Below are 56,929 nucleotides of genomic sequence, written 5' to 3' on the forward strand. Positions count from 1 at the left end.
AGCGGCGCGCGCCGCCGCGGCTGGTAATATTCCTCTCGGTCGGGCATTCGCGGTCGGCGCGAGATTTCATCGTTCACTGTCGATCACTCCTCGGATAGGATCTCTTTCCCAAGAACTTTCGGGAATTAACGGTTGATGAAATTTATTATACCTGATGCAATCGATTCCGCCATCCGCTGCTGATACGCCGGCTGAGCCAGGCGCTTTGCCTCCGACAGCTCGGTGATGAATCCCGTCTCGATCAGCACCGACGGCATGACCGCGCCGCGCAACACCCAGAAAGGCGCCTGAGCGACCCTCTTCATGTCCAGCCGGCTCTCCTGGCCTGCTTTGAAAAGCTCCTCGGCCAGATCGGTACTTTCGTCGATCTTGGCATTTTGCTGCATGTTGCCCAAAATCGACAGCAGCATTTCAGTTCTCTTGTCCGACGATCCCTTCTTGCCGGAGCTGTCTTCGGCTATTTCGGCGTTTTCGATTTTCGCCAGCGTCATGGCGTCCTTGTCGGTCGGCAGAGCCATGATATAGATTTCCACGCCTCTGGAATGGCGCCCTTTGGGCAGGGCGTTGAGGTGGATGCTGATAAAAACGTCAGCCTTCCAGTCGTTCGCCATTTGCGTGCGCTCCCGCAGTGTGGGGTACGTGTCCCCTTCCCGGGTCATGCGCACGGTCACCGCTCGCGAACGCAGTTCTTTCGCCACCCGCTTGGCAATCTGCAAGGCCAGATCCTTCTCCCGATACCCGTGCGCCATGGCGCCGGGATCCTTGCCGCCGTGCCCCGCGTCGATAACGACGAGTTTCTTCCTCTTGCGGGAGCGCAGCGCAGGAGAAGGCGGCTTTTTTTCACGAGATTTGTCCTCTCCGTCTTTTGCGCTCAGCTTCTTGTCGTCCTTCTGACTTCTGTCCCCCGCGGAAAACTTCTCGGCTTCGTTTCGACGCGAGGTTTTGTCACCCAGCTTGAAATCCATGACAAGGCGATAAGGATCGCTCAACGTGAAGACTTTGACCGTTCTGCCGGGAAAAGAAAAATCCAGCCGCGCCGTGGCATCGCTTTTAACCGACAGGGCGATGTCGGAACGCGCGGATTTGAGGGCGCGCCTTTGCGAGGCATTCATCGGCGCAAGTACCACGGTCAGCGTTTCGTCCCGAATGGTATATGAAGGTTCCGCAGAGCCTTCAAGATCGATGACAGCCCGCACGTCGGCATGATCGCCGCCCCATCTCAACGCCTTCAGCCGGGGAAGATCCTGCGCTTTTTGCTGTTCCTGTCGGAGCGGCCCCCGCTGTGGCGCGTCGGTGGCGGGCGTTTTCTTCCGATCGACCGATTCCCGCTCCGCTGGAGGCGTTTGCCGCTTTCCTGACCCTGACCATTGCAAGGCCACGTTTCGCCCATTTCTCTTCAGAAATCGCGAGAACACGCTCAGTACCGTGTCAGCATCAACCCACCAGTGCCCATCCTCCATGCGCGCCCGGGCCGGCAGGGCGACGACGCTGTAACCGATCCACACGACCGCCGCGCCGCGCACGAAGCGCAGCCCGACGGGAGCCTGTACGACCAGTTCCTCTTTTTCCTGCCGGATCTGATATCCAAGCCCTGCCGCTATCTGATCCGCCGCCGCCATGCGAAGCGAATGGAACTCCTTCACTTCCGCGCTTCCGGATACTCCGGCGCCGGTCCACTGCCACGTGCTTGCGCCGGCACTCGGAGCGACCAGAAGGCAAAGGAAAATGACAAGCGCGAAGTTCAAACATTTATTTTCCAGCCACCGCAATATCGTCCACCACCATTGTGCAGCCGCCGAAACGGTCATAGAACCGTAAATCGCCGCCGACTTCAATAATTTTATTCAGAAAATCGCACAGATTCCCGGCGATCGTCACCGCGGAGACGGGGCGGGAAACGCCGTTCTTATGATACAGCCCGCGCGCCGCCAACGAAAAATCTCCGCTGACCGAGTCAACCGTATGCAGCCCCATCAGCTCGGTGACACGGAAGCAGCCGTCGTAAGCCGCCGCAAGCTCTTCCGCCGAACGCGCTCCGGGCACGACGAACAGATTGCTCACATCGACGTCAGGCAAGGAAGAGAGCCCGCGGCTGCCGTTCCCCGTCGAAATCGTTCCGAGACGTTTTCCGTATTGCAAATTGCTCAGCCAGGAAACAAGGCGGCCGTGGTCAAGCAAAACCGTCCTCTGCGTGGCAACGCACTCGGCGTCGCAGGCGGCCGTTCCCATGCCGCCGTACATCCGTCCGTCGTCCACAAGCGTCACGACGGGGGAAGCCACCCGTTCCCCCATTTTGTCAGCCAGAAGAGTGAGCCCCTTGCAGACATTCGAGGCGAAGAACAGCTCTGCCAGCCCCTCAAGAAAGGAAGCGACAACCTCAGGCTCGAGAATGAGCGTATAGCGCCCCGTCGGCAAAGGCTCGCCGTGCAGCAGGCGTACCGTGCGCGCGACGGCCTCGTCGACCGGCAGCCGGGAAGAGAGCGCCGCCCGAGAACGTCCGTCCAGACTCGCTCCGCCAATCTCGACGGTCCCGCCGTCCTCCGCCAGCAGTGTGACGCCGATCCCGCCGGCGGTGGAACGACTTTGACAGGAAACGCCGTAACTGTTGATCGTCAATGATTCTTCCCAGCCGATAAAAATACTGGCATCGCGCACCGTGCGCACACGCCGGTCGAAAGCTCGGGCCTGACGACTCATTTCCATACAGAGTTCAATCTGTTCCCGCGGATCCCACGCGACCAAATCGGGATCATAAATGCCCAGATCAACCGCCGGAACTGCCGGCTGTGTCCTCGCAAAGACGACGTCGTCCTCCGCGGCTCCATGCCGCGCATTGCGAAAAGCGTTTTCACACAGCACGGCAGCGGCACGGTCGTCGATATCATAAAGGCTCGCTACGCCCTGGCGATGCTCCCGGTCCAGTATGCGCAGCCCAAGACAATCGGAAATCGAAGCATGACTTTTTTCCAGCGCCTCATCGCGGACCGAAAACGAGCGGCTGCCGTAACCGCACCATACACATTCCGCCGCCAATGCTCCGCCGGCTTGGGCACACGAAAGCATGCGCTCGAGCAAACGCCGCGCCGTGTCGATGTCCATGCGGGCGACCTCTACATCCTGAGTCCCAATCGAGCCCACGGCAAAAGATTTTCAGGAACCGGGATGCCGAAATGGTATCCGGGACGCCCTCTGCCATGATAATCGGAGCCTGCCGTGACCTCGAGACCGTTCGCTGCCGCCAGCGCTTTGTAGGCCTCGCTCTGCTCCCTGCTATGGTGGCCTGAATAACATTCAAGCCCCCAAAGTCCAAACGATTTCAGCCAGCGCAGAACATCCGGCAGTTCCTTGATATCCGGGCACGTCTGCACCGGATGCGCCAGCACGGAAAGGCCGCCCGCACGATGGATCGCGCGGATCGTTTCTTCCGGCGACAAACTGACCTTGTGAACGTACGCCTTTCCTTCCCGTCCCAAATACTCCGAGAAGGCCGTCGGCACATCGTGGACGATTCCCTTGCGAATCAGCGCATAGGCAAAATGCGGACGGCCGATAACGCCCTTTCCCGCTTCATCCTGAACGTCCTTCAGCGTTATGGAGATCCCCAGTTCGTTCAACCTGGCAAGAACCCGACGGTTGCGCTCCTCACGATAATATTGGATCTTTGCCAGCGCCGCGCGAAACTCTTCGTCCTGAGGATCGTAATTATAGCCCAGGATATGCAGCGTCCGCGGATATTCTGCGGAGATCTCCACTCCCGAAACAGCTCTGATGCCCAACTTGCGGCACATCGACATGAAGGCGGGAACGCCCTTCATCGTATCGTGATCGGTCAGGGACATCACCGCCAGCCCGCGTTTTTTGCCAAGGCGCGCCAGCGTTTCGGGAGAATCGCTCCCATCAGAGCAGAGACTGTGAAAATGCATATCAATGCGAATCATTTACGTTCGTCCGCCTTTCGCGAACAAACGCCATACTGCAAGATGCCCATGAACGACGGCAGCCGCGCCGTAAACATGGTATCAACTCCTTTCGCCGTCCTGCCGAAAAACCGACAAAACGACCGACTGCGTTAACTATAACAGAAATTAAGCCATTTTGCGAAAAGAAACCGGACGCTCCGCCACAAATTGGTGTTTTCTCCTATTTTAACTCAGCGTGAAAATCTCTCCCCCGCGGATTCCGCCGATACCGCCAAAATGGCAGTAAAAAGTCCTGCTTCGGCCGAAAAAAAGCAAAAAAAAACCACGACTTTCGTCGTGGTGAGCGGACTATGGTGGGCCGCAGAAGATTTGAACTTCTGACCTCTCGGTTATCAGCCGAGTGCTCTGACCAACTGAGCTAGCGGCCCTTACTTGAACATACGAGGAATTGTACCACAAAATTCTCATTTGTGAAGCCCTGAAATCTATTTTCCTCCCCAATCGGCAGTTGAAAGAGAAACATCAAAAGAGCGACAGAAACACAACAGCAACGGGATCAGCAATTTCACTCCCGATATCTTGAACTTATGATTCGACCTGAGATGATTTATCCACTTTATTGAAACATATCACCAATTTTCACGGTATGACGCTGACCGTAAATTCCCGAACGGTTGAAGGCGCTTTTCAATGATTTACCGTACGTCGTTTTCCGGATGAACTCAACTGATTCACGTAGAGCAAAGAATGAAGTTAAGTTTACCTGTTTTGTATAAAACATCAATGCGCAAACAGTCGTTTTCGTGTAATATGTGCATCGTTGAGACGGGACCGTCATGTCCTGCCTGATTCTTTGCGGAGGTGAACTTTTATGGAATTGAGAAAACTGAAAAGATCTTTTATAGGCATCATGTTGGGTGTCATGGTCGCGGGCGGTGTGCCCGCTTTTTCCGGGACGTTGCCGCCTGAAGCGCTGACTGCCGGCAGTCCCGTTGCCGATCTGGTCGAGAAGGTCGGTCACGCGGTCGTCAATATCGACGTCGAAGGCACGGTCACGCGCACGGTGAACCAGGGGCTGCCCAACGACCCCTTCTTCAGGGAGTTCTTCGGCGACATGTTCCGCGAGTACACGCGCCGCGTTCCCATGAAGGGAGCCGGAAGCGGCTTCGTCGTCTCCAAGGACGGGCGCATCCTCACCAACAACCACGTCATTGACGGCGCCGACAAGATCACGGTCACTTTCTTCGACGGCAAGACCATGGAAGCCTCGGTGATCGGACGCGATCCGACGTTCGACATCGCCGTGATCAAGGTGGACGGCAAAGACCTTCCCACGCTCGAGCTGGGCGACAGCGACAAGATCCGCGTCGGCGAAACCATGGTCGCCATCGGCAACACGCTGGGGCTGGGGCTGGAGCCCACCGTCACCGTGGGCGTCCTTTCGGCGCGCAACCGCAGCATTCACTTGCAGAATTTTAACTTCGACGGCTTCCTGCAGACCGACGCCTCGATCAACCCCGGCAACAGCGGCGGCCCTCTGCTTGACATGCAGGGGCGGGTGATCGGCATCAACACGGCCATTATCCCCTCGGCCCAGGGGATCGGCTTCGCGATTCCCATCAACATGGCCAAGCAGGTGATGAACGACATCGTCTCCTACGGCAAAGTCCGCCGCGGCCAGATGGGCGTCTACCTGCAGCCTATCACCGAAGACATCGCTTCGGCTTTCGAGCTGAAGAACACCAAGGGCGCTCTGATCGCCGACGTGATCCCCGACTCTCCCGCCGAAAAGGCCGGCCTGAAGCGCGGCGACGTCATCGTCAAGCTCGACGGCAAAGAGGTAGAAGACAGCGTCAAACTGAGCACTTCGGTGCGCCAGCACATGGCGGGCGACAAAATCAATCTCGAAGTGCTCCGCAACGGCAAAACCATGAACTTCTCGCTGACGCTTGCGGAAGTGGACACCACGGTCGCCGACGCCAGCACGGCGGAGAAAATCGGATTCACCGTGGCAACGATCACTCCGGAACTGCGCAAAGAGCTGAAGCTCTCGGAGCGCGACAGCGGCCTGGTCGTCACCGAAGTGGAAGAAAAATCCCTGGCGGCTCGTTCCGGCCTGCGCCGCGGCGACATTATCCTCCAGGCCGGCGGCCGTGAAGTGAACAACTCCGGCGACCTGTTCAAGGTCATCGGTTCCACCAAGAGAAACCGCGTTCCCTTGCTGATCCGCAGATACGGCCGTACGCAGTATTTGCCTCTGAACGTCAAATAAGCTTTCCGGCTCCACAAACGAACGCCGGGATGCAGCGGACATTTCCGTCTTCTGCATCCCGGCTCTTCTTTTTGTCGAAACAATAAGCGCGGCAAACAAGACGATCCCCGCCATTGGACTCGTTTTTCCCGAGTCCAATGGCGGGGATCGCGTCGTACTTTCAATGCGCGCTCTTCAAGATAGCGCTGCAAAAGATCGTTTTTACTTTTGGGCGGGCTGAGCCGGAGCCGGTTTGTTCACCGTCACCGTGGGCAAATCAGCGAACTTCGGAGTGCGCTTGTTCATTTCCTTCATTACCGCGTTTGTCACGTCAAGCTTGGAGTCTGCGCCGAGAAGCAGTTGACGACTTACGACCGCCTGAATTCTGGGGTTTTTCTTCCGCCACGCCTCCGTTGCCGCCGCCAGTTCCGACTGCAGAACCGCCAGCGCGGCATTGCGCTCGACCGCCATCTGCTGCTCCAGCGCGGCCTGCCCCTGCCTGATGATGTCCTGCGCCTCGGGCAAGTTTTCCCGGCCGCGGTACAGAGCCACCAGGTCGTTGTATCCCTTCTGAAGCACCTTCTGTACCTCGCTCAGGTGCTCTTGTCCTTTCTTGCCGGGGATCGACTGAGTCAGGAGCCTCTCCGTATCCACCACCGCGATCTCCGTGGCCGGGGCCGTTCCCGCTGCCACCCCCAACAGCAGTACCGCCAGAAAAACCGTCATCGCTCGTCTCATCGCAAAACCTCCACACAAAAAAGATTTAAATTTCCACGTCACATTGTACCATAAAGAAGAGGGCGGATCTCAACCGCCAACCCGCCCTCTTCGCTTCGAACGTCAGTTCGCTTTTCTGCCGCTCTGCAACAGACGTTCCAGCTTCTCCACACGCGCGTTCATCTCGGCCATCTGCTCGGCCTGGCGCATGTTGGTCTGCCGCAGCGAGGCCACTTCGGCCTGCAGTTCGGCGTTCTCCTTCTGCATCACGTAGACGCTGCTGATCGGGCCCTTGCGGTAGCGTTCGGGGATCTGATCCTTGTCTTCTTTCCTGCCGATCTTCCAGGTCAGTCCGGCGTTGGCCATCGAGTCGCCGTGGTGGGTGACGGACACTCCGGCGTGGACCATGAAGTCTTCTTTCAGGTAGTGCGCGAAGCCGAGGGCCAGCGCGTACTCGCCTTTGTACGCTCCGAAGCCGGCCATGATCTGGCTGGGTTCGACGGGGTCGTACTGCATCGGTTTCAAGCCGGCGAGGGCGGAGCCGAGCGCTCCGGTGGTCTTGATTTCGCCTCTCAGTTCGCCCATCTGGTTATAGACGTCGCCGAATCTGTTGTAGATGTTGTTGAACTGTGTGTCTACGGCGCTGAGGGCGTCGCCGACGTTGTGGTAGGTGCCGCCGCGGATGATGTAGGTGGGTGCGGAGACCGTGCCGTCGACGTTGACCGTGGAGCCGCCGCCGAAGTGGTTGGATACGCTCGACGAGGCGCCCCAGAGCTGGGAGCCGTTGACGGCGTCGGCGCTGGTCTGGCTGACTTCGCCCTTGGCGACGTTGACGACTTTGCTGCCGGTGGCGTCGAAGCCTTTGGCGGTGACTTTGCCGGCGAAGGTGGGCGCGTCGACGACGCTTACTTTGATGGCGCCGGAGTCGTTGCTCAGCGTGATGTTGCTGCCTGCCTTGAAGTTGAGGACGTTATCGGTCTTGCTGACGGTCTTCACTTTCACGCCGTCGATCTGGGCGTCCCAGCTCTGCAGGGCGCTGGCAGACGTCGACGCGACCTGCTTGAGCTGTCCTTCGGTGGCGGCCTGTCCGGCTCTGTCGCCTTCGCCCCAGCCGGAATCGAGGGCGGTGTTGGTCAGGCCGTTGATCGTGCCTTTGCCGTCCTTGTTGATCGTGAGCTTGTTTGTCGTCCCCGCAACGTCGAATTTCAGCTCGTTCTTGAGGGCGACGACGACCTTGCCGCCGTCGACTTTGGTCTCGGTGTTCGTGCCGTCGCCGGCTACGTGGAGGGTCTCGCCGAGTTTCTTGTTGACGGTGTTGCTGTCGTCGGCCTTGAAGGTGAGTCCCTTGTTCACCGTGGCGCCGGTTTCGGCGATCTTGGCGTCCAACGTCTTGAGCTGGGCCACGTTCACCGCGTCGGTGTCGGCGCTGCCGGCGGCCACGTTGGCGATCTGCCGGGTGGCGTTGGCGTTCCCCACGGAAACGGCCCCGTAGGACCCCTTCACCGTGCCGTTTACGAGCGCCTCCATTGCCGCTCCGGCTCCGGCAGGCACGTAGACGTTCGACAGCATCTGACGGTCGGCCATGCTGAAAGCGCCCAGCGCCACGCCGCCGTCGACGGAAGCGTTGGCGCCATGTCCCAGAATGACGGCGTTCGACGCGCCCGTCGCCGCGGCGCTGTCCAGCGAACCGATGACGACGTTGCGGCTCTTGCCGTCCATGCTGCGTTTGTCGCCCAGAACGATATTGAAGTCGCCGTTTTTGACGGTGTTCTCCGAGCCGATCACGGTGACGTGGCTGACGTTTTCGCCGACGTTCTTGTAGCCGTCGAGCAGGTTGAAATCGCTGGTCTTAGTGCTTGTTCCGGTCAGTTTGTTGCCGACGCCGATCAGCTGGGAGCGTTTCGCATAATTCGCCGTATTGGCTCCGCCAATCGCCAAAACCGCGCCGCCGCTTTGGGCAACGGCACCGGAAAGGATCGTCCCCATTTTGAGATAATCCTTATTTTGGTATGCTTGCGCTAACTCAAACATCTCGCTGAGAGAAAGATTTACGTCGTTATAAGAATTGGATATGCTGTTCCCTGCGCCAAAAATAAGTGCGCCATTGGCCTTGTCAGTTCCATTAGCCGTACCGACAATGCTGTTTGTTACGCCGTTATACTTGGCCCCTTCTTGTTTTATGGTGTTAAATGAACCGTAGATTGTTGCCGTAGCGCCCTTTGCGGCGTCTAAGACACTATATGGATTAGCAGTGCTCCAGTTGGAACCGTTCCCTTCAATCGTTGAATACGAACCCGTAACGGTGGAGAACAATCCCTGCGCAGAGACTTCTACGCCTGCCGCTAAGGCATTAAACGCCTTGGCGCCATCGTTGTTGTAATTACCTTTGCCCGAATCCGTGGAGTTGACGCTGTAGAAATGCGTCTTGGCTTTGTCTACTTTTATGTTCAACGTTTTCAGCTGCGCCACGTTCACCGCGTCGGTATCCTGCGAGCCGGCCGCCACGCTGGTGATCTGGCGGGTCGTACCAGAGCCGTTACCCACAGACAATGCGCCCTTTGTCGCTTTCCATGTTCCATTGGTAGCAGTAGAAGCCGCGCCTGTGGCGAAATCCCAACCGGCGGTTCCCAAAGCGCGGTTGGCGACAGATGAAGCACCCAACGCCACGCCACCTTCCACCTGCGCGCTGGCGCCGTTGCCTAAAGCCACGCCGGAAATGCCGGCGGCGCTCGCATTCGCGCTTGCTCCGATAACGATGGCGTTAGCAGCCGCCGCATTCGTGTTGGCGTCTCTGCCTATGACGACGGCATCGGTCGATTGCGCGTTGGTACCGCGGCCTATCGCAATGGCATTGTCGGCTGCAGCCTGCACCTTGGCGCTGTTGCCGATAGCTACGGATTGTTTTCCCGCGGCGCCGGCCGTGGCGCTGGCCGCGCCATAATTGCTTGTTACCAATGTCCCTGCTGTATTCGTACCATTCACATGCACATACGTGTTCGTGGCGTTTTTCAGCTGCGCCACGTTGACGGCGTCGGTATCCTGCGAGCCGGCGGCTACGCTGGTGATCTGGCGGGTCGTACCAGAGCCGTTCCCCACAGACAATGCGCCCTTCGTCGCTTTCCATGTTCCATTGGTAGCAGTAGAAGCCGCGCCTGTGGCGAAATCCCAGCCGGCGGTTCCCAAAGCGCGGTTGGCGACAGATGAAGCGCCCAACGCCACGCCGCCGTCTACGGAAACCGAGGCGCCCTGCCCCAACGCCACGCCGGCGACGCCCGCTGTCGTTGTGTTCGCGCCATTGCCGATCGCGACGCCGTTTACGGATTGCACGTTCGTCGAGGCGCCCAGCGCCACGCCCTGGTCGGCAGCAATTTGGACCTTCGCGTCGATGCCGGCGGCCACGGAGCGCTTGCCGGCCGCACCGGCCGTGGCGCTGACCGCGCCGTAGTTGCTGTTTACAATCGCAGCGGCGGCGGTGTTGCCGTTGGCATGCACATACGTGTTCGTAGCGTTTTTCAGCTGCGCCACGTTGACGGCGTCGGTATCCTGCATACCGGCGGCAACGCTGGTGACCTGACGGGTCGTACCAGAGCCGTTACCCACAGACAATGCTCCCTTCGTCGCTTTCCATGTTCCACTGGTAGCAGTAGAAGCCGCGCCTGTGGCGAAATCCCAGCCGGCGGTTCCCAAAGCGCGGTTGGCGACAGATGAAGCGCCCAGCGCTACGCCGCCGTCTACGGAAACCGAGGCGCCCTGCCCCAACGCCACGCCGGCGACGCCCGTCACCGTCGTATTCGCGCCGCTGCCGATCACAATGGCGTTAACGGCCTGGGCATTCGTATTGAGACCGACGGCGATGCCATTGTCGGCCGCCGCCTGCACCTTAGCGCTGTTGCCGATAGCTACGGATTGTTTTCCCGCGGCGCCGGCCGTGGCGCTGGCCGCGCCATAATTATTTGTTACCAATGTCCCTGCTGTATTCGTACCATTCACATGCACGTATGTGTTCGTGGCGTTTTTCAGCTGCGCCACGTTGACGGCGTCGGTATCCTGCGAGCCGGCCGCCACGCTGGTGATCTGGCGGGTCGTGCCAGAGCCGTTACCCACAGACAATGCACCCTTTGTTGCTTTCCATGTTCCACTGGTAGCAGTAGAAGCCGCGCCTGTGGCGAAATCATAGCCGGCCGTGCCGGAAGCGCGATTAGCGACAGAAGAAGCGCCCAGCGCTACGCCGTCTTCCGCCTGCGCGCTGGCGCCGCTGCCCAGCGCCACGCCGTTCTTGCCGGCGGCCGTGACGCTGGCCGTGCGGCCGAGGGCAAGGCCGTTCAGAGCCATCACATTGGCGTTATTGCCGATCGCCACGCTGTCGGTGGCGTCGACTTCGCCGTTGTATTCGGCCGTGACCGCCCCGGTTGCAGGATCAACTGTGACCTTTTTAAAACCGCTCGTTCCCACGCGCGCGCCCTGACCGATGACGACGGCGTTTTTGGAGGTGGAGCCGGCGGCGCTGTTGTACCCGCCGACGAAGGCGTCCTGCCCGCCGGCCTTGCTGCTGTTGCCGACGACCGTCGCGCGAAGGCCCGTGTTGACGTTGCCTTCACCGATCGTATAGGCGTTATTGGAACCGACCTTGTTGTTTTTGCCGAGAGCGTAAGAAGCTGCTCCTGAAATGACGTTGCTCTCGCCGTAGGCGTGGGAATTGTTCCCCCACACCGCGTTCTTGAGCCCGAAAGCGTAAGTCGTCGAGCCGTTCGTGGCGTTCTCGCGGCCGACGGCGACGCTGGAAGCGCCTTTTGACGTATTCAGGCGGCCAAAGGCGACGCTGTCGTTTCCTATCGCGTTGTTGCCCACTCCGATTGCCACGGAATTGCCGGTATTGGCAACGTTGTTGACGCCGAGCGCGACGGCGTTACCTGCGTTGGCCGCGTTATTAGCGCCTACGGCCAGCGCCCCCGCGCCTTTGGCCGTGGCGTTATAGCCGATCGCCGCGTTCTGCGCGTGGTTCGCCGAAGAACCGGTACCGATGGCGATGCCCGGCCCTTCGCCGGGCGGGTTCGTGGCCGGCGCCGCCGCGCCCGGCACGGGGCGCATCAGCATCAGCCCCAGCGCCACGGCGGCCAGCGTGCCGCTTTTCAGGACAGTCGACGAGCGTTTTTCACCGAGGGGGCTCCCTCCCCCCATAATTCGCTTATGTTTCAATCTTTTTTTCATTCGTACCAACCTCCACTTTCAAGTTCAAATTGACGCAATCACGCCGCGCCACAACCTCAACCCAACTTCAACCAACTTTAATCTTGATCATTTTAACAGGCAATACCTTCACAAGCAAGTAGCTTCTGAATATATTGCCCATAGATTTCTCACATTCAATCTGCCATTCGTCGGCCATCGTCCGGTCGATCATCACGAAAATGTTCCACGTGGAACATTTTCCGTAAAAAACGTCGTTCGGCTTGTCGAAAGAGCTTTGCCATTTTTCATCGGCCAGTCGGAAAGTCCTTTCAAAAAATAAGGAACCGTACGCCGGAAGATGGCGCGCGGTTCCTTATTTTTTGACCGTCAGTTTAGCATTTTCTTCCTTCAGGCGTCGCTTCGGTCTGTCCGCTCGATGCTTCGGCATGTCACAACGACACTTTCGGGGCCTGGGCTTCGCCGGCGTCGCTCAGTTCGAAGAAATCGGCGCGGCGGAACCCGGTCAGCGCCGCCACCAGCGACGAGGGGAAGGAGCGCACGGCCACGTTGTACTCGCGCACGGCGCCGTTGTAATAGCGGCGCGCCAGCTGCAGGTCGTCTTCAAGACGGCTCAGCTCGCTCATGAGATCGCCGAAGGCGCGGTCGGCCTTGACTTCGGGATACGCTTCGGCGACGGCGACAAAGCGCCCCAAAGCGGCGGTGAGGGCGCTTTCGGCGGCGGCGATCTCGCGGGGCGAACCGCTTCCCTGCGCCGCGCGAGCCTGCGCAACGCTGAGCATGAGTTCTTTTTCGTGCCCGGCCAATCCTTTTGCGGCCGCGACGAGATTGGGGACCAGATCGTGGCGGCGCTTCAGCTGCACGGAAATGCCGCTCCAGCCCTCGTCCCGGCGCGAACCGAGGCGCACCAGCCGGTTATAGGCGGTCACGCCCCACAGGCCGACCAGGACGGCCACGATCATGTAAAAAACGCTCGGGTTCATCGAGAAACCTCCTTCGCAGAGATGATGAAAGTATACCAAAAAAGGGCGCCGGCCGCAGCGTTTCTTCTCCGCTCATCCACGAAAGAAACGGAGCGAGACAACGATCACCGTTTCTCTCGCTCCGTTTTTTGTACAATCACGCGGTCTCTTTCAGGATGCCGAAGACGGCGTCTCTTTTGCGAACTTGCGTCCGGCTTCGAATCAGGCTTTCAGTTTGCCGTCGTTGTCGAAGTCGTCCAGCGCTTTGGAAACGACCTTGGCGAGGCCGATCAAAGCGATCAAGTTGGGGAACACCATGATGCCGTTGAAGAAATCGGAAAGTTCCCAGACGAGGTCGAGCTTGAGGACAGAACCGACGACGACGAAGGCGACGACGACGAGGCGGTAAGGAGTCAGCCCCTTGTTGCCGAACAGGTACTTGATATTCTGCTCGCCGAAGAAATACCAGCCGATGATCGTCGAGAACGCGAAGAAGAGCATGCAGACGGCCACGAAGGGAAGTCCCCAGCTGCCGAGGCCGACCTTGAACGCGTTCTGCGTCAGGGTGATGCCGCTGGTCTTGCCGTCGAGGACGCCGGTGACGAAGATGACGAAGGCCGTCATGTTGAGGACGATGAAGGTGTCGATGAAAACGCCCATGATCGCGGCAAGGCCCTGCTCCGCCGGGTGCTTGACCTTGGCGACGGCGTGGGCGTGAGGCGTGGAGCCCATGCCGGCCTCATTGGAGAACAGGCCGCGGGCGACGCCGTAACGCACGGCTTCCTTGATCGTCGCGCCGATCAGACCGCCGGTCGCGGCCTTGGGATCGAAAGCTCCGTCGATAATCATCCAGAACATGTGAGGGATCCGGGTGCCGAAACGCACAAGAATGTACAGTCCGCCGAGGATATACAGTCCCGCCATGATCGGCACGATCTTTTCGGTCAGAGAGGCGATGCGGCCGACGCCGCCGAAGAACACGTAGGCGGAGATGGCGCCGACGACGCAGCCGACGATCAGGCGGTTCGTGCCGAAGGCGTTGCTGAACGCGTCGGCGATTGAGTTGGACTGCACCATGTTGCCGATGCAGCCGAGGGCGATGATGATCGCGACGGAGAAGAAGATCGCCAGCGGCCGGCAGTGAAGACCCTCGGTGATGTAGTACGCGGGGCCGCCGACCACGTTGCCGAGTTCATCCTTGCCCTTGTACGTCTGGGCCAGAACGGCTTCGGCGAAGATCGTGCCCATGCCGAAGAAAGCCGCGATCCACATCCAAAAGATGGCGCCGGGGCCGCCCATGGCGATGGCCGTGGCCGCGCCGGCCAGATTGCCGGTGCCGACCTGAGCGGCGATGGCCGTCGCCAAAGCCTGGAACGAGCTCATGCCTTCCTTGCCGGCGCGCTCGCCGAAGAGCGTCAGTCCGCCGAACACATGCTTGAACGCCTGGCCAAATTTGCGAACCTGAACGAACTTGAGGCGAAGCGTAAAATACAATCCTGTACCGCAGAGAAGAGGAATCAGACAGTAAAGTCCCCAGATAAAACCGTTCGCTTTTGAAACCAGTGCCGTTAGTTGGTCCATATACGAAAGCCTCCCTAGAATTAATAAAAATAACATTTCGCTGCAACGAAATTGCACCTGACTGAAAGCCTTGCACAAACTTTGGGCAGAAAGTTGTGAAAAGCTCACAAATCATACTGGTATTATGCGTTTCCTTTCACGAATTTACAACAGATACTTTACGGCAAAAAAATCTTTAGAATTAAAAATATATCCATATTTTTAATGCATCAACAATTAGAATTGGCCATCTTTCTCCCCGAAAAAGGCATCGTCAGGTTTCGCAAGTTTCGAGAGAAAAGGACTTGTCGTCGAAGTCCGCGCCGCCGCGAAAAACTTCACGCAGCTTTTTGCCGTCCGTTTTTTCCCGCGCTCATCCTCTAGAGGTTGAGGCAGGATTCGCTCTCTCGAAAAATTCGGAAGCACGGAAGATGCAGATGAGGTAAAATGAAGCTTGTACGAGTCGCTGTTTTCGTTATGCAGCATCACACGCAAATTTTCAAATTCATATTTTTGGAGAAGGAACCTCAAGGAGATCCCATGGAAAAGACAAAGTTCGCCGCCGCGTTGCTGGTGAGCGTCGTTTTCGTCCTGCCGGCGCGCGGCGCCCCGACGGAAAAAGCGGAAACGCCGGCGGCGTTTTCGAAATCGGACAAGCGCACGGGGCAGGGACTGCGGGCCTGGTTTGACGGGCGGGAGCGGGAAGCGGAAGAAATTTTTTCCCGCATCACGCGGGAGAACTCTCCCGACCCCGTTCCCTATCACGCCCTGGCCATTCTTCTCTCCGACCGGCAGCGGGATTACTCTCGAATCACCGAGCTTTACAACCGTCACAAAGCGCTCTCCCCCGAGAGCGGCGACGCCTACGGCGCCATTCTGCCGATCCTCGACGAATACGCCCGCAAGGGCTGCGTCCAGGCGCAGCTGCTTCTCGCCCGCGCGCAGGACTGGGGACTGGCGGCCGCGCCGGACGGAATTCATCCCATGCTCTGGCTGCGCCGCGCGGCTGACGGGGGCTACGCGCAGGCGCAGCGGGAGCTCGGGCTCCTCTATGAAACGGGCGAAAAACTCGAGAAGGACACCGCGCGGGCCATCGCGCTTTACAGCAAAGCCGCGGCGCAGAACGACGCTTTTGCGATGAAATTTCTCGCCGTACTGTATCTGAACGGGAACAACCCCGCTTACAGGAGGACAGCTTTCGAGCTTCTCAAGCGGGCGGACCGGGCGAATCTGCCCGAAGCGCAGCTGCTCCTCGCCCAGCTTTATCAAAAAGGGATTTTCGTGAAAAAAGACGCGAAGCAGGCTGTGCGGTGGTACGAAAAAGCCGCCCGAAACGGCAGCTCGGAGGCCATGAATATCCTGGCTTGGCGCTACGAGAACGGCGAAGGCGTCACAAGGTCGCCGGCGAAAGCGCTGCAATGGTACAAGGCCGCCGCCGAACGCGGGGAGCACAACGCGCTCTTTCGTCTGGGCGTTCTGTATTACACGGGCAAACACGTCGCGGCGGATCACGCGCTGGCCTTCGAATATTTCAAGAAGGCGGCGGAGCTCGGCGACGTCACGGCCTGGTACAACGTGGCCTGGCTGAACAAAACGGGCGACGGCACGGCGCAGAACTTTCGGGAGGCGAAAACCTGGTTTGAACGCGCGGCGCTGTCGGGCAACAGCCGCGCGCAGGTCAATCTCGGCGTGATGTACGCCAACGGCGAGGGGTTCCCCGTCGATTTCGAGGAGGCCTGCTTCTGGTTCGAGCTGTCGAAACTCTGCGGCAACGAGGACGCGCAGCAAGGGCTGGATTTCGTCGCGCCGCAATTGGACGAGGCGGCCAAAGACCGCGCCCGGCGCCGCGCGCAGCGGACTTTCAAACGGATGCGACGGCAGCGTGACGAGCAGCCGTAAAGCTCGGCTTCTCCCCCGTCGCGCCGATCGACGGGCGGGACGAAAGAGTTTTTTTCCGGCAGAAAACCTTTCGAGCCGCGGAAAGACGAAGAGCGGCCGGAAACCGATGATCTGGATTTCATCGGCTTCCGGCCGCTCTGATTGTTCCACGTGGAACATCACGGCACGGGGGTATTCCGCGCTCTATTCAAGGCTGACGGAGCGGTTTTCGCGGTCGGCGACGACGATGCGGCACGTTCCGCCAAGACGGCGCCGCGCTTTTTCCGCAAGCATTTCCAGCGCGCGGCGCAGATCCTCGCGGCGTTCCGGCGCGACGGATTCGATGACCAGAAAAGCGTTGACCGTGTCCTCGGTCAGCATGGTGCGCTGGCCGTCGCGCCAGTTCCAGCAGCGGCATACGGCGCCGGCGTCGTCGCGGTAGCAGACTTCGCCGGGCAGCGTCGGCTCTTCCGCCTCGTCGCCAAGCGCCAAGAAAGGATCGCCGCCGGCGCTGACGTCGAGGCGCAGGTCTCCCCGAAAGGCGTCGAGATCTTCGCCGCCGACGGGGAACCCCCAGGTGAGCGACACGGCGTTGTAGATGTCCACCAGCGGGTTGACGCTGCCGAGCCCCTTGCCTTTTTCCACCCGCTTCAGCAGCGCTTCGATCGAGCTGCGCGCGCCCTTTTTCGTTTTGAAGAGCTTGAAGGCGTCGCGCCAGACCGCCACGACGGGACACTGGCTGAGCGTTTCGCCGCTGAGGAATTTCCTCGACTCGTTCAGCGCGCTCTCGAGGTCCGCGGCGATGGCGGAGCGGTCTTTCACCTTGTCGGCATGGTTTTCCAGGCCGCGGGCGACGACAATGCCGATCTCGGCTTGGGGAAACAGGTTCCAGAATGGTTCCGAAGCGATAAAGCGGGCCATATGCGCGTCTTCTCCTTACGTTCGCACGTTTCGTGCCGCTCTGCGCGTTCAACTTTCGCGGTAGATTTATTGGCGTTCGCAGAGCTCGAGCAGCACGCCGCCGGTCGATTTGGGATGCAGAAAGGCGATCATCGCGCCGCCCGCGCCGCGGCGGGGCTTCTCGTCGATCAGACGGACGCCCTTTTCTTTCAGCTCGGCCAAAGCCGCTTCGAGGTTCTCGACGCGGATCGCCACGTGATGCAGGCCGCCGCGGCCGCCGTTTTTCTCCATGAACTTGGCGACCGGGCTGTCGTCGCTGGTCGGTTCGAGAAGCTCGACCTCGGTGTCCCTGATGGGCAGAAACGCCGTCTTCACTTTCTGGTCGGCGACTTCCTCCACGCCGTGGCACGCGACGCCCAGCGTATCCTGCCAGAACGCCAGCGCTTCGTCGATGCTGGGCACGGCGACGCCGAGATGATCGACCACTGTAAGATTCATTTTCATATCCCCCTTTGAATGATCGTGGAACTTCGTTTCGCCTATGATAGCAGAAAAACGCCAAAGCTCAAAGCGGATTCTTTTCTCCGCCAGGTCATGCGGGCCGCCGGCTATCCTTCGAAAAAGCCGATCGCCGTCCCCAGCCGCGGGCCGATCCGCGGCGCCGCCCAGAGCGCGAAAAGGAGGCCGATCAGCAAAAACGGCGCCAGCGGCAGCGCGTCCTTTCGCCCGACGCGCTTCGCAAGCAGCAGGAACAGGGCGGCCACGCCGCCCGAGACGATGCCGCCGTACAGAGTCAGCGCCGTCAGTTTCCAGCCCAGCAGCGCCCCCAGTCCCGCCATCAGGGACACGTCACCCCAGCCCATGCCGCCGCGCGTAAGCAGGACGAGCAGCGCCAGCGGCACGGCCCCGGCCGCCGTGCCCAGAAGAATTTCCTTCGCTCCGGGCAGAACGCCGTAAGGCAGCCGCAGCGCCAGCGCCGCCGCCAGAGAAGCGGCGACGGCCCGGTCGTAAATATAGCCGTCGCTCAGGTCGGTCAGCGCGTGGAACTCGGCGAAGCACAGCGTCGCCGCGGCCAGCGCCCAGTCACGGCGCAGCGGCCAGCTCGAAACGAGCAGAGCCCAGAAAATGGCCGTCAGAACGGCGCAGCCGGCGAAGACGCGCCGGCCGGCAAGGATCTTTTTTTCATCGTCCGCCGTCCGGCGCGCGAACGTGCACACAAAGGCTCCGGCGGCAGCTCCGCACAGGGCGGCCGCCCAGCAGGGCATCATCGACTTTATTTGAACAGCGGCAGCAGCGCCTTGAACTCCGGCGTTCCCGACCGGTCCAGGAGCTGATAGACGACCGTCTCCGCCGGCAGCACGGCGACGCCCGCCGCCAGCAGGTTGCGCATCGCCAGCTCGTGATGCCGGCGGTTGCGGCTCGCGCACGCCTCTTCGACGACGGCGACATCGTAGCCGCGCTCTTTCAGCTCCATGGCCGTGGAAAAAACGCAGATATGGCTCTCGATGCCGAAGACGACGGCCGACCTCCGCCCGCAGCGCGCCAGCGCTGCCGCAAAACCGTCCGCGCCGAAGCACGAGAAGCTGGTTTTGTCCATCACCGCCGCGGAGCCGAGCAGCCCGCGCAGCGGCGGCACCGTCGCGCCCAGTCCCTTGGGATACTGCTCCGTAGCCAGCACGGGGATTTTCAACACCGCCGCCGACTTCAGCAGCCGCTCCGCCTCGTACAAGACCGGCTCGATCCCGCTCATCGCCGGCACCAATTTTTCCTGCAGGTCGATCATCACAAAAACGCATTTTTCCGCGCGCAGACGCACAGGCTCCATGTTATTCCTCCTCGGGACATAAATTTCACGCGACTTATTATCCCATACATTTCACGTCATGAGAACAAAGTCGATTTTTTGTGATATGCTTATTCAGTCGAAAAGTTCACGCTCTGTGGAGGTATAAAATGGACAAAGATTTTTCCGACGCGCCGACGCCGCTGACTGTCAGCTCGTTGATGCGCAGCATGCTCAATCCCGACTATCCGTCGCACATCGTCAGGCTGCTCAACCAGGTCAAAGGCTGGCTGACCAAATCGTTCCGCCTGGACGGCCTGGATCTGCCCTACTGGGAAGCGATCCGCGAGGATCCCGACATGTTCTTTGGCGAACTCTCGTGGCTCGAATCGCAGGCCGCCCTGCTGCCCGCCATAACGCCGCCGGCGCCGCGCCCCGAAGCCGTGGTGCTCTATCTCGGCGAAGTCGATCTCACCGACGCCATGCGCCTCGCCGTCGATTACAGCCTGATCTTTTCGCGCGAGGAGTGCCGCCGCATGTGGGTCGTCTCCGACTGCTGGATCCCCTTCGACGTGCTCGAATACAGCGACCACATCAAGGCCATGGCGGAACACGGCATATCGCTGCGCTTTCTCGTCGTCACGCCCTGGGGGTGGGTCGAACTGCCCGTCGCCGCGCTGGGCAAGGTGCAGCTGCCCGGCATTTCGTCCTCCGACGGCGGCGCGGGAAGAAACCGGCGGCGTCACGGAGACGACGACTGATCCGCAATTGCCTCATTGACGAAACAGGGACAATGATGTACAATTCCCGTCGTGTCCGGGGTGTAGCGCAGTCTGGTTAGCGCGCCTCGTTCGGGACGAGGAGGTCGGAGGTTCGAATCCTCTCACCCCGACCATTTTCGGATGCGCAAGCCCCGGCCTTGGCCGGGACTTTTTTTTGTCCGCAAAGATTTGATTGACTAAAATTGACCTTCCGATTAAAATAAACGCGCAGAGGAGTGACGGCGATGGAGCAGAAGAAGAAAGACTACGTGGTCGCGCTGAACCGCAAGGCGCGCCACGACTACTTCGTCGTCGACACCTTCGAATGCGGCGTCGTGCTGACCGGCACGGAGATCAAGTCGGTGCGCGCCGGCAAAGTCAACTTGAAAGACGGCTACGCCAAGTTCGAACGCGGCGAGCTGTGGCTGATGAACGTCCACATCTCCCCGTACGAAAAAGCGAGCTGGTACCAGCACGATCCGCGCCAAAACCGCAAGCTGCTGCTCCACAAGTCGGAACTGCGGCGGCTCAGCGCCAAGGTCAAAGAGAAAGGCTTCACGCTCGTTCCCCTTTCCATGTACCTGAAAGAGGGACGGCTGGCGAAAGTCGCGCTGGCTCTCGCGCAGGGAAAAAACGCGCACGACCGCCGCGACGCGATCATCGAACGCGACGCCAAGCGCGCCATCGCACGGGAGCTGCGCAACCGCGGCAAAGATTATTAGCCGATTGTGTGTCGTTCGTTGTCCACATTCATTGGGGGCGATCAGGTTCGACTGGTATGGTGGAAGTCTGAGAGCAGGCCGAGCGACAGGCGTTACCTGTCACAAAAAAGAAACGACAACAACTACGCACTGGCTGCTTAACCAAGCAACCGCCCGAGCAACTGAGAGCGCCCGCAAGGTTGTGAGGGTCAATCACTGCGAGCGGCGTATGGTCCCGGAACGTAGAGAGGCGGCGGCTGTTTTGTCGGTCACAGTCCCGCTTCTGCGCAGTAAAGAAATCGACTAAGCCTGTAGCCGCTCATTCATACACACCATGTCAGGACCGGGGTGCAATTCCCCGCGCCTCCACCAGAACGAAATCTCACGAAGAGTCACATAGAGACAAGGCCGGACATTGTCCGGCCTTGTCGTTGTAAAACGAAAACCGCCGGCATTGCCGGCGGTTATGATTTGAGCAAAATGACGAGACCGATTAACGTTGAGATACATCTTCAAAGAAGTTGAAACTGAATAGTGCGTTGTATTGACAACGCACATTTATCACACTACAATTTAAGACAGAAAGGAGCTGATGATCATGGCGACAACCAACGTCACCGTAAGAATGGACGAAAACCTGAAAGCCGATTTCGAAGAAATGCTCGCCGACTTCGGGCTGAATACGTCGGTGGCCATTAACATCTTTGCGCGCCAGGTTGTGTACGAGCGGCGGATCCCGTTCGCCATCGCGCGCGACCGCCCCAACGCTGCGACGCGCGCGGCCATGGAAGACACCCGCGCGCGCCGCGGCCTGAGCAAGACTTTCTCGTCCGTAAAAGACTTGATGGCCGATCTCGATGCTTAACCTCAGATATCAGTCGGCCTTCAAGAGCGACTACAAGCGTATCCGCAAGCGTGGGTACGATATTCGGCGGCTGGAAGACGTCATCGAAACGCTCGCAAAAGAGCTGCCTCTCCCCAAAGAGTGCCGCGCCCACGATTTGGGCGGCAATTGGTCAGGGTTTCGCGAGTGCCATATCGAGCCGGACTGGTTGCTCGTCTACGCTATTGACCATAACGATTTGGTCTTGATCCTCAGCCGTACCGGTTCGCACAGCGATCTGTTCGGATAAAAGCAAAGGACGTTCTCTCGCGAGAGCGCCCGTTTTGTAAAACAAGTGCAGGACGGGCGGGAGGAAAAAACTCCCGCTCGTCCTGCGCTTTGCGCCGAGGGATCGCAGATTTTCCGGCCAAGGGGCCGATCTTTCACGATGCCAGTTCCGAAGTGACCTGCGCCGCAATTTCCCGCAAACGGGCCACGCCGCGTTCGACGACGTCGTCCGTCAGGCGGTTGGTTGGTCCGGAGAGATTCAGCGCCGCAAGGACCTGTCCGTTTTTGTCGAAAATGGGGACGCCGATCCCCACGCTTCCCTGCCCCATTTCATCGTAGGAGACGGCGTACCCTTTTTTGCGGATTTCCTGCAGCTTCTCCGGCGAAACGCCGGGGTCGGACTTCATCACCGCCGCCTGCACCTTGGGCGGCAAAAACGCCAGCAGCGCCGTCCCGCCGCCGCCCAGCGTCAGCGGCAGTTCCTCTCCGACCAGCACGGTCTGGCGCAGCGGATGCGTGCTCTCGATGCGGTCGATGCAGAGACGCTTGAAGTTATGGTAAATATACACGGAAACGTTCTCGTTGAATTCCCTGTGCACTTTGACCAGATACGGATGCGCCGCGAGGCGCAGTTCCTCTTTATCGTCCACAAGTTCGCCGAGCATTTTCACGGCCATGCCGGGAAAATACTTGCGGTTCTCGGGATTCCTCGACAAAAAACCTTTTTCCGCCAGCGTTTGGATCAGCCGATAGGTGCTTGTCGTGTTGCGGCCGACCGTCCTGGCGATCTCCGTCAGCGAAAGTTCACGATGATTTTTCAAAAAGCACAGAAGCACGTCGAGCCCATGTTCCAGAGTTCTCGACGTCGACTCGCTTTTCGTTGAATCCGACATTTTCCCCACTCCTTCGAGAAGAGCATCGCGTCGCGATCATTTCAATAAATACCGCTGCTTTTTTCATTATATGAATTTAGGTCGTGAAAAGCAACAATAACTGGGCCCCAAAGACTTTGTCGAATTCATGCTCCATTCCCCGACAATTTCGCAATACCATCGCAAGCGAATACAAATCCATCCTTGATTCTTCACCAAAAGGGCAATACAATTCTATGCTGTATGGCCTCGTTTTCAAGCCAGGCCCATGAAGTCAAGGAGGATATGACAGTGAACGAAGCGACGCGGACGGAACGGAAAAAAGTGATTCTCAGCGGCATCCAGCCGACGGGGATTTTTACGCTGGGCAACTACATCGGCGCGGTGCGCAACTGGGGCAAAATGCAGGAGGATTACGACTGCGCCTATTTCATCGCCGACCTGCACTCGCTGACGGTGCGCCAGGAGCCGGCCAAACTGCGCAAGCAGACGTTGGACGCTTTTGCGCTGCTGCTGGCCTGCGGCATCGATCCCGAAAAGAGCCTGGTTTTCATTCAGAGCCACGTCCACGCTCACGCCGAACTGAGCTGGATCCTGTCCTGCTATTCCATGTTCGGCGAGTTGTCGCGCATGACCCAGTTCAAGGACAAGTCGGCCAAGCACGTCGACAACGTCAACGCCGGGCTGTTTACCTATCCCGCGCTGATGGCGGCCGACATTCTGCTTTACCAGGCCGATTTCGTCCCCGTCGGGGAAGACCAGCGCCAGCATCTGGAGTTCACCCGCGACGTGGCGGCCCGCTTCAACAACATCTACGGCGAGGTGTTCCGCATGCCCGACGCCTACATTCCCGAGGCCGGCGCGCGCATCATGTCGCTGCAGGAGCCGACGAAGAAGATGTCCAAGTCGGACACGAACGTCAACGCGTTCATCTCCATCCTCGACGAGCCGAACGCCATCGTCAACAAGTTCAAGCGCGCCGTCACCGACAGCGAGACCGTCGTCTGTTACCGCGAAGGCAAGGACGGCATCAACAACCTGATGAGCATTTATTCGGTCGTCACCGGCGAAAGCTACGACCGGATCGAGCGCGACTTCGCCGGCAAGGGCTACGGCGATTTCAAGCTCGCCGTCGGCGAAGCCGTCGCGGAAGAGCTGCGCCCGATCCGCGAAAAATTCGCGGCGCTGACGGCCGACAAGGCGGCGCTGGAAGCGCTTTACCGCAAGGGCGCGGAAACGGCCGCCCATATCGCCGAGCGGACGCTGGGCAAGGTCAAGAAAAAACTCGGCCTGCTGCCCCGCTGACCCGCATCCCGCATAACAAAAAAATCCGCTCTTCCCGCGACACGCGCCGGGAGAGCGGATTTTTTTGTATTCCGTTTTTTACCACCACAGGCGCGAAAAGATCAGCGCCGTGCCGACGACCGTGACGAGCAGCGAATGGATCTCGCTTTTCAACAGGACCGAAGCGTCGTACCCGCCGGAGCCGACATGGGCAAGGGCTTCGCGGGAAAAGTTCTTCGGCACGAAGCGCCCGACGCGCTTTTTGTAATCCTCGTACTCCCGGCCGAACTTCCGCGCCAAAAACGCCTCTTCATGAGGCACGATCAGCGCGCCGTAGAGCACGCAAAACGCCGCCAGGAACACAACCGTGGGCACGTTGCCCGACATCCAGGCCCAGCCCAGTCCCAGCAGACCGTTGGCCACGTACAGCGGATTGCGGACCAATGCGTAGGGGCCCCACGTCGCCAGGCGCTGGGCCTTGACTTCCTCGCCGCGGTAAAGCGTGATGCAGCCCACGCCCCAGAAGCGCAGCAGCTGCCCGAGCGCCACCAGGATCAGACCGGGGACGATGCGGGCGGGCAGCGGGCGCGCCAGGGCGAGAATCACGACGAACAGCACCGTCCAAATGCCGCCGCGCTGTTTGAACGCCCAGGCGCGAAGTTTCTGCAAAGCGTTATTCCCCATTGTTCCGCTCCTCTTCGATCAGTTCGTCCCGGGAACCGCTGATGATCTTCTCCGCCGTGCCCCAGCCGATCATGCGGATGGCGACGATGCAGCCCATGAAGATAGCCAGATATTCCGTGAAAAAACGGCAGATGACGGCCATGATTCCCGCCATGTTCTCCGGCATCAGCAGGCCGAAAATCGCGGCGCCGCCGCCCTCGGCCACGCCGCTGGCGCCGGGCGTGGGGATGAAGTAGAGAATGAACATGAACATGGCCTGCGCCAGCACGGCGTGCAGATAATGGACCGGCAGCCTCACCGCGTGCATCAGCAGCGGCAGCACGGAGAACAGCGCCACCAGATGGCAGACGGAAAGCAGGAACGCGCCGATAAAATACGGCAGCCCGGGGCCGACCATGCGCTTCACGTTTTCGGAATAGCTGTCGATTTCGGAACAGGTGACGCGGTAGGCGCGCAGCACGCGCAGCCGGCTGAACCATTTGAACTTCTTCAGCCAGAGGAACATGGCGCAGCAAAAGCGCTTGATCATGTCGGCCTTGAGGATGCTGAGGATAAAAACGACCCACATGACCACCGACAGGATCCCCACGTAAAAGAACACGCCCTTGACCAGCACGCCGCCGGCCGCCAGCTGCGGCACCGTCAGAAAAGCCACCGGCGCCGCGATGCTCAGCAGAAAGGTGCTGAACAGCGTGCGGATCAGCGTGATGGCGATGCCCGAGCCGACCGGCACGCCCGACTTGTACAGTACGTAGACCTGGAACGGGCCGCCGCCGACCTGCATGGGCGTCAGCGCGCAGCCGAAATAGTGCAGCCAGGTCAGCACCAGACCGCGGACAAAACGGATCCTGTAGCCCATGGCCCGCGCCGTCAGGCAAAAACGCGAAGCGTCGCAGCTCCAGGCCAGAAAGACCATCATCAGCACGTACAAAATGTTGATCTTCCTCATGTGCATAAACGCGTGAAGCGCGTGCTTGTCCACGCTTACACAGATGATCAGCGCGCCGACGCCCAGCGTCAGGAACAGAAAGATCGCCAGTCCTTTTCGCAAGCTCATTCTGTGTCCTCCCCCGGCGTCTCGGAATCTTTGGCATCCTCCGACTCGAACCAGCCGCGAAGCTGCTTTACACCGTCCAGGAAGGGCGGCAGGACCTCGCGCTTCCACTCGTTCTCGTGCCAAGCCTGGGCTTCCGCAAAACGGCCGGCGGCCATAAGCTCCTGGAACGTTTCCACGCTCCGGCGCAGCGGCGCCGCGTCGGGAAGCGCGCCGCCGTATTCGGGATACGCGTCGCGAAAACCGTCCGCCACCTCGCCGATCCAGTCCAGAGAAGCGTAAATCCCGTCCAGCATGGAGGCTGCGAAGACCTCGGCGCCGTCAAGGATCCCCTGCAATCTTTTGAAGACTTCAAGCAGGGAATCTTTGATCTCTTCAAGGAGCTCCATCCCCAGTCCCCAGGGAGTGTTGGTCAGAACGTCCACGTCGATGCCGTCCGGGACTGTCAGCAAATCCCCGTCATCCAGCGATTCGCCGTCCGAAAGCATGTCGACGATCACGCGCCCTTCGGCGGAAACCTTTTCCCGCAGCGTCTCGAGCTGTTCCTCCCGCGACAGCGATTCCATATGCGGAAAGGTCCACTCAGTTCCATCGATCAAAAATCTCATAATATCCCCCTACAGGAATGGACTCTACATCGTAGCAATTTTAACACACATATCAACTCCGACGGGAAAAATCAAAAAATATATGCTAGAATTTTCTGGCCTGCACAAGGGAGGAAGGTTTCCATGGACGAAATCAAAGGAAAAGAGCGCCCCGGACCGCTGCGGATCAGCGCGAAAATCCGCCGCCTGACGGGAAGGGCCATTTACCGCTACGACATGATCACGCCCGGCGACCGCATCGCCGTCGGCGTTTCCGGAGGCAAGGACAGTCTGCTGCTGCTCCACATCCTCAAGTTCATCAGGACCTACAGCCCGGTCAAATACGACTTGCAGGCTTTCAGCGTCGACATGACCAACGGTCAGTGGAACCCCGCGCCGCTCCAGACTCTCTGCGATTCGCTGCAGGTGCCCCTGCATGTGATCCCTTACGCCATCGAGCACATCATCGACGTCAAGCGGGAAGAATCCCCATGCAGCCTCTGCGCCAACCTGCGCCGCGGCATCCTCAACGCCGCCGCCCAAAAGGCAGGCTGCAACAAGCTGGCGCTCGGGCACAATCTCGACGACGTCGTCGAAACGGGGCTGATGAACCTGCTGCGCAACGGGCGCTTCCGCAGCTTCCAGCCCAAACTCTGGCACGACCGCGCCGAGATGTGGCTGATCCGCCCCATGATCTATCTCAGCGAGTTTCAGATCCGAAACGAGCTGCACCGTCTCGGCGTCGCCACCTTCCAGCACTGCTGCAAGTACGGCGCCGACACCGAACGCTCGCGCACCAAGTCGCTGATCGCCGAGCTCAAGCCGCGTTTCCCGGACCTCAAGCAGAGCGTCCTCCACGCGCTGGAGCACCACGCCCCCGCCGACCACTGGACGGCGACGCCGCGGCTCTACGCGGGCGTGTACGAGTCGGACCGTCCCGTTTCGGATTCGGAGCGGCAGTCCGATCTCTGAGATTTTTTCATAAAAGACGGGCCGTTGCGAAAAAATTTCGCGACGGCCCGTCTTTCTTGAAAATACAATGATATCATTCTATCGAAAAGACCGCGCTCTTCGCGTCGGCTTCGATGTCTTCGAGCGTTTTCAGGTACGTGGCGTAATCTGCGCTGCCGCACAGCGCCAGAGCGTAATTCTTTCCTTCTTCCACACCCGGCTGGTCGAAGGGATCGACGCCGAGCGCCAGGCCGACCAGTGCCGTCACCGTTTCGAGCAGGAAGATCAGGCCGCCCAGGCAGAACTCGTCCGCCCGCTCCAGCTCGATCTCGCACAGCGGCAGGCCGCGGCGCTTCAAAGAAGCGACGACGCCGCGGCGTTCGCAGTCCAAGACGCGCTCCTGCGGCGTGCCGTCGAGATAGCGAGCCTCGTCGAAAAGCTTCTCCGCCGGGATCGCCAGGCGCAATTTCGCGCCGGGCTTCTCGCTGAGGAAGAAAAAGAACTTGTCGTCGGGGCCCGAGGTGTAAAGCTGCAACTGCGAGTGCTGGTCGACGGAGCCCAGCGCCGCCTGCGGCGTCAGGCCAAGGCCGTTCTTGCCGAGGCTTTCGCCCCAGAGCTGCGCGAACCACTCGCTCACCGACTTGAGCCGGTCGCCGTAGGACCAGAACACCGTCACGTTGCGGCCGGCCGCTTCGCCGCGCAGCACTTCCCGGGCGATCGCCGTCGCCGCGCTGCCGGCCGTGTCTCCCAACAGCGCTTTCTTCATCGCCGCCGCGCCGGCCAGCAGCCGTTCCGCGTCGATGCCCAGCGCGCCGGCGGCCGCCAGCCCGCAGGCGGAAAGCACCGAATAGCGCCCGCCCGTGTCCGCGGGGAAGTCGAGACGGCGCGTTTTTTTCTCGGCCGCATAGGCGTGAAGGAATCCTTTCGCCGGGTCCGTCACGGCAAAAATATGCTTCTCGACGTCCGCGCCAAGTGCCGCCGACAGCTTCTCCCTGAAAAACAGGAAGTTGCTCAGCGTCTCCAGCGTACGGCCGGACTTGCTGACGACCAGCAGCGCCGCGCGCCGCGGCTCGAGCTGCGCCCAGATCGCCTCGTTGCTGCGGGCGTCGGCGTTGTCGGCGACAAAAAGCTGCGGCTGACCGCTTTTTCCGGAAAACGGATAGAGCGGATCGCAAAAAGCGTTCATCAGCATCTGCGTGCCCAGCGCCGAGCCGCCGATGCCGATCAGCACGATCTGCTCGAATCGCGCCAGCTCGCGCGCCATTGCCTTCAGCGCGGCAATATCCCGCTCGGGCAGGTTCATCCAGCCGTAACCGTTTTTCTCCTGGCGGGCACCGTCAAGGAGCGTTTTCCATGCGGTCTCGAGCGCGATCCCGACGTCCGGCAGATCGTTTCCGACCTTCCGTGCCTCGGTAAGACGAATTTTCAGCATGACTCTGTCCTTCCTCCCTCTTGAATGTATGGTACCGCTTCGCCGCCATCGAGACGTTAAAAAGATGTCTCTTTTTTCTCACAAAACGCGACACTTCTGATCTTTTGCTGTGTTTTTTAGCATAATGAGGAATTGTATTTCGCTTTCGCCCCGCTTGTAAAACGTAACTGCCGTTGTATAATCTTTCACAAGGGAATAACTGTTTCAGGTCTGACACGGAGGACGTACATTTATTTTACACATTCCGGCCTGTTTCAGCTATAGGGAAATTCCTGAAGCCATCTTGAATATTTATATCGATAGGGGGACATTACATGTTCAAGATTCTTTCCAAGAGCGCTTTTGCGGCCAACGAATTCGACATCTGGATCGACGCGCCGCAGATCGCTCGCAACGGACACGCCGGACAGTTCTGCGTCCTGCGTGTGGACGAGACGGGGGAACGCATTCCTCTGACCGTCGCCGAGTATGACCGCGAAGGCGGCCGCATCCGCATGATCTTCCAGACCGTCGGCAAAACCACCACGGCGCTTGGCAAGCTCAACGAAGGCGACTGCATCCACGACATTCTCGGGCCTCTGGGGACTCCCAGCGAGGTCAAGAAGTACGGCACGGTTCTCATGATCGGCGGCGGCGTCGGCATCGCGGCGCTGTTCCCCATCATCAAGGCTCTCAAGGAAGCCGGCAACAAAGTCATCACCATCCTCGGCGGACGCACCAAGGACCTCGTCATCATGATGGACGAGTGCGCCAAATACTCCGACGAACTGATCGTCACCACCGACGACGGCTCGTACGGCGTCAAGGGCGTCGTCACCACGGCCATGGACATGCTCGCTCAGCGCGGCGAAAAGATCGACTACTGCTGGGCCATCGGGCCTTCCATCATGATGAAGTTCGCCTCGCTGAAGGCGAAGGAACTGCAGATCCCCTGCTGGGTCTCGCTCAATCCCATCATGATCGACGGCACGGGCATGTGCGGCTGCTGCCGCGTCACCGTCAACGACAAGATCCGTTTCGCCTGCGTCGACGGTCCCGAGTTCGACGGCTGGGGCGTAAACTGGAACGAGTTCATGACCCGTCTGCGCCAGTACAAGGATGAAGAGAAGATCTCTCTCGACAAGTACAAAAGCGAGGTTGGTGAATAACATGGCCATTTCTCCGAAAAAGACCCCTATTTCCGAGCAGGATCCCAAAGTCCGCGCCCATAACTTCAAAGAAGTCTGCCTCGGCTACACCCCCGAAGAAGCGATGCAGGAAGCCGCCCGTTGCCTGCACTGCAAAAACGCCCCCTGTATCAAGGGCTGCCCCGTCGCCATCCATATTCCCGATTTCATCGCCGCGATCAAGGACGGCGATTTCGAGAAATCGTTCGACATCCTCAGCCAGTCCACCGCCCTGCCCGCCGTCTGCGGCCGCGTCTGCCCCCAGGAAAAACAGTGCGAGGGCGTCTGCACCGTGGGGCGCATGAAGGACCGCGCCACGGGCATGAACAACGAGCCCGTCGCCATCGGCAAGCTGGAGCGCTTCGCCGCCGACTGGAAAGCGGCGCAGCCGGCCGTCAAGCCCGCCCCCGTTCCCTATAACGGCAAGGGCAAAGTGGCCGTCATCGGTTCCGGTCCCTCCAGCCTCACCGTGGCCGGCGATCTGGCCAAGCTGGGCTACAAGGTCACCATTTTCGAGGCCCTGCACCTGCCCGGCGGCGTTCTGATGTACGGCATCCCCGAGTTCCGTCTGCCCAAGGCGATCGTGCAGCACGAGATCGACAACATCCGGGCGCTCGGCGTCGACGTCGAAGTCAACGTCGTCGCCAGCCGCACCGTCACCGTCGCAGAAATCCAGAAGAACTTCGACGCCGTCTACATCGCCACCGGCGCCGGTACGCCCAAGTTCGCCGGCACGCCCGGCACCAACCTGAACGGCGTCTTCTCCGCCAGCGAATACCTGACCCGCATCAACCTGATGCACGGCTACGAGTTCCCCGCCTACGACACGCCCGCCAAGAGCTCCAAACACGTGGCCGTCATCGGCGGCGGCAACGTCGCCATGGACGCCGCCCGCTCGGCCCTGCGCCTTGGCGCCGAAAGCGTCACCGTGCTCTACCGCCGTTCCGTGGACGAGCTGCCCGCCCGTATCGAAGAGTATCACCACGCCGTCGAAGAGGGCGTCAAGTTCGAGTTCCTGACCGCGCCGACGGAGTATATCGCCTACAGCGGCGACGACAAGAACGAGATGGGCAAGCTGGTCGGCGTCAAGTGCCAGCGCATGGAGCTGGGCGAACCCGACGCTTCCGGCCGCAGAAGCCCCAGGCCGATCGAAGGCAGCGAGTTCACGCTCGCGATCGACACCGTCATCGAGGCCATCGGACAGAGCTCCAACAAGGTCCTGCTGAACGCCTGGCCCGAGCTGAAGACGAACAAGCGCGGCTACATCGAGGCCAACGAAGAAACCGGCGGCGCCACCTCCATCGAAGGCGTCTACGCCGGCGGCGACATCGTCACCGGCGCGGCCACCGTCATCCTCGCCATGGGCGCCGGCAAAACGGCCGCCAAGGCGATCGACGAGTACCTGACCGCCAGGGCCGCCAAGTAGTCCTTTCCCGTCCCTCGCAGCGAGAGCGCTTTCCGCGCCCTCGCTGTTTTTCTTCGCAAAGGAGGCGACTCGATGAGCTGCTGCGGCAAAACCGGCTACAACGCCAACGGCGATCTGAAAGACTGGAAGATTTTCAGAACGGAAACGCTGAAACTCGCGCAGACAAAAAACGATCCCGATTTTACGGAATACGTCGACGGCGTCAGCGACAAAGCCTGGGCGCATATCCTCGAAGAGAACTTCTTCACCCCCAAAAAGGCGATGGAACGCCTGTGGGGATTTTACCGCACCGACATTCTGCCCTACCGGGATCAAAAATAAGCGCCGCGGCGAATAGCCAGATTCGCGGCGTTCATTGAAAATCCGCGTCAAACAAAAAGGGATTTCCGAAAATTCGGCCCCGTGAGGGTCATTGTTTCGGAAATCCCTTTTTTCACAAACAGGAGCGCAGGAGGCACGCCACGCATAAAGGGCGGTCACGCCCGCGCCGGCAAAAAAACTTCATGACGTCGTTCCGCTTCCCCGCCAAACGCTCTCCCTCCGCAGACGGGCGATTATTTTTTCAGTCCCAAATGCTTCAGCGCCCGGCGCAGGGTGTACGCAAATCCGTGCTCGCGCCAGCAACGAACGCCGCCGCGCGCTTTGCGGGGCGCCCAGGTGAGGACGCGCCAAAGGCGGAAGGACACGCTGCGCTGGAGATCATGCATCACTTTTTCTTTCGTCCGCAACTGGTTTCGAACCGCCTTCAACTCACGATCGGCTGCCTGACGCCGCGACGCTTCCTGCACAGCGAGACTCCGGTCTTTTTCAAGCTTCGCGCAGCGCGCGTTCACGTTCCGAAGCTGGAGTTCAAGCTCGTCCAAACGGCGGCAGAGCGCGAACAGATACTCGCTTTCATTTTCGTACTGCAGCAGGCGCGTCACGTAACCCAGATTCGAAGGATTGTAAAAATAGCCGCGATCGCGCCGGTCAAGCTCCATCATTTCATCGGCCTGCGGTTTTACCTCGCGCAGGATCCTGAACACGCTGGCAAGCGTGCCGACCATGCGCAGATTGTAAGCGCAGCGATCCAGCGTGCTGTTGACGAAGCTCTGTTTCACCTGCGGCCAGCATCCCGCCGCGACCAGATTTCGCTTCCACAGTTTCGTCGCCTCCCAAAAGGCCAGCGGCGATTCGTCCTTGGTGTGTTCGAGGCTGCGCGGATTGTTGACGCGGCGCCGGTACCCGGGCGCGTCGCACACGGCAATCCGCGAGGCTTCGCACAGCGCCGTATTGATAAAGACGACATCCTCGGCTCTCGGCAGCGCCGGAAAGCGCAGCTGCCGCGCGTCGAGAAAATCGCGGCGGAACATTTTGCCGCCCGGACCTCCGCCGCAAAAATTGAAAATATACTGCGGCACGTCGCGCCGGCAAAACACGGACAGGTCGCGCGGCAACAGTTCCAAGCGCAGCGAATGCGGCTCGCCCGTGGCGGCCGCGCCGCCCTGCCAGCGAAGCGTTCGGCCGACGACGACGTCCGCCTGCGCGGCGCGGGCCTGGTCGGTCATCTTCAGCAGATAATCGGCGTTGAGCGCGTCGTCGGCGTCAAGGAACGTCACATATTCGCCCCGCGCCGCGTCCAGCGCCAGGTTGCGCGCCACGCCGGCGCCGGCGCGTTCCTGCGTCATCACGGCGATCCGTCCGTCGCGCGCAGCGTATTCGCGCAGGATATCGGGCGTGTCGTCCGTCGAACCGTCGTCGACGCACAGCAGCTCGAACGAAGTCAGCGACTGTCTCAGCACGCTTTCCACCGCTTCGCACAGATACCTCTGCGCGTTGTAAACGGGCATGACGACCGTGACAGCGGGGCGCTCCTCCGCAGCGCTGCCGCGCCGTTCCTCAAAGCGCGGCGGCAGGCACAGATTTTTCAGCGTCCAAAAATAATCCTTGTACGCAAACGCCGCGATGAAATCCTCGCCGACGTCGTCTGCGTCGAAGCTCCAGACAAACTCTTTGATGCGTTCGTGAAGGGCGTAAACGTTTTTTCCCCGTTCCAGCCGACGGAAATATTCTTCAAAAAAGCAATTGAGTTCCCGCCGGCAAACCAGTCGCGCCGTTGCCTGCGGCAGCGTGGCCGCCGCCTCGCGGACCGAAGCATACGAAACAATCCGCTGTTCGAAGGACGGCGATTCCGCTTCGGCGGCACAGCGCTCGGCAACGGGAATGTCGGTGATCATCAGGCGCTGCGCCGCAGTCAGACAACTCACGGAGAAGCTGCGTTCGCCGCCGTCCGGCAGCGGCGAAAACGCGAGGCCGCTTTGGCGCATGAACTCGGTTCGGTACAGCCCGTAAACGGAGGCGCCCATCTCGAGCAGCTCGCGCGGCGCTTCGGCGAAGGCAGTGACCGTCCACAGTTTCGGGCAGTCGCGGTGGTTCCACAACGCCGGCAGCTCTGTTTCGCCGCTGCGCGCGTCCTTCAGACGCACGGCCCCTTTGACAAAATCCAACTTGTTTTTCACAGCCGTATCGTACAGCCGCCGCAGACTGTCGGGAAGCAGTCTGTCGCCGGCGTCGAGAAAGATCGCGTACTCGCCCGCGGCCGCATCGACGCCCGCGTCACGAGCGGCTCCCGCCGACAGATTCTTCGGCGTCACGATCCTGAGACGCTCGCAGTGTTCGACACATTCTCGCAGGGCCGACGACGAAGCGCCGCCCTCGGCGCAGATAATCTCACATTCAACCAGCGATTGGCTGAGTACGCTGTCGAGAGTCCGGCGCAGCCCGTTTTCTTCGCCGCGGACAGAAATGATCACGGAGACCTTCACCGCCCCCGGAGGCAGCGCCTTGTTGGCGAGAAAAAGCCTGAAACGCAAGCGTTCCTCTATCAGCAATTGCTCAACCGGTGCCCGTTCCTGCGGCGACAGCGTCGAGAATCGTTTGGCGCCGGTACGCTGAATCGACGCGACGATATTGCGCGCGGCTTTGGCGGCGCTTTCCGCAAGAGCCCGTTGCGAAAGCAGCTTGAGCATTTCTTCCCAGACGACAAAGCAAGACCAGACGTCGGCAAATTTCACCGGGCTGGTCATGATGGAATTTTTGCGGATACGGTGCAGATAAAGGATCTGCGGCAGGTGAGCGGCGCGCTTCGCTTCCAACATCGCCATAAAGGAAAAGAGCTCGTCCTCGTGGACGATACCCTCGTAAAAGCGAATGCCGCCGCTCCGCAGGAAATCCCGCCTGATCATCTGCATCCACACGACGGGCACGTAGTCGCCGTTGGCGCGCATCGCGCCAAGCAGCTCTTCGCCGACGACGACGGCCGGGTACTCGCGGACGCGGCGGTAGTATCCGCGCGTGCGCTCGACCTCGGCTTCATAGGCAGGTTCGTCGGCAAAACACTCCGCGTTGAAATAAAGGATGTCGAGCCGGCCGTCCTCCATGCGCTCATACAGCGCCCGCAGCGCCTCGGGCTTGAGAACGTCGTCGCCGTCCATGAAGAAGACGTACGGAGCGCGGGCGGCGTCGAGCCCGCGGTTGCGCGCCGCCGACAGGCCGGCGTTTCCCTGCGACAGCACCGAAATGCGCGGATCCTCGGCGGCCCAGCGCATCAGCACGTCCAGCGAAGCGTCGGTGGAGCCGTCGTTGACGCAGATCACTTCCAGCGGCGTCAACGACTGACGCAGAACGCTTCGCAGCATGTCTTCGAGGTATCCTTCCACATTGTACACGGGGACAATGACGCTGACGAGCGGCTGTTCGGCCTGATTCTGTTTCATGACGACGCAGGAAGATTTTTGCTTATCCATAAGCTGTTTCATCGCCACGACCTCTCCGTCAAAGAATGAAAAGACGCCGCCGAAAGAGCGAGTACGGCTGCATCAAGCGCCGTACTCGCTCTTTCGGCGGCACGGCAACCTTGGAAGCAAAAATACATTATAAAAGTAATAATAACACAGTTCTCAACATTACGTCAACGCTACGCTGTTTTTTATCGTTGTTTAGCGATAAAGTCACCCATAACAGTTCAAAGAAAATGCCGCTCTCTATCACGGGCGAATTCCTCAGAAGTTCTACCAGTACACCGTCATCGACGAGGCTTCCCGAGAGCGCTTCATTTACCCTTACATGGAACAGAGCAGCTACTCTAGCTGCGATTTCCTCAAGCGTGCCATTGCTTACTTCAAGTACGGGCCTCAGGTTCTCCAGACGGACAATGGCGCCGAGTTCTGCCACTTTAACCACTTTAAGAAGACGGACCGTATTCATCCGCTGGATGTCCTCTGTCATAAGCCGGGCGTCGAGCACAAGCGGATCCGTCCCCGTACACCCAGGCATAACGGAAAGGTCGAGAGGAGTCACTGTAACGACCAGGAGCGTTTCTATAACTTCATGAGCTTTTACTCTTATCTTGACCTGCAGACCCAGACGAAGCGCTACCTTCGCAGGTCCAACAACATCCCGATGGCAGCGTTGGGGTGGCGGTCTCCTCTCCAGATGCGGCAGCATTTCAGCGAGTCCACACAGCCGTGAACGATTTATACTATTTCTTGATAAAAAAACTGACATAGTTTACAGGGCGCTGCGAGAGAGTTCAGTCGTTCAGAACTATATCGACTGCTACGCAGTCTGCGCAGCTCGCTTTGTGAATCTCCCTCGCAGCCCCCTTTCGTTCGGCCTTTTAATTAAGAAATACTATAAGAGCGGGACTTTCGCCGGATCGGCTGAAAGTCCCGCTCTTGCTATCGATCCCCGTATACATTGATTTGTTTCATCGTTCATTTCCAACCATTTTTAGGCTCTTGGCGTTCATTTCCGGTCTCGTTCTTACGCATGACCAACGCAGCAAAATCCTTCATAAAGTACCCCGGTCCCCTGTATTCCGGGGCAATTTTCTTAAAGAAGCAGGTCGGGATCTCGCTCAGCGCAAGATTCTTGGCGATACACGGCTCGCCCCCTCTATTGTGGTTGTTAGGATGGTTCGGACATTTCACGTCCGTACACGTGCAGAACAGAACCCGATTTTGCGTTTTCTCGTTCCCGTCAATCATATGCTCGTCCCCATTGCGTTCAGGACGTGCGGCCAGTCAAAACCACTTCGCCTCTTCCTCGGTAAAAACTGGCCTTTCTCCGTTTCGATAAGGATCGTACCGGTTCTTGTTGCAGCCGAACTCCTTCAAAAAAGCGATTTTGTTCCCCGGCGACCACTCGATGAGAGACATTCCCTCAAATTCTTCGACCTTGCCGCCGCTCATTTCATCCTTGAAGTCCCATTCGACGACCGTTGTGGCGCCGCTGTGAAAATATCGCTTGATATCCCAGCGCAGGACGCGCCCGCGCGTGTTCCACTCGCGGAACCATTTTCCAATCTTTTCGAGGCCTTCATACCGAGGCCCCCAGCTCTCGATGTAGAGGGCGTCTTCCTCGAATACCGCGTCGATCCCGGAGTCGTCCTTTCGGAGCCACATAGCAAACCAGCGTTCGACTGTTTTTTCCCTTTGGTCGTTCGTCATGCTTATACCGCACCTCCGGCAATACTTTTATCTAGCCCATTGAACAACGAAGTTCCATCATTGCCAGTCCAACGGAGCCCGACAGCTCTAATTGCTGCCCAAAGAGGCAATTTAGGAGAGCGCGTTACAGACAAGCGGTCTCCCACGATAGCAACGCCACGGTCTCCATGTGGCATGTCTGCGGGAACATGTCGAAGACTTTGAGGCTGTCCGTGTCGAGGGCGTAGCCGGCGTCGCGCAGGAGGGCGGCGTCGCGGGCGAGGGTGGCGGGGTTGCAGGAGATGTAGAGGACGTGCGGCACGCGGCTGGCGGCGATGGTCTCGATCAGGCCTTTGTCGCAGCCGGCGCGGGGCGGATCGACGACGACGCAGTCGATGCCTTCGAGATCGGCGGGAACGACGACGTTTTCCGCCGCTCCTTGAAGCACGGTCAGCCCTTCGATCCGGTTGAACTCGCCGTTTTCCCGCGCCAGCGCGGCGGCAGAGGGCCATACTTCGACCGCCCTGACGGTCTTCGCTTTCCGAGACAGAAACGCCGTCAGCGCGCCGACGCCGCAGTAGAGTTCGAGCAGGTTCTGCCCTTCCACCAGGCTGGCGGCATACGCAAAGAGCTGTTCCGCCTGCTCCGAGTTCGCCTGGAAGAACGACGTGCCGTCGTAATCCAGTCTGAAGTTTCCCAGCCGCTCCGTCAGGCGGTCTTCGCCTTTGACGAGCACGGACTCCGCGCCGATGATGACGTTGCCCTCGTCGGGATTGACGTTGACGACAAGCCCGCGCAGTTCCGGAAAGCGCTCTTTGAGATGGTCGTAGAGCCGTTCGAGCGACTCGAGCGCGCCGCCTTCGGGACGGGCGGCGCCGACGAGGATCAGCAGGAGTTCTTCGCCGTCGCGGGCGCTGCGGATGACGACGTGCCGCAGCCAGCCGCTGTTGCTTTTTTCGTCGTAGCAGCAGAAGCGGCCGTAGTTGATCATGTTCTTGATAACAGCGTACAGTTTGTTGGCGCGGTCGCAGACAACGGGGCAGCGGTCGACGGGAACGATCTCGTGCGAGCCGCGTTTGAAAAAGCCGACGTCGCCGGCGCGGCCGCGGGCGCGCACGGGAAAGGACGCTTTGTTGCGGTAGCGCCATTCGCTGCGGGACGGCACGCAGGGGATCCCGCCGTCGATATCGAAGCCGCCGATGCGGCGCAGCGCGTCGGCGGCCAGCATCGCTTTGATCTGGCACTGCAGCGTATATTCGGCGTGCTGGAGCTGGCAGCCGCCGCAGCTGCGGTACCATCGGCAGGGCGGCTCGCGGCGCTCTGGGCTTGCTTCCACGACGCGGTCGACGCGCGCCTGAATGTAGCTTTTCTTTTCCTGCCGCACGGCGATGACCGCCGTCTCCCCCGGCAGCGCCCCATCCACGAACACGGTCCGTCCGTCGGCGGCCCGGCCGATCCCCTGCCCGGCGGAATTCATTCTGTCGATATAAAGTTGTTCCATTGTGGAACCTCCCTCGTCTCTTTTCTTTCGCCCATTACACCCGCGACCGCCGGCTCAAGCCCAAATTTATCATTCATACACTAAAGTTGCTTCCCGCTCCATCACAGGCATCTAAAGGTGGTAACAAAATGCAGCGTCAAAGTGAAGCGGAACTCGTGCAGGAATTTGAGTATTACAATCGGCATCCAGGTCAGCGTGAAAAATTTAAGCATGAAATGCGAGCGCAATACGAACAATGTTTTGACAAAAACTATCCGCGAGATAATGTTGACAACCAGATGCGCCCTTCCCCAGCGTAAACATTTTCCTGCTGCCAGAGGTACTCAAGCTGTTTTAAGCGATTTGTGACAACAGACTGATTTCTTTTCGATACCGCGAGAATAATGCAGTTCATCACACTGATCACGCACGCGCATGAATCCACAAACGCAACAGTCCTGTACGGGACGGTCAGAGTAAGATTAGAGTAAGGTTCATAAGGACTACTGTGACTGTCTGTAATGCAGGCTGTTTTGATCCCAATTTGATGGGCGGTTCGCAGGACAGAAATCGACCAGTTAACATAACGCGGGAAATCGACAACGATCAGCAGCGAATCTTTCGGGGCGTTCACAAGCGTTTCGCAGGCAGAACTTACATCAAGCATTCTAACGCATGGTAGAATCCATGAAAGATGATATGCCAGATGCCTCGCTGAAATTCCGGACCCCCTGATAGCGGCGACGTAGACACAGCTCGCTTTGTCAATTTCGCTGGCGAGGCGGCCTATATCATGGTAGGAAACATTTTTCTGAGCCGACTGAATCGCGTCAATATCGCGTTGCAAAACTTGAGCATACGGATTGGCGTTATCTTCCTGCAGAAGCCGCCCGCCTTCCGCAATATCACTCATCCGTTTTGACGCTGAGAGGGATGAAATAAATTCCTGGTATGCCTCCTGTTTGAACTCAGCATAACTTGAAAAACCAAGATACTGGGACATTCGGACAACGCTCGCCTCGCTGACGCCAATTGCCTCGGCGAGCTGGGAAGCTGCCTGAAAACCAGCCTGCTGAAAATGATCCAACACATACTCCGCTATTTTTTTCTGAGCGGATGTCATGCCGGCGGCTTTTGATTCAATCATGTGTCTTAACATAAGTTTATCAACTCCATATCCAGCGGAAGATAAAACGCCTCAGTATTCAGGCCCCGCATTCATTCAATCATAACCACCGGCCGTACCGGTGGTTTGCACAAGCCCCCTTGGGGCATCTTCCCGGCCGAGCCTATAGGCTCGTCAAAAAGTCTGTCAGCCGCGCAACTCTCACGGGCTGCCCCTAAAGGGGCTCTCTACTTGCCTTCCTGTGCCGGCTTACCCGTAAACGGGTCAACGTACTCTTTTATCGTCAGCTGTTCCTCGGCATGATCTTCCTGCAATTGGTTCCTGATGGAGCTCTCTATTGCAGTCTTGTTGCGTCCTACCGTGCTTACGTAATATCCGCGGCACCAGAAATGTCGATTGCCATATTTGTACTTCAGATTCGCGTACTTCTCGTAAATCATCAGGCTGCTTTTACCTTTCGGGTAACCCATCACCTGCGATATGCTGTATTTGGGCGGGATGCTCAGCAACATGTGGACGTGATCTTTGCATGCTTCCGCCTCCAATATTTCAATTTCTTTGTACGCGCACAGTTTTCTCAGCATCAAACCGATGTCTTGTTTGATCTTCCCGTAGATGATTGCCGGCGATACTTCGGCGCAAATACCACGTAATACTTAGGAACCGCTGATTATTTCGCCCAAACGAAAACACCAATTTGACTATCAAACAAAGGTCTTGATAGTCAAATGAAGTGCCCGTTCTGTAGGCGAAAAATGCCCCCAAACTGCCGTGGGAAGGCCCTGTCTCCGTTAAACGGAGACGGTTATGGGGTATGCCCCACAGGCGGACAACTCTTCCGTTCGTCCAGCTCGAAGGCACATGACAAGATTGGCACAGCCAAACAGAACGAAGAATTTGTTCATGTTTTTCGCTATGCCTCGATACGATGTCTTGCGGCAGCCAAAGTATCTCTTCACGATCTGAAAGAGGTGTTCGACTTTACTGCGTGTCGATAATTTACGACTTTCCCGGGATCTATCATATGATCTGCCTACGCCTAATGTCTTGATGCTGCCGGGACGCCGGTTGATACGAAAATCAACTTTCGAGAGGCGCTCGTCTTCTCTGATCTCTTGGCGTTTCTCTACGCCAAGATAGCCTGAATCTCCGGAGACGACCCCATCATCCTCCCGTATCAGTGCATGGGGCTGCGTCACATCATGAACGTTGGCGGAGGTCCCGATGATGGTATGGACATACCCGCTTCCGGCGTCGACGCCGGCATGGACTTTCATGCCAAAATACCACTGGCCGCCTTTTTTCGTCGAATGCATTTGCAGGATCTCGTTCGCCGTTTTGGTTCTTCGTTGAACTCGGAGCGCTGATGAGCGTTGCGTCGACGACGCTGCCTCCGTGCATGATCAAACCGGCCTTGTCACGTCTGCTCCAAATTGCGTATTCCATATCACCGAAACTGAGTTGGGACATCTTCTATTCTCCTTTGACGGGGGATTAGTACGACTTTATTATACTATCTTGCTTGAGCAAACGGTGATTTAATCAGTGGCTCCCTTACACTCCACTTCGTGTGTGCTCAACTCCTGACGTCGAGTTTCATCAGAACTTGATCCTCCTTTGGGTTCGATTGTCGGCTGACAGACCGCTTGTAATTTACCAAAGGAGGAGTCTTTTCTCTCCATAGCTAAAGCCTTTTGGAACCACTGGCACTGCCGGTGGTTTTTGGTTTACAAAAATGCCACCGCGCGTTTCAAGCGTCGCTCGCGCGGCAGCGCACGCCTTATTTGGAGATCAGTGCAAAAGAAGCCGGACCAGCTACGACCTGAATTCCCGAACACCTAACGAGCACGTCAAGATTCTGGCGAGGCAGTGAGTGGTTTTACCTCGAGGTCGCGAATACAGTTGTTCCTGCTTCTGTAGAACTTCGCCAATGACAAGTTCCTTACCTGATTCGTGGCGAAGCCCCCGATAAACTTGCCGCTGTGCATCTGCAAGTGTATGTTGCCATGCTGAAAAACCAGGCTGAACAAGGCAGTTACGAAATTGTATGACGCTGATACCTTTCTCCTTGGAGGCTCTGCAACGAAGGAGCATTTTGCTAACGCGGAAGCATGAAAGAAATTTTTTCAGAGCACTGTTGCGTTCGATTGTGTATTCGTCATTTTATGGTACCATAGTCATGGCGTTTGCCTCCTGTGGTGGAATTTTTTCGTGGCAGATCAAATATACCACTCAGGACGGCCAACGCCTTTTATTTGTAGTTCATCTCTGTGTTTTCAAGCTCTCATAGTGCATTTGAGTGTGGAAAGTGTGAGTTCGGACATAGCCTTTTGTCTGCTTATTTGCGCATACTCAAAAAATTTCTGCTGCAAATGCATTTGTTCAATCATGTGAACCGCTGTGTTTTTTCAATCTAATGGAGCGCCGGGAAAAACAAAAGGCTTCCCGGCGCTCAAAAGCTGTGTCGAATTAACCGCGCGCCTTACTTGGACTGCATCTGCGGAACGAAGTTCTTGATGAAATCCCAGTTCTTGTTCTCGTAGTTCGCCTTGACCAGCGGGACGCCGCCTTCATACTCGCCGGTGCCCTTGTTGATCGCGATCGGTCCCTGCAGGCCAGGAAAGTCCTTCGTGGAGCGCAGCGTGACAATCACCTTGTCAGGATCGGTCGTGCCGGCGCGCTTCACGGCGTCGAAGTACAGGTTGATCGCGTCATACGCTCTCGCGCCCGGCTGGGATGGGATGCGGCCGTAACGCTTCTGGAAGTCGCCTACGTACTTCTGAATGTTCGGCAGAGGGTTGTTCGGGATAAACGGAACTGTGTGAATCATGCCGTCGTAGGCTCCTCCGGCCAGCTCAAACGTTCTGTTGTGCATCGGACCTGTGCCGCCGAAGAACTGGACGTTCCAGCCCATCTCGCGTGCCTGACGCATGATCAAGCTGGCGGGAACGAACTGGCACCAGATTAGCAACGCGTCAACGCCCAGTGCCTCCAGCTTCGTCAGCTGGGCGTGCATGTCCTTGTCGTCACCTTGGAATGACTCTGCGCCAGCAAGCTCCATGCCCTGAGCCTTCATCGCATCAAGAACGGCGCCGTAGCCGCCCTTACCGAAGTCGTCGTTCACGTAAATCATGCCAATCTTCTTGTAGCCAAGCTCCTTTGCGTACTGCACAAGAGCGGCTGTCTGCACCGTGTCGGGCGGCGTGGGGCGGACGACCCATTTGTTGCCGCTGTTGCAAACCTTCGGGGAAGTGGAGCTCGGCGGGATGATCGGGATACCGGCCCTGTCGATGATCTGCATAATGGCAAGCGTGCAGGAACTGTTATGCGCGCCGATAATTGCCACAACGTTGTTCTGGGAGATCATCTTCATCGCCACAGCCGCAGCCTGAGAGGGCTGGGAAGCGTCGTCCTCGGAGTACATGACCACCTTTTTGCCAAGAAGACCGCCGACCGCGTTGATCTCATCAATGGCCATCAGTTTCGAGTCGCGCTCATCAATGCCTGCGATGGAGCTTTCGCCAGTTAGAGGCCCGATTGCACCGAGCTTTACCACATCTTCAGCGAAAACCGAGCTTGCCATCAATGCCAAGCCAAGAAAAACACAAAGGAACTTTTTCATTGTCTGCACACCTCCAGCTGCACTCTATAGAAACACCGACGAAGAGCCCCTGTGTTTCAATCCGCGAGTTTTTATGCGCAGATGCTCTGTTCCAGCTGTGCCAGCGATCCCTCCTTCTCTCAACAGATCTCACAATTTAGACGCCCAGATACTTCTTTCTGACCTCGTCGCTGTTCAAAAGATCCTGACTGTCGCCAGACAGCGTGACGGAACCAACTTCTAGGACTAAAGCCTTGTGCGCGATCTCAAGCGACGCCTCGGCGTTCTGCTCGACAACGATCACAGGAATCCTGCGCTCGTTGAAGATGAACTCAATCGTGTTGAACACAAGATCGACAAGGTTCGGCGCGAGCCCCATGGACGGCTCATCGAGGAGAAGCAGTCTGGGCTCGGCCATCAGGCTGCGCGCAATGGCGAGCATTTGAAGCTCGCCGCCGGACAGCGTTCCGGCGATCTGCGTCGCGCGCTCCTTCAGCCTCGGAAACAGGTCAAACGACTTGTCAATGTTCATTTGCAGATGGCTTTTGTCGGCCGTGATGGCGCCGGCCTTCAGGTTGTCAAGCACTGTGACGTTCTTGAAGATGCCGCGTCCCTCAGGACACAACACAACGCCCTCGCGCACGACCTCAAAGGCTTTCTTACCGACGAGCTCCTTGCCATAGAACTTGATTGAGCCTGTCTTCGGCTTCACGACGCCCATGATCGTCTTAAGCAGGGTACTTTTGCCCGCGCCGTTCGCGCCGATAATCGCGTAGATGCCGGGCGCAGAGAGGTCGAACGAAACGTCCTTCAGAGCGTGGATCATGCCATAGAAGACGTTAAGATTCTCAATTACGAGCATGTTTCTTCCTCCCCGTTCCCAGATAGACGCTGATGACCTCGGCGTTGTTCTGAATCTCAGTTGATATGCCTGCGGCGATCACCTTGCCCGCGCTGAGAACGGTGATCAACGAACACAGCTTCATCACAAAGCGCATGTCGTGCTCAATCAGGATGATCGTGATGTTGCGCTTCGCCTGAAGCTTCAGCAGCAGATCGGCCACAGCGTCGCTCTCCTGCTCGTTCATGCCGGCCACAGGCTCGTCCAGCACGAGCAACTTCGGCCGTGTCATCAGCGCGCGGGCGATCTCAAGCTTGCGCTGGCGGCCGTAGGGCATCGTGCCGGCCTGCTTGTTGCGTACCTCGGCGAGGCCGACAAAGTTCAGCATCTCTTCAGCAAGCTCCATGCTGCGCTTCACTTGGGCGCGGTAGCCTTTGCTCCCGACAATGACGGAGCCAAGATTAGGCTGTTCGTGCATGAAGTTCCCCATTAGCGAGTTCTGAAGTACTGTCATCTCAGGGAAAATGTTAATGTTCTGAAACGTTCGAACCATTCCAAGGCGCGAGATTGCGTAGGGCGTGAGACTGCTGATCTCCCGCCCCGCCATCGTGATCGAGCCGGACGTCGGAGCGCAGAATCCGCTGATCACGTTGATCAGCGTCGTCTTTCCCGACCCGTTTGGCCCAATCAGGCCATGAATGGCCCCATCGGCGACGCTCATGTTCACGTCGTTCAGGGCCGTCAGCCCACCGAATTTTTTCGTCAGTCCTTTAACCTCAAGCATTGTTCAAACAGCCTCCTTCCAATCTGGCTACTTGCTTTCCCTAGCGAGCTCGCGGCATCTCTTGCGGAGCATGGCCCCAATTTCCTTGAGACTCTTTCCGTAGAGCGACGCGATGCCGTCGGGAAGAAGGGCGAGACAGAAGATGACCAGTAGGCCGTATAGGATCATGCGGTACTGATCGGAAAGGCGAAGCGCCTCCGGCAGACATGTAATCACCATAGCGCCGACAATGGCACCGCCGAACGATTTCATGCCGCCGATGATTGCGCCGGACACCAGCAGCAGAGACGAGTTCCAACGGAACTGGTCGGGGCTGATATAGCCGACAAAAGGCGCGTAAAGGAGGCCTGAAATGCCGCCGAGCATCGCCGAGAGTACGAACGCCGTGATCTTGTAGCGGATTGTGTTGATCCCCAGCGACTGCTCCGCGTCTTCCGATTCGCGAATGCCGTTCAACACGAGTCCCACAGAGGATTTGGAAACCTTCTGGCAGATCCAGTAGCAGACAATAAGGAAGAAAATGCTCAAGTACATGTACGGAACTCCGCCCTTGATCTCATAACCGAAAATCTTCGGATACGAGATGCCCAGAAGGCCGAAAGGGCCACCTGTGAACTTCTCAATGTTCATGATGATCAGGTAAACCATCTCGCCAAACGTCTGCGTGACGAGAGCAAGATATGGGCCGCCTTTAAGGCGCAGGGCGGGAACGCCCATCAGGGCACCCCACAGCCCTGCCACAAACAGTGTGACGGGAATCGCAGCCCAGAACGGAAGCCCCCAACGGAGCGCCATGATAGCGCCCGTGTAGGCGCCGAGGCCGACGAAAGCCGACTGGCCGAGGTTCAGCTGGCCGGCGAGGCCGGAGATGATCACGATTCCAAGGATGGCGATCGCGTTGATTGTCGAGAGCGTCGCCAGAAAGACGAAGTACTTGTTTGATGAGATCAGGACGGCGATCATCAGAGCAAGGATCGCCGGCAAAACAGAGAAGATCCTGTTTTTGTTGAGGTTCACCATTAGTGCTTCGTCACCGCCTTCCTGAAGATGCCTATGGGCCGGAACGCAAGAACGAGAATGCCCGCCGCGAAGACGATAACGTCTCTCCAACCTGACGAAATGTACGCAGACGTGAGTGACTCAAGAACACCCACGAGGAGCCCCGCGCCAACAGCACCCGGCAGATAGCCGACGCCGCCGACGACAGCCGCGACGAACACCTTCAGAGCGAGGTTTTGGCCGAGGCTGATCGTGACGCCGTACAGCGGTGCGACGAGGAAGCCAGCGACGCCACCGAGGGCCGCGCTGATTGAGAACGTGGCTGCATACGTGCGCGACACGTTCACGCCCATCAGCGAAGCGTTGACAGGATTCTCGGCCGCGATGCGCATCGCGAGGCCAAAGCGCGTGCGATTGAAGAACAGCATGAGCAGAATAAGCATCGCAATGCTAATGCCAAGCAGAATGAAGTTCGACATCGGAACGACGGCCAAACCGATAGTCAGTTTGCCCGTTCCAAAAATGTTTGGAAGTGCCCTGGCCTCAGGCCCCCATATGATCAGAGAAATCTGCTGGAGCACACCGGACAGCGAGATCGAGACAAGCATGAAAACGATCTTCGAGCCCTTGGTAAAGAACCGGAAGAAACAGAAATTCACGAGCCAGCCGTAGACAAACAGCGCCGTCACGATGATGAAGAATGACAGCCAGACAGGCAGTCCCAACTGCACAATCAGCATGTACGACAGCATGGCGCCAATTGTAACCGACATGGCGTGACAGAAATTCAGCCCGTTAATGGCCTGATAGACCATGCTGAAGCCAAGCGCTATCAAGCCGTAAATGACGCCAATCGCAAGACCGTTTAAGGTCTGCTGGGCGAAATACGAACCAAACAAGCGATCTCCTCCCCTTTCACGCGTCGAGTTCATTCAAGGGAAGAAAGCGGCGTTTGCGGAATAAAGGAAACGCCACCTTTCTCCGCGCTTCCCTACAGTTTCTCCGTCACACGCGAGTAGAGTTCAGGCCGACGATCCTTAAACACTGGTTGGAAGAAGCGATCCGCCGCGAACTTTTCCGAGGAGAGCGCCGCGTAAATCAGCTCTTCGTCCTGCCCCGCCTTCGCGATGATCGTGCCCACAGGATCCGAAATGCAGCTCGCGCCGATGAACGTGATATCGCCATCGCCGTCGGCAGGACGCGGTCTGTTGCAGGAAATCGTGTACATGCGGTTTTCAAGCGCGCGGACCGCCGTGATGTGGTACAGGTGCTCAGGGAAGTTCGAGAAATCCGGCATGTTCCACAACATGCAGTGAATCTCCATGCCTTTAAGGGCAAGCGTGCGCACCAGCTCGGGGAACTGGTTGTCATAGCAGATGGACATCCCAATGTTGCCAAGCTCCGTTTTGAAGACGTTCATCTCGGAACCGGCGCAGAAGTAGAAACGCTCGTATCCCGGCATGTGCACCTTGCGGTGGATGCCCATCACCTCGCCTATCGGGCTGATCAGCGCTGCGGAGTTGTACAGGACGCCTGGAATGACAGGATGCTTTTCAGAAATTCCGACCACCACATACGCGCGGCTCTTTTTCGCCTGTTTGCAGAGAGCCTGCGTCACCGGCCCGCCAGGAATGTACTCCGCAGCCTGGTAATACTTTGTGCCGAAAACGCTGTCGCGTTCCTTGAGGATATAGCCAGCGCTGGACAATTCGGGGAAGACGACAAGCTGCGCGTGCCCCTCATCCGCAGCACGTTCGACATATTCCGCCATTCTCCTCCCATTCTCAACGGGCGAAAGCCATGCCGGCGTGAACTGGACGGCGCATGTAACGGCGTCTTTGTAATTGTTCGTTATCATACGAATGATCGCCTCGTTTCCAGTAGGATTGACCTCGCGCCTCAGACAGAGACGCTTCAGGCCGGTGAAGCAGGCAGTTCTAGGCGGGCTGCACAGCGTCCTTAAAAGTACGTTGCCGAGCGGGCGGGATTGTGGACTGTCAGCTTTTCAACGATCTTTTCAGGAACGCCCTTCTTTCGGAGCATTGGAAGGAAGTACCGAAGAATGTGGGCGTAACCATGCCCTCCGTACTTAACGCGCATCTCTTTCGTGCAGATGTCAGACGAAAGCAGTATTTGATCTTCAAAACCGGCGTCCAGCAAGCGAATGATGTCGTTCGCGCGACCGTTGTCATTCGTTATGTCGACCGTCCCGTCAAGGTCAAAATATCCCTCTCGCCCTATGGAATCGTAGAGCATAAAGCAACCGGTTTTCAGAAGTTCGACACGCGATTCGTGCGTCATCAGCGTTCGCTCCGTGTGACTTATTGTTACATGGGAGGGTTCGGCCCCGTTTAAAGCAAGAATATTGATAATTTCAAGCGGCGCGCGATCGTTTTTCCCAGGATGGACGTTGATTGGAATGCCCGTGACTTTCTGAGTTATTGCTGCGGCAATGAGAACTTTGCGCTCGCTTTCATGCAGCGGCCAACCACAGCAGATTTCGCCAAGAATACCCGGTCTGACGCCAGCGCTGTTGACGCCATCGCGAATTTCGTTGATAAAGTCGTTCGCCGTCTCCTCAACAGCTGCTTTTTTCAGGGTATCGCTGTGGGCAGATACCATGAAATATCCTCCGCCCATCACGATGTTCAAACCCGTGCGTCGGGATATCCTCTGCAACGCCAGTGGATCGCGAGCGAAATTTCTGTTGGAGACGTCGAAGATCGTTTTTCCGCCCTCGTCTTTGAACAGGAGCGCCTCTTTGACAGCCTCATCCTCGTCTATCAGCAGGAGGTTGTCCTGCATATTAAAACGGTGTTTCAGTTCCCAATCGTAATTGACGTCCTCCGTCTTCATCATAGCCAGAGAACGGCCTGTCGCGTATAGGAGCTCAGAAAAGATGATGCGAAAATCAATCACAAGATGCTCATGTGCGAGGCAAATGCCAAGGGTCTCTGGCTTAACAGGGCCAAGCACAGTGACAACTTTGCCTTTCAATTCGCCGCGTGAAGCGTCGCAGGGGGCCAGGGTGGTCATTAGGACAGCCTCGGGTTAAAAGTACGTTGCCGAGCGGGCGGGATTGTGGATCAGCAGTTTGTCGACAATTTCACGGGAAATGCCTTTCTTGAGCAGAAGGGGCTCGAAGTACGACAGAATATGGACGTAACCGTGGCCACCGTATTTGACGCGCTGATCCTTTGTGCAGACGTCAGCGGATAGCATAATTTTATCCCCGTAGCCCTCCTCGATCAGCTTTATGATGTGGTTAGCGCGGTAGTTGTCGTTCGGAATGTCGATAATCGTGTTCTGATCGAAGTACCCTTCGCGACCAATCGAGTCGTACACAAGATAACAGCCGCTCTTAAGGGTCTCGACGCGCTCCTCATGCGTCAGTAGAGTCCTGTCCGTGTGGCTCATTGCTACATGCGTCAAATCCGCGCCGTTGTCGGAAAGGATCTCAAGGATATCCATCACGGACTTGGCGGACCAGCCGGGATGGACGTTAATCGGGATGCCCGTGGCTTTCTGTGTCCTCGCGGCAGCGACGAGCACTTTGCGTTCGTCTGGGTGGAGGGGCCATGTGCAGCCCAGCTCGCCAAGGATGCCGGGGCGAATGCCCGTCCCGTCGGCACCGTAACGCACCTCGTTGATGAATTCCTCCGTCAGACTGTCCACGTCCCTGTTCTTGAATGACGGCGCGTGGGATTTCACGACGTAGTAGCCTCCGCCCATGACAATATGCAGGCCTGTGCGGCGTGAAATGCGCTGGAGCGCCAATGGGTCGCGCGCCATGCTCTTATTGGAGAGTTCAAACATGCTGTCTCCGCCGCGGGCCTTGAAGAGCATCGCTTCCTCAACAGCCTCGTCTTCGTCCATCAACAGCAGATTGTCAAGTACATTGAAACGGTGCTTGCGGATCCAGTCACTGTTTTTGAGAGAGAAAGGTTCGAGAGCTTTCGCCCTGTCTGTTGCGTACGGCAACTCCATCCACGCGCATCGAAAATCGGCCACAAGGTGTTCATGAGCAATGGTTTTCCCTAATTCTTCGGGCTTGATTAGCCCAAGAACGGTAAAGATTTTTCCTGCCATGTCCTTCCGTTCCATCGGAACCATTTCCATGGTGAAACCTCCTTTACGCGAGCTCGCAGAGTTCTCCGTCCATGATCAGCGTCTCGCCGTCCACGACAACCGTCGGGTGCCAGAAGATAGAGTCGGAATGAAGTTTCGCGTCCACAACACCGCCCATCGTGTGGTTGTCGCCAATGCCGAAATGAGCTGTTCCGTACACGCCTTCGTCCTCAAGCATACTACCGCACAGGCGGCAGTTCGGGTTCAGGCCGATGCCGAACTCGCCAATATTATACACACCATGGTCGTTTGCGGCGGAGAGAAGATCGCTGAAAATTTTCGCTTCCGCACCGCCTCTGACGTTTGTCACGCTCCCGTTTTCCACGTCAACAGTCACGGTGTTCGTCAGCGGGCCAAGCCCGGGCTGGACAATGCTCCCGTCAATCACGATGACGCCTTTTGCCGTGCCCTCGACAGGCGCGATGCACACTTCAATGTCAGGCGGGGAGTTGATCATGCCGCGCTGGTCGGAAATGCCGCCCTCGGCAATGGCCGTTCTGCCGGCAATCGAGAACGAAATGTCCGTTCCCGCCGTCGTCGTGACGTGGACGTCGTTCGCCTTTGTCAGACGCGCCGCAACCGCCTCGGCAATTTTGCGCTGCTTCCTGAAGTCTGTCATTAGGCCGCCGTGTTTCAACATTTCGCGCGTATAGGCTGCGGCATTCACCCAGCGTGCGCCGCTCTGGCACGCCTTGATACGGGCAGCGGAGTGGAACAGAGAAAACGTCGTGACGGCAATAATCAAATCCGCGCCGATCAGGGCGCGCGCCACAGCTTCGGGCGGCTCTTCCCTGTGCCCACTTCGGGGCGTCATGCAGACCTTGACGGTATTGCCGCCGTACGCGACGCACATGCCGGCAATCAGGTCGGCGATGTCCTTTTTTTCGGAGTCCGTCACGACGACGACGTTTTCCCCAGGCTTCAGCGCGCCGCACGTTTCAACAAGAACGCGCGCACCTTTCAATTCATCAAGCATGAACCGTTCGCCTCCGAAAACTACAGGGCTTTCAAAGCCTTCTCCATGCGATCCATACCTTCGCGAATCATGTCCATGGACTTGGCGAAGACTAGGCGCACATACCCTGGACAGCCGAATGCAGCGCCAGGCACGACGGCCACATGGCCTTTTTCAATGAAGAACTTTGCCGCGTCAATGTCAGTGGCGATCGTTACGCCGTCGTATGACTTTCCAAAGATCTTTTTAACATTTACAAACATATAGAACGCGCCCTCAGGCTTGACGCACGAAAGCTGTGGCATTGCACAGATGCGGGAGTACATGTACTCGCGGCGGCGCGCAAACTCTGCAAGCATCTTCAAAACGGAGTCTTGCGGCCCGAGAAGCGCCTCAATAGCAGCTTTCTGAGCAATTGAGTTGATGTTACCCGAAACGTGCCCCTGCAAATTGATGACGGCAGAGATGATGTCCTTTGGCCCAGCGGCATAGCCGACACGCCAGCCTGTCATCGCGTAGGTCTTGGAAAGGGAGTTCACGATCACCGTATGTGCCTTGATTTCAGGCGACAGCGACGCGAGGCAGACGCTCTTCCCGCCGTCGTATACGAAATTCTCGTACACTTCGTCTGCAATCAGAGTGACGCCTTTCGAGACGAGGAACTCCGCAATAGCGCGCAGTTCGTCGGCAGTGTACATCGCACCCGTCGGGTTGCACGGGGAGTTCATCACGAACAGCTTGACAGCGGGGGTCCACGCGGTCTTCACCTGATCGACCGTCAGCTTGAAGCCGTCCTCCTCGCGCGAAGGAACATACACGGGCTCCGCGCCGGTCAGTTTGATCTGCTCGACATAGCTGACATAGCCGGGCGTCGGGATCAGCACGACGTCGCCAGGCTCGCAGAGAGCCTGAAAGACCTCGTACAGCGCCTGCTTGCCGCCGTTGTTGACAACAATTTCAGACATGTCGTATTCGACGCCGTTGGCGCGCTTTAGCTTTGTCTGCACGGCCTGAAGCAGGGCGGGAATGCCGGGCACGTCCGTGTATTTCGTGAAGCCTTCCCGAATCGCCTTGATTGCGACCTGCTTGATATTGTCCGGCGTATCGAAGTCTGGCTCGCCCTGCGCAAAGGACAGGACGTCTATGCCTTTGCGTCTCATTCTGTTCGCAAGCGCAGAGGTCTGCTCCGTGGCCGATGGACTGATTCCGCGCACTCTTGTCGACAGCAGTTCACCCATCGTAATCTCCTCCTGTCACGTTTTTACGTCTACTCAACATGAATCGCAAAGTCCGGGCATGTACGCTCGCAGAGTCCGCACTTGATGCAATTCTCGACGCCAACGGCAGCTGCGACGTTGAAGCCCTTCCTGTTGACCTCGGACGTCATCTGCATTACCTTTTTCGGGCAGGCGGCGACACAGAGCCTGCACCCTTTACAGAGATTACCGTCTACATAAACCGCCATTTCGGTTACCTCCCCAAAAGTCGCTGAGTTGTCCCAACGAGCTTTACCATGGAATACATGACATGCGCTCCCGCGTCTTCCAAAGCGGCGATCTTAGACTGCGCCGTTCCCAGGTTGCCGCGGACAATCGCGCCCACGTGGCCGAGGGACTTCCCTTCCGGCGCTGAACGGCCGACAATCATTGCGACAACAGGCTTGTGCACGTGTGTTTTGATGTATTCGGCGGCCTTGACCTCAAGCGTTCCTCCAATTTCGCCAAGCAGTACGATCAGTTTAGTGTCAGGATCCTCGTTAAAGAGCTTCACGACGTCAAGATGAGTCGTTCCCCACAGAGGCCCGCCGCCGAGGGCAATGACTGTGCTCTGACCGAGACCGTTTTCCGTCAGCATCTTGCCTGTCTCGTATGAGAGAGCGCCGCTTTTGGACACGACACCTACAGGTCCTTCGGCAAACATCATGGCGGGATGCGCGCCGACCTTGCAACGTCCAGGCGAAATCACGCCGGCTGTTCCAGGGCCCACGACACGGACACCGCGCGCCTTCGCGTAGGCAAAAATTTCGAGAACATCCTGAACGGGAATGCCTTCCATTGTCAACACAAGGAGTTTGATGCCACTGTTCATGGCTTCGATGGCCGCGTCCTTGGCACCAAGCGGAGGAACAAAACTGATTGCCGCATTCGGCTTCGCCGCCTCGACTGCCTCAGACACATAGTCAAACACTGGAACGCCGCACACAGTCTGCCCTTTTTTGCCCGGCGTGACGCCGGCGACGACATTCGTGCCATAGCATACCATCGTTTCCGTCTGAAGGCGACCGGATGTGCCTGTGATTCCCTGCACAAGAAGGCGCGTGCTTTTGTCAATCAGGATGGACATCGCTACGCCTCCCCCCGCGACGCTTTCACGGCGTCGCTCACGGCTGACGGAAGGTCGTTGTAGACGTCCAGTCCTGCGTCGGCCATGATCTTCTTTCCTTCGTCCTCCATCGTACCGCACAGCCTGACGATCAGTCGGGCTTTCGGATGTTTCTCGTCGTGATAGCGGACAATGCCCTCGGCCATCTCATCCATGCGGTTGAAACCACCGATCAGGACGACAAGGACGCTCTTCACATCAGGATTTTTTGTCAGAACTTTGTCAAGCGCGTCGTACATCACATCCGCGCTCGTCAGGGCACCCATCTCGCAGAAATCCGCTGCCGCGGCACCTTCGTCGTTCATCAGATCTAGAGCGAGCATTCCCGTGCCGGCGCCGTCTGAAATCAGGCCGACAGAACCGTCAAGCTGGACGTAGGTCATCGTGTCGCCGCTCTCGCGAAAAACGCGGCCAAACAGTTTATGCTGCTCGTCTTTCAGGCCGGCAAAAAGTTCCTTGTGACACTTCTCCGACGCGTCGTCAAGCTCGAACTTCGCATCAAGGGCGATCACGCCCTCGTCCGTCAGAGCGAGCGGGTTGATCTCCACCAGCGTCGCGCCGCTCTCGCGCCACATGCGGTACACGTTCCGCAGAATGGCCGTCAGTTCCTTGACGCGATTCGCGTCGATAAAGGCGGCGATCTGACGGAACTGATAGTCAGCGGGACCATAAAAAATGTCAAACGGCATTTTCAGGATCGCGTCGGGACGCTCAGTAGCCGTCCTTTCGACCTCTACGCCGCCGGATCCACTGGCGACGAGGAGAGGAACGCCCGTTTCGCCGTCGTATGTGACGGAGCAGTAGTATTCCTTCCGCACATTTACCGGCTTCTCAGCCCACAGGGCTGTGATCCTTTCTCCCTTGTGAACGGCGTCAAACAGCTTCGCCGCCTGAGCCGACAGAGCGTCCGCGTCGCGGCAGATCTGCACGAGCCCCACCTTGCCGCGCCCCCCCGATAGGGTCTGCGCCTTGAGGACGACAGGCGCTTCAGGCAGCGCCGAATCTCGAAGAACCAGCTGTCCCGACAGCACTGGAACGCCAAATTCCTTCAGAAGGCGTTTTCCTTCAAACTCATACAGTTTCATGCTGCCGCCTCAGTCCCGCGCCATCTCGGCACCTTTATCCACGGCCTTCATGTTCAGGGGCAACCAGCGTTTCTTCACGGCACCCCTCAGCGCGGCTTTCAGATGATCCAGGTCGATGAGGCCCGTCTTCTGGACGAAGTAACCAAGCATAACCATATTCGCCGCCATCTGGCTGCCCAGAGCGATGGCCTCCTGCGTGAACGGCGCTTTGTAGACCGTGACGCCTGCCGGCACGTTGTGAAGATCCTTCACAAGCTCTGAATCGACGTACAGAGAGCCGCCTTCCTTGAGGGAGGAGATGTAGCTGTTGTAGGCCGTCTGGAACATCGCGATCAGGATGTCGTTTTGCCGTGCGTTGGGCGTCAGAATCGGCACGTTGGAAATCATCAGTTCGGACTGACACTGACCGCCACGAGCCTCGGAACCATAGGACTGTGTCTGCGAGACATACAGTCCTTTCTCCACAACAGCAGCCTGTCCAAGAAGAACGGAGGAAAGGATGACACCTTGTCCGCCCAAACCACACAGGCGAATGCTGACCTTCATCTTTTAATCCTCCATTTCTTTATAAACGCTACTGCCCTCGAAAATGGGGCGTTGCGTGTTCACGAACTCGCCAAGAACATATTTGCCCACAAGCTCCTCCGGCGCCTTTTTCTCCGCCTGGGCCTTGAGGACGCAGCGGGAGCGCATCCAGTCCTGCACCCTGACAGCGTCGCCCGTGTTCAGAGCGTAGCGGCCGTAGTGCGTCGGACACTGGGAGATGACTTCGAGCAGACCAAATCCTTTGTGCTGAAGCCCTTTCCTAAAAAGCTGATCAAGGAGCGGCAGATTTGTCGTGCTGGCGCGCGCCACATATGTCGCGCCGGCCGCCTCGGCCATCTTGCAGATGTCAAACGGCGGTTCACCGCTGCCATAGGGAGTCGTCATCGTGACGCTGTGCGCCGGCGTCATCGGGGCCACCTGTCCGCCGGTCATCGCAAAGTTGAAGTTGTTCACGACAACCATCAGAACATCAAGGTTCCTCCGGCAGGCGTGAATCAGATGGTTTCCACCAATGGAAGCACAGTCTCCGTCGCCTGCAAAGACGACGACGCGCGTTTCCAGATAGTGCAGCTTGATTCCAGTGGCCCACGGAAGAGTTCTGCCGTGGACTCCATGAAGCATGTCAACATTCATATACACAGGAATGCGCGCCGTGCAACCGACGCCTGCCACGGCCACCATCGTGTTCAGATCAATATTGAGAGCGTCCACGCTGCGAAGGAACGACGTGAGCACCTGTCCACAGCCGCAGCCGGGGCAGAAAAAGTGAGGCAGTTTTTCCTCACGAAGGTATTTACGAAGAGGATTGATCTTTTTGTCCATCGCTCTACGCCTCCAGCAGGAACTGAAGAATCTCTTCAACCGAATGTCCAGAACCCCTGTCGCAGTCAATGCGCCCTGTCTCGCATTTGCCGCGCGTCGTGACTGCGCAGATTCGCTCGATTTCCGTGGCATAGCGCCCCATGTTCATCTCGACAGAGAACACCTTTCTGCAGTTCTGAGCGACTTCGGCGATGGCCTTGTCCGGCACGGGCCAGACTGTATCGAGTTTTAAAACGCCGGTTTTGATTCCGCGCTCACGCGCCATCAAAGCGGCCTCGCGCGCCGGACGGGCCTCACTGCCGTACGCGATGAGGGCAATCTCCGCGTCGTCAAGGTCAAAACGCTCCGCCTGGACAATTTTGTCCCTGTTCTCTGTAATTTTGCCGGCAATCCTCTTGTAGAGCCTCTCGTAAATCTGCGGGCTCCAGTCGATTCCGCCGTACTCGTCGTGCGGGTTGATGGAATAGATTGTGTGGTAGCCGCGTCCAAGTCCAGCAAAATCGGGCACGCCGTACTCCTTATCACTCATGAACGGCTTGTAGTCGTCCGGCGTGTCCGTGGTCCACTTGCGATTCACGACTTGAATGTCCTTCTCCTCGGGGATGACGAGCCTCTCGCGCATCAACGATATTGTCATTTCCGACATGACGACAACTGGCGCGCGGTACTCTTCAGCAAGGTTGAATGCTTTGATTGTATAGTCGAACATCTCCTGCACGGACGACGGCGCGAGAACAATCATCTCGTGGATGCCTGCAGGCCCCCAGCGAAGCTGCATCACATCGTCCTGCGTTGCGAAGTTTTCGCCACGACAACGCATGACATCAAGAACGACCATCGGTGCCTCAATCGCTATGCCGTACTCGAATCCTTCCATAAAATAGTCGAATCCCGCGCTGGCCGTGGCCGTCATCGGCTTGGCCCCCGCAAGGGAGGCGGACGTTACGGCATAGATGGAACACAGCTCGTCCTCTCCCTGAAGGAAGACTCCACCTACTGCCGGAAGACGCCGCGCCATTCTCTCCGAAACCTCGTTCGCCGGGGTGATCGGGTAACCAGCAAAAAAGTTGCAGCCGGCCGCGAGAGCTCCTTCAACAGCGGCGTAGTTGCCCAGCATAAAATGCGTCCCGGTCAATACTCGCTTCTCCATCGTTGATTGAATCCTCCTCAGAAAAGGTGCTGTCGCGAGTGCTGACAGCTCCACCGATTCGTGTTCCTGTTCTAGGTTCTGAAAAGATGTGGTGTTCAAAATTCGACTTTTGGACTTTCCCTATCCCCTGTGGTTGAACAAAAGAATGAATTATTTAATTCAAAATAAAATTCTGCATGAATTTATTCATTAAAATAGTAACTGAAGTGGCGTTATCTGTCAAGACCCAATTTTGTTGCTATCGTTGCTCAGTGATAAAGTCCCCCATAACTGTTCCAGGAAAATGTCACTCTGAGATAATAGCATCCATGAAACAGGAGCGAATGACATTGTTACGAAAGGAACTGAATCGTATCAGAGTTATCGGAGCGCTTG

General features: G+C 58.1%; 50 protein-coding genes, 2 tRNA genes, 1 other RNA gene and 2 pseudogenes (1 of these 55 running past the window's edge). 14 read left to right on the top strand and 41 right to left on the bottom strand.

The features are described from left to right. From FYJ74_RS01590 to FYJ74_RS01610, 5 genes are all read right to left on the bottom strand, one after another. On the bottom strand, nucleotides 1-77 hold the beginning of the coding sequence (locus tag FYJ74_RS01590) for a hypothetical protein (protein ID WP_154527865.1). It extends 583 nt beyond the left edge of the window; the window shows 77 of its 660 coding nt (coding positions 1-77); its start codon is at nucleotides 75-77; its stop codon lies off the left edge, out of view. Between the two features lie 48 nt (nucleotides 78-125). Next, nucleotides 126-1,745: an N-acetylmuramoyl-L-alanine amidase family protein gene (locus FYJ74_RS01595; protein ID WP_229769280.1), complete on the bottom strand. Its 1,620-nt coding sequence runs from the start codon at nucleotides 1,743-1,745 to the stop codon at nucleotides 126-128. Between the two features lie 4 nt (nucleotides 1,746-1,749). Next, nucleotides 1,750-3,099, bottom strand: a complete 1,350-nt coding sequence (locus FYJ74_RS01600; RefSeq protein WP_154527867.1) for a TldD/PmbA family protein — start codon at nucleotides 3,097-3,099, stop codon at nucleotides 1,750-1,752. Between the two features lie 11 nt (nucleotides 3,100-3,110). Continuing rightward, on the bottom strand, nucleotides 3,111-3,938 hold the full coding sequence (locus FYJ74_RS01605; protein WP_154527868.1) for a PHP domain-containing protein: 828 nt from the start codon (nucleotides 3,936-3,938) through the stop codon (nucleotides 3,111-3,113). Nucleotides 3,939-4,271: 333 nt separating this feature from the next. Then, nucleotides 4,272-4,348 (bottom strand) — tRNA-Ile (locus FYJ74_RS01610). A 443-nt stretch (nucleotides 4,349-4,791) separates the two neighbouring features. Between FYJ74_RS01610 and FYJ74_RS01615 the strand changes: the two genes are divergently transcribed. After that, complete coding sequence (locus tag FYJ74_RS01615; RefSeq protein ID WP_154527869.1) at nucleotides 4,792-6,192, top strand: DegQ family serine endoprotease; 1,401 nt, start codon at nucleotides 4,792-4,794, stop codon at nucleotides 6,190-6,192. A gap of 201 nt (nucleotides 6,193-6,393) precedes the next feature. On the opposite strand, the gene FYJ74_RS01620 is transcribed toward FYJ74_RS01615, so the two are convergent. The 4 genes from FYJ74_RS01620 to FYJ74_RS01635 all read right to left on the bottom strand — a co-directional run bounded on the left by FYJ74_RS01620 (nucleotide 6,394) and on the right by FYJ74_RS01635 (nucleotide 14,618). After that, the gene (locus tag FYJ74_RS01620; RefSeq protein ID WP_154527870.1) at nucleotides 6,394-6,909 is read right to left on the bottom strand and encodes an OmpH family outer membrane protein; all 516 of its coding nucleotides are present in this window, start codon (nucleotides 6,907-6,909) and stop codon (nucleotides 6,394-6,396) included. Nucleotides 6,910-7,011: 102 nt separating this feature from the next. Beyond that, nucleotides 7,012-12,096, bottom strand: coding sequence for a hypothetical protein (locus tag FYJ74_RS01625; RefSeq protein WP_154527871.1), 5,085 nt, complete (start codon nucleotides 12,094-12,096; stop codon nucleotides 7,012-7,014). Between the two features lie 410 nt (nucleotides 12,097-12,506). Beyond that, on the bottom strand, nucleotides 12,507-13,058 hold the full coding sequence (locus FYJ74_RS01630; protein ID WP_154527872.1) for a LemA family protein: 552 nt from the start codon (nucleotides 13,056-13,058) through the stop codon (nucleotides 12,507-12,509). Nucleotides 13,059-13,259: 201 nt separating this feature from the next. Then, a complete protein-coding gene (locus tag FYJ74_RS01635; RefSeq protein ID WP_154527873.1) occupies nucleotides 13,260-14,618 on the bottom strand; it encodes an alanine/glycine:cation symporter family protein in 1,359 nt (452 codons plus the stop codon). A 519-nt stretch (nucleotides 14,619-15,137) separates the two neighbouring features. Between FYJ74_RS01635 and FYJ74_RS01640 the strand changes: the two genes are divergently transcribed. Further along, nucleotides 15,138-16,496 carry an SEL1-like repeat protein gene (locus FYJ74_RS01640; protein WP_195838760.1) on the top strand — a complete coding sequence of 453 codons (1,359 nt, stop codon included), beginning with the start codon at nucleotides 15,138-15,140 and terminating at the stop codon, nucleotides 16,494-16,496. Between the two features lie 183 nt (nucleotides 16,497-16,679). Here the strand turns inward: FYJ74_RS01640 and FYJ74_RS01645 are convergent, their stop codons facing one another. The 4 genes from FYJ74_RS01645 to FYJ74_RS01660 all read right to left on the bottom strand — a co-directional run bounded on the left by FYJ74_RS01645 (nucleotide 16,680) and on the right by FYJ74_RS01660 (nucleotide 19,200). Continuing rightward, nucleotides 16,680-17,396, bottom strand: a complete 717-nt coding sequence (locus FYJ74_RS01645) for a B3/B4 domain-containing protein (RefSeq protein WP_154527875.1) — start codon at nucleotides 17,394-17,396, stop codon at nucleotides 16,680-16,682. Between the two features lie 66 nt (nucleotides 17,397-17,462). Next, nucleotides 17,463-17,873: a methylmalonyl-CoA epimerase gene (gene mce / locus FYJ74_RS01650; RefSeq protein WP_154527876.1), complete on the bottom strand. Its 411-nt coding sequence runs from the start codon at nucleotides 17,871-17,873 to the stop codon at nucleotides 17,463-17,465. 110 nt (nucleotides 17,874-17,983) lie between these two features. Then, nucleotides 17,984-18,640: a prepilin peptidase gene (locus FYJ74_RS01655; protein ID WP_195838761.1), complete on the bottom strand. Its 657-nt coding sequence runs from the start codon at nucleotides 18,638-18,640 to the stop codon at nucleotides 17,984-17,986. Between the two features lie 8 nt (nucleotides 18,641-18,648). Continuing rightward, on the bottom strand, nucleotides 18,649-19,200 hold the full coding sequence (locus FYJ74_RS01660; RefSeq protein ID WP_154527878.1) for an isochorismatase family protein: 552 nt from the start codon (nucleotides 19,198-19,200) through the stop codon (nucleotides 18,649-18,651). 128 nt (nucleotides 19,201-19,328) lie between these two features. On the opposite strand from FYJ74_RS01660, the gene FYJ74_RS01665 reads away from it, so the two are divergent. From FYJ74_RS01665 to FYJ74_RS01690, 6 genes are all read left to right on the top strand, one after another. Further along, nucleotides 19,329-19,919, top strand: a complete 591-nt coding sequence (locus FYJ74_RS01665) for a hypothetical protein (protein ID WP_154527879.1) — start codon at nucleotides 19,329-19,331, stop codon at nucleotides 19,917-19,919. Between the two features lie 56 nt (nucleotides 19,920-19,975). Continuing rightward, nucleotides 19,976-20,053 (top strand) — tRNA-Pro (locus FYJ74_RS01670). A 111-nt stretch (nucleotides 20,054-20,164) separates the two neighbouring features. Further along, complete coding sequence (gene smpB / locus FYJ74_RS01675; RefSeq protein ID WP_154527880.1) at nucleotides 20,165-20,641, top strand: SsrA-binding protein SmpB; 477 nt, start codon at nucleotides 20,165-20,167, stop codon at nucleotides 20,639-20,641. Between the two features lie 33 nt (nucleotides 20,642-20,674). Beyond that, nucleotides 20,675-20,992, top strand: a transfer-messenger RNA (tmRNA) gene (ssrA, locus tag FYJ74_RS01680). Between the two features lie 226 nt (nucleotides 20,993-21,218). Further along, nucleotides 21,219-21,485: a type II toxin-antitoxin system RelB/DinJ family antitoxin gene (locus FYJ74_RS01685; protein WP_154527881.1), complete on the top strand. Its 267-nt coding sequence runs from the start codon at nucleotides 21,219-21,221 to the stop codon at nucleotides 21,483-21,485. After that, nucleotides 21,478-21,753: a type II toxin-antitoxin system YafQ family toxin gene (locus FYJ74_RS01690; RefSeq protein ID WP_154527882.1), complete on the top strand. Its 276-nt coding sequence runs from the start codon at nucleotides 21,478-21,480 to the stop codon at nucleotides 21,751-21,753. Before FYJ74_RS01685 ends, FYJ74_RS01690 begins: the two co-directional genes overlap by 8 nt. A 133-nt stretch (nucleotides 21,754-21,886) precedes the next feature. Here the strand turns inward: FYJ74_RS01690 and FYJ74_RS01695 are convergent, their stop codons facing one another. Then, complete coding sequence (locus tag FYJ74_RS01695; protein ID WP_154527883.1) at nucleotides 21,887-22,624, bottom strand: IclR family transcriptional regulator; 738 nt, start codon at nucleotides 22,622-22,624, stop codon at nucleotides 21,887-21,889. A gap of 264 nt (nucleotides 22,625-22,888) precedes the next feature. On the opposite strand from FYJ74_RS01695, the gene trpS reads away from it, so the two are divergent. Further along, a complete protein-coding gene (gene trpS, locus FYJ74_RS01700) occupies nucleotides 22,889-23,908 on the top strand; it encodes a tryptophan--tRNA ligase (RefSeq protein WP_154527884.1) in 1,020 nt (339 codons plus the stop codon). A gap of 78 nt (nucleotides 23,909-23,986) precedes the next feature. Here trpS and FYJ74_RS01705 read toward each other — a convergent pair whose 3' ends face one another. The 3 genes from FYJ74_RS01705 to FYJ74_RS01715 are packed head-to-tail and all read right to left on the bottom strand — an operon-like array spanning nucleotide 23,987 to nucleotide 26,233. Continuing rightward, nucleotides 23,987-24,571 (bottom strand): methyltransferase family protein, encoded by a 585-nt coding sequence (locus FYJ74_RS01705; RefSeq protein ID WP_154527885.1) that lies wholly within the window; start codon nucleotides 24,569-24,571, stop codon nucleotides 23,987-23,989. Beyond that, nucleotides 24,561-25,628: a lysylphosphatidylglycerol synthase transmembrane domain-containing protein gene (locus tag FYJ74_RS01710; RefSeq protein WP_154527886.1), complete on the bottom strand. Its 1,068-nt coding sequence runs from the start codon at nucleotides 25,626-25,628 to the stop codon at nucleotides 24,561-24,563. Before FYJ74_RS01710 ends, FYJ74_RS01705 begins: the two co-directional genes overlap by 11 nt. Further along, a complete protein-coding gene (locus tag FYJ74_RS01715; RefSeq protein WP_154527887.1) occupies nucleotides 25,625-26,233 on the bottom strand; it encodes a hypothetical protein in 609 nt (202 codons plus the stop codon). Before FYJ74_RS01715 ends, FYJ74_RS01710 begins: the two co-directional genes overlap by 4 nt. Before the next feature lie 123 nt (nucleotides 26,234-26,356). On the opposite strand from FYJ74_RS01715, the gene FYJ74_RS01720 reads away from it, so the two are divergent. Then, a complete protein-coding gene (locus FYJ74_RS01720) occupies nucleotides 26,357-27,184 on the top strand; it encodes a tRNA 2-thiocytidine biosynthesis TtcA family protein (RefSeq protein WP_154527888.1) in 828 nt (275 codons plus the stop codon). Between the two features lie 73 nt (nucleotides 27,185-27,257). Here the strand turns inward: FYJ74_RS01720 and FYJ74_RS01725 are convergent, their stop codons facing one another. Beyond that, complete coding sequence (locus tag FYJ74_RS01725) at nucleotides 27,258-28,595, bottom strand: glucose-6-phosphate isomerase (RefSeq protein ID WP_154527889.1); 1,338 nt, start codon at nucleotides 28,593-28,595, stop codon at nucleotides 27,258-27,260. Between the two features lie 314 nt (nucleotides 28,596-28,909). Between FYJ74_RS01725 and FYJ74_RS01730 the strand changes: the two genes are divergently transcribed. The 3 genes from FYJ74_RS01730 (at nucleotide 28,910) to FYJ74_RS01740 (ending at nucleotide 31,508) form a co-directional block, all read left to right on the top strand. Next, on the top strand, nucleotides 28,910-29,743 hold the full coding sequence (locus tag FYJ74_RS01730; protein ID WP_154527890.1) for a sulfide/dihydroorotate dehydrogenase-like FAD/NAD-binding protein: 834 nt from the start codon (nucleotides 28,910-28,912) through the stop codon (nucleotides 29,741-29,743). 1 nt (nucleotide 29,744) lies between these two features. After that, nucleotides 29,745-31,187: an NADPH-dependent glutamate synthase gene (gene gltA / locus FYJ74_RS01735; RefSeq protein WP_154527891.1), complete on the top strand. Its 1,443-nt coding sequence runs from the start codon at nucleotides 29,745-29,747 to the stop codon at nucleotides 31,185-31,187. 72 nt (nucleotides 31,188-31,259) lie between these two features. Next, nucleotides 31,260-31,508, top strand: coding sequence for a DUF255 domain-containing protein (locus tag FYJ74_RS01740; RefSeq protein ID WP_154527892.1), 249 nt, complete (start codon nucleotides 31,260-31,262; stop codon nucleotides 31,506-31,508). Between the two features lie 233 nt (nucleotides 31,509-31,741). Here FYJ74_RS01740 and FYJ74_RS01745 read toward each other — a convergent pair whose 3' ends face one another. Further along, complete coding sequence (locus tag FYJ74_RS01745; RefSeq protein WP_154527893.1) at nucleotides 31,742-34,984, bottom strand: glycosyltransferase; 3,243 nt, start codon at nucleotides 34,982-34,984, stop codon at nucleotides 31,742-31,744. 226 nt (nucleotides 34,985-35,210) lie between these two features. On the opposite strand from FYJ74_RS01745, the pseudogene FYJ74_RS01750 reads away from it, so the two are divergent. Continuing rightward, nucleotides 35,211-35,696 (top strand): annotated as a pseudogene (locus FYJ74_RS01750) (DDE-type integrase/transposase/recombinase); the annotation flags it as partial. A gap of 245 nt (nucleotides 35,697-35,941) precedes the next feature. On the opposite strand, the gene FYJ74_RS11985 reads toward FYJ74_RS01750, so the two are convergent. The 22 genes and pseudogenes from FYJ74_RS11985 to FYJ74_RS01855 all read right to left on the bottom strand — a co-directional run bounded on the left by FYJ74_RS11985 (nucleotide 35,942) and on the right by FYJ74_RS01855 (nucleotide 56,554). Then, nucleotides 35,942-36,214, bottom strand: coding sequence for a DUF6485 family protein (locus FYJ74_RS11985; protein WP_407692113.1), 273 nt, complete (start codon nucleotides 36,212-36,214; stop codon nucleotides 35,942-35,944). Nucleotides 36,215-36,250: 36 nt separating this feature from the next. Continuing rightward, nucleotides 36,251-36,676 (bottom strand): nuclear transport factor 2 family protein, encoded by a 426-nt coding sequence (locus tag FYJ74_RS01755; RefSeq protein ID WP_154527894.1) that lies wholly within the window; start codon nucleotides 36,674-36,676, stop codon nucleotides 36,251-36,253. Nucleotides 36,677-36,800: 124 nt separating this feature from the next. Further along, nucleotides 36,801-38,156, bottom strand: a complete 1,356-nt coding sequence (gene rlmD, locus FYJ74_RS01760) for a 23S rRNA (uracil(1939)-C(5))-methyltransferase RlmD (protein WP_229769281.1) — start codon at nucleotides 38,154-38,156, stop codon at nucleotides 36,801-36,803. 250 nt (nucleotides 38,157-38,406) lie between these two features. Then, nucleotides 38,407-39,294 carry a MurR/RpiR family transcriptional regulator gene (locus FYJ74_RS01765; protein ID WP_154527895.1) on the bottom strand — a complete coding sequence of 296 codons (888 nt, stop codon included), beginning with the start codon at nucleotides 39,292-39,294 and terminating at the stop codon, nucleotides 38,407-38,409. Nucleotides 39,295-39,488: 194 nt separating this feature from the next. Further along, nucleotides 39,489-39,910, bottom strand: a pseudogene (tnpA, locus tag FYJ74_RS01770) (IS200/IS605 family transposase). Between the two features lie 142 nt (nucleotides 39,911-40,052). Further along, nucleotides 40,053-40,577, bottom strand: a complete 525-nt coding sequence (locus FYJ74_RS01775) for a transposase (protein ID WP_154527896.1) — start codon at nucleotides 40,575-40,577, stop codon at nucleotides 40,053-40,055. A gap of 1,166 nt (nucleotides 40,578-41,743) precedes the next feature. Continuing rightward, nucleotides 41,744-42,883: an ABC transporter substrate-binding protein gene (locus FYJ74_RS01780; RefSeq protein ID WP_154527897.1), complete on the bottom strand. Its 1,140-nt coding sequence runs from the start codon at nucleotides 42,881-42,883 to the stop codon at nucleotides 41,744-41,746. Between the two features lie 136 nt (nucleotides 42,884-43,019). Then, entirely contained in the window at nucleotides 43,020-43,724 is a 705-nt protein-coding gene (locus FYJ74_RS01785) for an ABC transporter ATP-binding protein (protein WP_154527898.1), read from the bottom strand. Next, entirely contained in the window at nucleotides 43,711-44,487 is a 777-nt protein-coding gene (locus FYJ74_RS01790; protein ID WP_154527899.1) for an ABC transporter ATP-binding protein, read from the bottom strand. The genes FYJ74_RS01785 and FYJ74_RS01790 overlap by 14 nt, the downstream gene beginning before the upstream one ends. Before the next feature lie 27 nt (nucleotides 44,488-44,514). After that, nucleotides 44,515-45,504, bottom strand: a complete 990-nt coding sequence (locus tag FYJ74_RS01795; protein WP_195838763.1) for a branched-chain amino acid ABC transporter permease — start codon at nucleotides 45,502-45,504, stop codon at nucleotides 44,515-44,517. A gap of 2 nt (nucleotides 45,505-45,506) precedes the next feature. Beyond that, nucleotides 45,507-46,385, bottom strand: a complete 879-nt coding sequence (locus tag FYJ74_RS01800; RefSeq protein WP_195838764.1) for a branched-chain amino acid ABC transporter permease — start codon at nucleotides 46,383-46,385, stop codon at nucleotides 45,507-45,509. 92 nt (nucleotides 46,386-46,477) lie between these two features. Continuing rightward, entirely contained in the window at nucleotides 46,478-47,344 is an 867-nt protein-coding gene (locus FYJ74_RS01805; protein WP_154527902.1) for a carbon-nitrogen hydrolase family protein, read from the bottom strand. Nucleotides 47,345-47,445: 101 nt separating this feature from the next. Further along, nucleotides 47,446-48,522 (bottom strand): phosphotriesterase family protein, encoded by a 1,077-nt coding sequence (locus FYJ74_RS01810; RefSeq protein WP_154527903.1) that lies wholly within the window; start codon nucleotides 48,520-48,522, stop codon nucleotides 47,446-47,448. A 15-nt stretch (nucleotides 48,523-48,537) separates the two neighbouring features. Continuing rightward, on the bottom strand, nucleotides 48,538-49,605 hold the full coding sequence (locus tag FYJ74_RS01815) for a phosphotriesterase family protein (RefSeq protein WP_154527904.1): 1,068 nt from the start codon (nucleotides 49,603-49,605) through the stop codon (nucleotides 48,538-48,540). Nucleotides 49,606-49,618: 13 nt separating this feature from the next. Beyond that, on the bottom strand, nucleotides 49,619-50,590 hold the full coding sequence (locus FYJ74_RS01820) for an aminopeptidase (RefSeq protein WP_154527905.1): 972 nt from the start codon (nucleotides 50,588-50,590) through the stop codon (nucleotides 49,619-49,621). 20 nt (nucleotides 50,591-50,610) lie between these two features. Then, a complete protein-coding gene (locus tag FYJ74_RS01825; RefSeq protein WP_154527906.1) occupies nucleotides 50,611-51,807 on the bottom strand; it encodes a pyridoxal phosphate-dependent aminotransferase in 1,197 nt (398 codons plus the stop codon). A gap of 29 nt (nucleotides 51,808-51,836) precedes the next feature. Next, on the bottom strand, nucleotides 51,837-52,034 hold the full coding sequence (locus FYJ74_RS01830) for a 4Fe-4S binding protein (RefSeq protein ID WP_154527907.1): 198 nt from the start codon (nucleotides 52,032-52,034) through the stop codon (nucleotides 51,837-51,839). Nucleotides 52,035-52,039: 5 nt separating this feature from the next. After that, nucleotides 52,040-52,912, bottom strand: coding sequence for a succinate--CoA ligase subunit alpha (sucD, locus tag FYJ74_RS01835; RefSeq protein ID WP_154527908.1), 873 nt, complete (start codon nucleotides 52,910-52,912; stop codon nucleotides 52,040-52,042). A gap of 2 nt (nucleotides 52,913-52,914) precedes the next feature. After that, nucleotides 52,915-54,036 carry an ATP-grasp domain-containing protein gene (locus tag FYJ74_RS01840; protein ID WP_154527909.1) on the bottom strand — a complete coding sequence of 374 codons (1,122 nt, stop codon included), beginning with the start codon at nucleotides 54,034-54,036 and terminating at the stop codon, nucleotides 52,915-52,917. A 9-nt stretch (nucleotides 54,037-54,045) separates the two neighbouring features. Further along, nucleotides 54,046-54,582, bottom strand: coding sequence for a 2-oxoacid:acceptor oxidoreductase family protein (locus FYJ74_RS01845; protein ID WP_154527910.1), 537 nt, complete (start codon nucleotides 54,580-54,582; stop codon nucleotides 54,046-54,048). A 3-nt stretch (nucleotides 54,583-54,585) separates the two neighbouring features. Next, complete coding sequence (locus tag FYJ74_RS01850) at nucleotides 54,586-55,404, bottom strand: thiamine pyrophosphate-dependent enzyme (protein ID WP_154527911.1); 819 nt, start codon at nucleotides 55,402-55,404, stop codon at nucleotides 54,586-54,588. Between the two features lie 4 nt (nucleotides 55,405-55,408). Further along, nucleotides 55,409-56,554 carry a transketolase C-terminal domain-containing protein gene (locus FYJ74_RS01855; protein WP_154527912.1) on the bottom strand — a complete coding sequence of 382 codons (1,146 nt, stop codon included), beginning with the start codon at nucleotides 56,552-56,554 and terminating at the stop codon, nucleotides 55,409-55,411. Nucleotides 56,555-56,929 lie beyond the last annotated feature (375 nt).

This window comes from Pyramidobacter porci (assembly GCF_009695745.1).
GTDB classification, from domain to species: Bacteria; Synergistota; Synergistia; order Synergistales; family Dethiosulfovibrionaceae; genus Pyramidobacter; species Pyramidobacter porci.

Coding starts and splice junctions, on each gene's coding strand:
- gltA (WP_154527891.1), top strand. CDS start 29,745: ATGGCCATTTCTCCGAAAAAGACCCCTATTTCCGAGCAGGATCCCAAA.
- FYJ74_RS01815 (WP_154527904.1), bottom strand. CDS start 49,605: ATGGAAATGGTTCCGATGGAACGGAAGGACATGGCAGGAAAAATCTTT.
- FYJ74_RS11985 (WP_407692113.1), bottom strand. CDS start 36,214: ATGATTGACGGGAACGAGAAAACGCAAAATCGGGTTCTGTTCTGCACG.
- FYJ74_RS01715 (WP_154527887.1), bottom strand. CDS start 26,233: ATGAGATTTTTGATCGATGGAACTGAGTGGACCTTTCCGCATATGGAA.
- FYJ74_RS01840 (WP_154527909.1), bottom strand. CDS start 54,036: ATGAAACTGTATGAGTTTGAAGGAAAACGCCTTCTGAAGGAATTTGGC.
- FYJ74_RS01615 (WP_154527869.1), top strand. CDS start 4,792: ATGGAATTGAGAAAACTGAAAAGATCTTTTATAGGCATCATGTTGGGT.
- FYJ74_RS01740 (WP_154527892.1), top strand. CDS start 31,260: ATGAGCTGCTGCGGCAAAACCGGCTACAACGCCAACGGCGATCTGAAA.
- smpB (WP_154527880.1), top strand. CDS start 20,165: ATGGAGCAGAAGAAGAAAGACTACGTGGTCGCGCTGAACCGCAAGGCG.
- FYJ74_RS01820 (WP_154527905.1), bottom strand. CDS start 50,590: ATGCTTGATGAATTGAAAGGTGCGCGCGTTCTTGTTGAAACGTGCGGC.
- FYJ74_RS01805 (WP_154527902.1), bottom strand. CDS start 47,344: ATGATAACGAACAATTACAAAGACGCCGTTACATGCGCCGTCCAGTTC.
- FYJ74_RS01665 (WP_154527879.1), top strand. CDS start 19,329: ATGGACAAAGATTTTTCCGACGCGCCGACGCCGCTGACTGTCAGCTCG.
- FYJ74_RS01635 (WP_154527873.1), bottom strand. CDS start 14,618: ATGGACCAACTAACGGCACTGGTTTCAAAAGCGAACGGTTTTATCTGG.
- FYJ74_RS01790 (WP_154527899.1), bottom strand. CDS start 44,487: ATGCTTGAGGTTAAAGGACTGACGAAAAAATTCGGTGGGCTGACGGCC.
- FYJ74_RS01645 (WP_154527875.1), bottom strand. CDS start 17,396: ATGGCCCGCTTTATCGCTTCGGAACCATTCTGGAACCTGTTTCCCCAA.
- FYJ74_RS01630 (WP_154527872.1), bottom strand. CDS start 13,058: ATGAACCCGAGCGTTTTTTACATGATCGTGGCCGTCCTGGTCGGCCTG.
- FYJ74_RS01825 (WP_154527906.1), bottom strand. CDS start 51,807: ATGGGTGAACTGCTGTCGACAAGAGTGCGCGGAATCAGTCCATCGGCC.
- FYJ74_RS01720 (WP_154527888.1), top strand. CDS start 26,357: ATGGACGAAATCAAAGGAAAAGAGCGCCCCGGACCGCTGCGGATCAGC.
- FYJ74_RS01620 (WP_154527870.1), bottom strand. CDS start 6,909: ATGAGACGAGCGATGACGGTTTTTCTGGCGGTACTGCTGTTGGGGGTG.
- FYJ74_RS01730 (WP_154527890.1), top strand. CDS start 28,910: ATGTTCAAGATTCTTTCCAAGAGCGCTTTTGCGGCCAACGAATTCGAC.
- FYJ74_RS01780 (WP_154527897.1), bottom strand. CDS start 42,883: ATGAAAAAGTTCCTTTGTGTTTTTCTTGGCTTGGCATTGATGGCAAGC.
- FYJ74_RS01605 (WP_154527868.1), bottom strand. CDS start 3,938: ATGATTCGCATTGATATGCATTTTCACAGTCTCTGCTCTGATGGGAGC.
- FYJ74_RS01640 (WP_195838760.1), top strand. CDS start 15,138: ATGGAAAAGACAAAGTTCGCCGCCGCGTTGCTGGTGAGCGTCGTTTTC.
- FYJ74_RS01695 (WP_154527883.1), bottom strand. CDS start 22,624: ATGTCGGATTCAACGAAAAGCGAGTCGACGTCGAGAACTCTGGAACAT.
- FYJ74_RS01765 (WP_154527895.1), bottom strand. CDS start 39,294: ATGTTAAGACACATGATTGAATCAAAAGCCGCCGGCATGACATCCGCT.
- FYJ74_RS01830 (WP_154527907.1), bottom strand. CDS start 52,034: ATGGCGGTTTATGTAGACGGTAATCTCTGTAAAGGGTGCAGGCTCTGT.
- mce (WP_154527876.1), bottom strand. CDS start 17,873: ATGAATCTTACAGTGGTCGATCATCTCGGCGTCGCCGTGCCCAGCATC.
- FYJ74_RS01775 (WP_154527896.1), bottom strand. CDS start 40,577: ATGCATTCGACGAAAAAAGGCGGCCAGTGGTATTTTGGCATGAAAGTC.
- FYJ74_RS01660 (WP_154527878.1), bottom strand. CDS start 19,200: ATGGAGCCTGTGCGTCTGCGCGCGGAAAAATGCGTTTTTGTGATGATC.
- FYJ74_RS01755 (WP_154527894.1), bottom strand. CDS start 36,676: ATGACGAACGACCAAAGGGAAAAAACAGTCGAACGCTGGTTTGCTATG.
- FYJ74_RS01705 (WP_154527885.1), bottom strand. CDS start 24,571: ATGGGGAATAACGCTTTGCAGAAACTTCGCGCCTGGGCGTTCAAACAG.
- FYJ74_RS01810 (WP_154527903.1), bottom strand. CDS start 48,522: ATGACCACCCTGGCCCCCTGCGACGCTTCACGCGGCGAATTGAAAGGC.
- FYJ74_RS01785 (WP_154527898.1), bottom strand. CDS start 43,724: ATGCTCGTAATTGAGAATCTTAACGTCTTCTATGGCATGATCCACGCT.
- FYJ74_RS01600 (WP_154527867.1), bottom strand. CDS start 3,099: ATGGACATCGACACGGCGCGGCGTTTGCTCGAGCGCATGCTTTCGTGT.
- FYJ74_RS01690 (WP_154527882.1), top strand. CDS start 21,478: ATGCTTAACCTCAGATATCAGTCGGCCTTCAAGAGCGACTACAAGCGT.
- FYJ74_RS01725 (WP_154527889.1), bottom strand. CDS start 28,595: ATGCTGAAAATTCGTCTTACCGAGGCACGGAAGGTCGGAAACGATCTG.
- trpS (WP_154527884.1), top strand. CDS start 22,889: ATGACAGTGAACGAAGCGACGCGGACGGAACGGAAAAAAGTGATTCTC.
- FYJ74_RS01845 (WP_154527910.1), bottom strand. CDS start 54,582: ATGAAGGTCAGCATTCGCCTGTGTGGTTTGGGCGGACAAGGTGTCATC.
- sucD (WP_154527908.1), bottom strand. CDS start 52,912: ATGTCCATCCTGATTGACAAAAGCACGCGCCTTCTTGTGCAGGGAATC.
- FYJ74_RS01625 (WP_154527871.1), bottom strand. CDS start 12,096: ATGAAAAAAAGATTGAAACATAAGCGAATTATGGGGGGAGGGAGCCCC.
- FYJ74_RS01850 (WP_154527911.1), bottom strand. CDS start 55,404: ATGGACAAAAAGATCAATCCTCTTCGTAAATACCTTCGTGAGGAAAAA.
- rlmD (WP_229769281.1), bottom strand. CDS start 38,156: ATGGAACAACTTTATATCGACAGAATGAATTCCGCCGGGCAGGGGATC.
- FYJ74_RS01685 (WP_154527881.1), top strand. CDS start 21,219: ATGGCGACAACCAACGTCACCGTAAGAATGGACGAAAACCTGAAAGCC.
- FYJ74_RS01655 (WP_195838761.1), bottom strand. CDS start 18,640: ATGCCCTGCTGGGCGGCCGCCCTGTGCGGAGCTGCCGCCGGAGCCTTT.
- FYJ74_RS01855 (WP_154527912.1), bottom strand. CDS start 56,554: ATGGAGAAGCGAGTATTGACCGGGACGCATTTTATGCTGGGCAACTAC.
- FYJ74_RS01710 (WP_154527886.1), bottom strand. CDS start 25,628: ATGAGCTTGCGAAAAGGACTGGCGATCTTTCTGTTCCTGACGCTGGGC.
- FYJ74_RS01745 (WP_154527893.1), bottom strand. CDS start 34,984: ATGAAACAGCTTATGGATAAGCAAAAATCTTCCTGCGTCGTCATGAAA.